The following is a 57,671-nucleotide window of genomic DNA, read 5'->3' on the forward strand; positions in this document are numbered from 1 at the left end:
ATATAATAGAAATCTGAAAAGGAAAAAGTCATAGTGTCCTTGACAAAGGGTACACTTTATTGGTGGGTCAATTTACTCAAAATGAGAAGTGGTCCGTTAAGGGGGCACTTATGGGTGAGTGTTGGTATAAGGATTGCTGTGTGTCGGAATATCTAGATAATCTGAGGTGTGGTAAGCCGGAGTTTGAGGATGGGAATAAGAAGATGAGGATGTTGATACAGTCGGAGGAAGTGCAGAAAATTTTGTCTACTATTATAGTATAAAACCGAGCACATATTGTGAACTTATTAAGAAAAAACCTCAGTGATTACTTGAACTGGGTGTATAAATAAAGGATTTTCGCTTATGAAAGAAAAAATAAAAGATGCTATAGTCGATTTATTATTAGATGGTGTTAAAGAAAAATTAGATAGTGTTAAGGAAAATTATAAATGGCAAAAGCTATTTGTTTCAACAGGGGATTTTTTTGTGAATAATCCGGATGTTTTGGTGAAATTTGAAGATGATTTATATTCCGTATTTTCAAAGGATAATCTAATTAGGATAGCGAAAAGATTAAAAGATAAGAATGGATATGATTTTTCGCAATTACTTCATAATGAGTTATATGATTTGATGGTGAGTTATGAAATTCCGATAATGGAGACAGAAACGTATATTCATCACTTTATGCAGGTTATAATAACTTATTTAGAAGAAAATGATTCGGATAAAGCATTGGAAATGTTTTTGGGTGATATGAGAAAGGAAATCGGAACTTATTTTGTTGCATTAGAATCAAAATTAGAATTAGTTTTAAATCAAATCTCAAATTTAAATAAAGAGAAAATAACTACCTATTCAATAGCGGATATTGATGCGCAGATTAGGAGAGAAACAAAGTATAAAGGAATGGGACTTGATTTTTTCAAACTTGATGATGAACAATTCGAATCAAAATTCCAAAATTCTCTAAATGATACAAAGATATATGTTGTTGGAAAATCGAGAGAAGAGACAACTTATAGAATTTTAAATGAATTAAAAAATAAGAATTCGAAAAGAATCACATTGGTGGTTAAGTCGGAGAAAGAGTGGAATAAATTACAACATTCAAATTTGTCAGGGAATATTTTAGTGCCGTTTTTTTATGCAGATAGGATAGTGGTAATTCCTAATAATACCAATATTTTTATATATGGTGAAGATGAACCTTGCTATACACAAAATAAATTGATTCTGAGAAAAAGGACAAAAAGAAATATTATAGATTCATTAGAAGAACTTGGTATAGATGCAAATGAAGCCTATAAGATGGTGGATAATACCCATGGATTATATGTGCCATTAAAGAAAAAGCTTTTTGATGGTGCGATGTATGATAAGCCAGATTGGGTAGAAGGCCATTCAGATGTGGTTATATCTGCTCTTTTATGTGGTAAATGGACTGAAGCAACCGGAGATGTATTGGTTTTCGAAGAATTGTCAGGAAAAGCATACAGTGACTGCAAAAAAGAATTGGGAAAGTATTTACATAGAGAAAATCCATACATAGTATCGAATAATAGCTATAGAGGGAGCAATATGCAACTTGCTAGTGTAGAAGATGCATGGGAAGAGTTGGATCTTTATATAAATGATGAGATGTGGGATAAATTTATAAGTCTATTTTATGAGGTTTTGATAGAATCAGAGCCTATTTTTGAGTACCCTTTTGAAAAGCATTTTGAGGCGAGTATTTACGCAAAGAAACCAGAGTGGTCTCCAACGTTAAAAAAGGGGATGATAAGAACTCTTATTATGCGTGCGTATTATAGAGGGCATGAAGAAAATCAAAAGCAAATTGATAATATAGTAGCAAAAGTTTTGGATACTATTACCAGTAAAGAAAGATGGGGATATATTTCACAATATTTGCCAGAGTTGTGCGAAGCTTCACCGGAAAGTGTTTTAAGAAAATTAGAATCTGAAATAGAGGTATCCCAAGGCTTAATCGACTTGTTTGCAGAAAAAGGTGGAGACTTTATGACAAGTCGACATTACTATACCAATGTTTTATGGGCTGTAGAACAACTAATTCAGCAAAAGAAATATGTTGCAAGAGCTTTGGAGTGGTTATGGGAGATTGACTCACATAATATTAAATTTAGTATAAGTAATAGCCCTAAAGGTGTGTTAGATGTGGTCTTTTGTGCTTGGATTAATGAGAGTGCATTGACGGTTGAACAGAAAATTGAGTTAGCAAGGAGTGCAATTGAACGATATCCAAATGCTTGGGATGTTATTGCATCTAAATTGCCACATGGGACAAGTTCAATATGTTCAACATTGAATACACCTAAATACAGAAGAATAGATGAACCAGAAGAATTATACGTACATGAAGTAAATAAAACATATATTGAATATCTGAGAATGTGCATTGATAGAGCATACACGGGCGCTGACAGATGGATTAAAATACTTCAGCATGTAAAGTCTTATGATATAAATATTCAAAAAGAAGTATTTGAAAAATTAGTGTTTATTTGTAAAAAAATGAGTGACGAGGAAAAAATCAGGATAAAAAATGAAATAAGATATGAGATATTTAGACACAGATATTTTGAAGATGCAGATTGGAGTATGCCACAAGAAGTATTGCGTGAATATGAATGTGTAATGAGTAAAATAGTTGTAGGTGAAAAGATTTATGACTATTTGTATATTTTTTCGCATGTATATGATTTTCCGTTGCTTAATCCTATTCCATATTCTAAAGAAGAAAACACGGAAATACATAATCAAAATTATATATTAAGAGAGGAAGAGATTAATGCAAGAATCAAGAAATTTAAGGAGAAAGGATATTCAATAGATAGATTAATTCAATTGGCTGTGAAGGAAAAATATGACCTAGTAGGTGAAGTCCTGGCACAGTTTTATTGTGATGGGTTGTTTGATGAGAAAGTATTTTGCTCTTTAATGGAAAATGATAAAGAAGGAAAATATGTTTATGACTATGTAAGCTATCTATATAGAAAAGGAATTATAGATTTAAGCGAGGTTATAGAAAAGGTTAAAAGTATATCTGATAATAAAAATCTTCTAACAAACTTGATTTCATTAGAATTTGTAGAGAATTATGAAAATGCTCTTATTATAAAGGAAAATGAAGATATCAAGAAGATGTATTGGAGCAGAAATGTACGATTAAGGATATCAGATAAAGCGGAGCATAGAGTGTTTATATGGGCGATAAATGAGTGTAAAAAATATGGTTCATTCAATACATATTTAGAATTGCTGTATGATATAAAAGATAAAATTTCTGTTCAAGAATTATATAAAGCTACACTTGCAACGGTGTACAAAGGGAACATAATAAAAAACTTAATAATGGACTGCCAATCTTACACAAAGTACCGCCCAAATGAGACTACGGGCGGTATTTTTGTATCATGGCGGAGAAAGGAGGAACTTCCCACGGGGACTTGACTGAAAAGTTGAGCCCCTTTTTTCATGCCAAAAAACAGGAGGTAAATGCTTATGGCAGATGATAAAACCACAAAAACGCCGGAACAGCCGGTAACGGATACCGGACCGGGCAAAGAAACACCGCCTACTCCCCCAAAAGAGCCGGAGAAGGTTTCCGTTTCCCCGGAGCCGGAAAAAAAGACGGAACCGGAGGTAAAGAACCCGCAGGTTTCCGTCTATAACTTCACTGAAATTATGAAGGAAAAGAAAGCCGAGGAACGGGCGGCAGCTCCCGGCGTGGAAAAGCCTGACCCGGCAAAAACGGAAAAACCGGAAAAGCAGCCGGAGGCTCCGAAGAAAGCGGAGGAAAAACCCAAAGAGCCGGAACAGCCAAAGCGCCGGGGCCGTCCCCCGAAAGCAGATAAGGACAAGGCCGCAGCCCCAAAGCCCAAAGCCCCCGCACAGAAACCGGAAAAGGCGGTCAAAAAGGAACCGGAGAAAAAAGCAGCTCCAACGGTACAGGCCGCTTCCGCTCCGAAGGGACCCGAGAAGCCGAAGGATGCACCACGCCGGGGCAAGGAGCAGATCGTCTATATCAAGCTGAACGAGCTCCACGCCTTCAAGAACCATCCCTTTGAAGTCCGAGACGATGACGAAATGCGGGCTATGGTGTCCAGCGTCAAGGACAAGGGCGTTACCCAGCCTGCTATCGTCCGTCCCCGTGAGGATGGCGGCTATGAGATCGTGTCCGGCCACCGCCGCCAGAAGGCCAGCGAGCTTGCCGGATATGCGGATATGCCCTGTATTGTTCGCAATCTGACGGACGATGAAGCCATCACGCAGATGGTCGAGGACAATCTCAACCAGCGTGAAGAAATCCTCCCCAGTGAGCGGGCCAAAGCCTTGAAAATGCAGCTTGAGGCCATCAAGCACCAGGGCTCCCGCACTTCGGGCCAGATTGACCCGAAGGACGCAGGAAAACGCTCCAACGAAATTGTAGCCGAGCGCAATAAGATGGCGGTCAAGCAGGTGCAGCGGTATATCCGGCTCAATGAGCTGGTTCCCGACCTGATGAAGCTGATGGATGAAAAAAAGCTGGGCTTTACTACGGCGGTGGAGCTTTCCTATATCGGCAAGAAGAACCAGAACTATATCGCCGTCGCCATTGACAGCCAGCAGTCCTCGCCTTCACAGGCGCAGGCAAAGCGTATGCGTGAGCTGGACGAAAAGAAGCTGCTCAACGGGGATGTGATCGACGGCATTATGATGGAGGACAAAAAGGAGGTAGACAAAGTGATTTTGACAGGTGCGGAACTGAGCAAGTATTTCGGCAAGGAAACTACGCCGAGGGAAATGAAGGACCAGATTATCAAGCTGCTGGACGACTGGAAGGGCCAGCAGAAGGAACACGAAAAGCCGGAGAAGAAAAACGAACAGGAAAAGTAAGCCGAAACTTCGGGTCAACATGGCCCGAGGATTGCGGGGCTCTGCCCCGCACCCCGAAGCTCTGGAGATATAAATCATTCCCCGTCGCCAGTTATTCCGTAGCATAGCCGGGAAAATCAGTCAAGGGCAGCGCCGCCGCAGGCGGTGCCAGAGGCACCCTTGACGGATTTCTCCCGGTTATGCTTTTTCCCGGTCAAGCGACGGGGATATAAATTCTCCAGAGCCGTTCCCCTTCCCGGGGGAAGGGGCGGAGGGGTTGGGCGATACCTTGCTTTTCCCTAAACCAAAACAGAAATGGAGGCTCAACCAATGAAACGACCTTTAGCGTACCTGACCGCCGCATGGAGCGGCGAGCCGGATGTTGATATGGAGCTGGCGGCCCACTACTGCCGCCTTGCTTATGAGGCGGGCTTTTCCCCAATCTGCCCGCTCTTGTATCTGCCGCTGTTTTTGAATGACAGCGTTCCCGAGGAACACAAGGCCGGGATTGATATGCGCCGGGATATGCTGCGGCGCTCCCATACCCTGATCGTCTGCGGCAGCGTTGTGGACGAGGATGTAAAAAACGATATTGCGGTTGCCGGGCGGCTGGGCATTGCGGCGACAACGCTGGAAGGGGTGCTTGCCGTGAAGGGACACGGCACCCCGGGCTATGCCGGACATTAAGCTGGGGAGCCTTTTTGACGGGATCGGCGTGTTCCCTCTGGCTGCTTCCCGGTGCGGTATCCGTCCGGTATGGGCCAGCGAGATTGAAAAAGCGCCCATCTCCATAACCAAAAGGCACTTTCCCGATATGGCGCATTTGGGAGATATTACGAAGGTGGACGGCGGGAAAATCCCGCCGGTCCATGTGATAACCTTCGGCTCTCCCTGTCAGAACCTTTCTCTGATCGGCAACCGCTCCGGCCTTGCCGGGGCAAAATCAAGCCTGTTCTATCAGGCGTTTCGTATCATACAGGAAATGAGGGATGCTACTGATAACCTATATCCAGCTATCGCTGTTTGGGAAAACGTCATGGGAGCGTTTTCTACAAATGACCGGATGGACTTTAGAGCCGTCCTATCCGCCTTCTCGGACACCGAAGTTCCAATGCCTCCTTCGGGAAGATGGGGAAACGCCGGAATGGTGCGAGGGGGAACGCCTGATGTGTGCTGGCGGCTCATGGACGCCCAGTATTGGGCAGGCTCCCGAAGGCTGGCACGAAGGCAGCGGATTTTCGTCGTGGCGGATTTTGGAGGCAGACGTGCCGCAGACATACTATTTAAGCCCCGTCCAATGCTCCCACTTCCTCCGCCTTGCGGAGAGGGCGGGTGGGCCGCCGCCGAAGGAGATCGAACAGCTTCTTTTGAAACAGGGCGGCAGATACCAGTCATCCACCCCTTTCAGTGCTTCCGTATGCGGGGAGCGGCAAAAAGGCAGGAAGAAACGGCCTTCCGAAACAGCTTCGGATTACCAACTGACCCTTTTCCCACTCTTTTAGCCAGTGATGTAACGCCCTTTGCCTTCTGGTATGAGGGCGACCCGGAGGGCGGCTGCATCCGTTTTCTGACGGAAACGGAAAGCGAACGGCTGATGGGGCTGCCGGAGGGCTGGACAAAGTACGGGGCGGACGGCATGGAGATCCGGCCTCTGCAACGCTACAAGGCGCTGGGAAATGCGATTGCCCTCCCTTGCGCCGATTACATTATGGCCGGGATCTATGAGGTGCTGGCTGGCAGGGCCGGAAAGGAGGAATAAGCCCATGTTTGAAGCCTATATAACCAATACAGCCCTGTACCCCTTGATGGGGATCGAGGTAGGGACAACGGTACATTTCCCCATGACGACACAGGAGTTGCAGGCCGCCCTTGCCAAAATCGGGATAGACGGGAAACGGTACAGCGAAGTGTTCTTTACCAGCTTTGACAGTGATGTGCTGGGGCTCTACGATTATCTCTACGAATGTGAGAACATCGACGAGCTGAACGAGCTGGGCCACGCCCTGCTGGAAGTACGGGATAAGGGCGGACTGGAAACCTTTGAAGCCGCTCTTGTCTTGGGAAACCACACAAGGAGCGTGAAGGATTTGATAAACCTGACGCAGAACCTTGACCTTTACCGCTTTTACCCGGATATTTCCGATGATGAAGGGCTGGGCCGTCTTTACGCCGACGAGCTTGGGACTATCGACATACCGGAGCACATTCAGAACTACTTCGATTATGAGGCATACGGGCGGGATGTGCGTATCAACGAGGGCGGCGTATTCGCTCCCGGTGGGTATGTGTCGGCAGTCCCGGAGGGCTTCAAGGAGTATTACCACGGGCCGCAGGACATTCCGCCGGAACACCGGATATTTGCCTATCCTGAAAAGGCCGAGCCTGTCCACTCCATTCTCGCTGCACTCAAACGGTTTCAAGAAGCCCCACCCGCTCCGAAAAAGGACAAGGCGGGGCCTTCCCATGAAGAACGGTAAGACTTCGGGCCAGCATGGCCCGAAGCATAAAGGAGGTGCATACCATCAACTTTTACCCTATCAATGAAGGAGCCGCCCGCCGGGCAAAAGAAATGAACAGCTTTTCCGACTACAAGGAAGGGAGCGCAACGGCGGAATACCGGGCAATGGTGGATAAGGCCGCCGCCATAGCGGAAAAGCAGAAATCCCGGGTGGACCCCATGTACCATGAGAAGATCGACCATCTGTTAGACACCTACGCCCGCAAGCTGGCCGAAAACATGAACCAGGGCTTTGCCATTGACGCGAGGGTTCCCTCTGTGCTGATCGCCGGGCCTTCCAATTTCCCGGTGGGAAAGAAGGAAAAACAGAACCGGGCGCGGGACAGCAACATGGAGGAATGGCGGCATATTCAAGGGCTGCTGGATAAGATACGCAGCACCGGCATGGGCGGGATCAGCGCCGATGACCCGGCAGCGATTGAAAAGCTCCAGAAGAAGCTGGACGGGCTGGAACGCTCCCAGCTCATTATGAAGGAGGTCAACGCCTATTACCGCAAGCATGGCAAGCTGGACGGCTGTACGCTGCTGTCGCCGGACCAGATTGAAAAGCTGAAAGCAAGCATGGCGTCAAGTTGGCGAAGCGACCCGAGGCCCTTTGAAAGTTACCAGCTAACCAACAACAATGCGGAGATCCGCCGGGTAAAGGCCCGTATCGAACAGCTTTCCAAACAGGCACAGCAGGAATTTTCCGGCTGGGAGTTCGATGGGGGTCGTGTGGAAATGAACCGGGAGGACAACCGCTTGCAGGTGTTCTTTGACGGAAAGCCTGACGCGGACACCCGGGCCGAGCTGAAAAGCAGCGGCTTTCGTTGGGCTCCCAGCGTGGGCGCATGGCAGAGGCAGCTCACGGACAACGCCATCCGGGCGGCTGACCGTCTGGAATGTATCAAGCCGCTGTCCGGCGAAAAGCCCTCCCAGCTTCAAAAGAAGCCCTCTATCTTGCAGACCATGCGGGAACAGGGCGAAAAAGTCCAGACGGAGCCGGAAAAGAAAGCTCCGTCCGGCAGAGATGCCGAGCGGTAAGCCTCGGGCCACATTGGCCCGAGGTTTTCTGTTCCCCGAGATTGTACGGGGGCCTCCCGGATAGCGAGAACCCCGACGGAAAGGAGGTTTTATGCAGGAAGAAGTAAACCAAAAAACGGTTGCCCTTTCGATCAGGACAACGAAGCTCACAGGAAAAGTGCTGGCTGCCGCTCTTGGCAAGGTGGTTCGGGCGCTGCAAAAGCACCACCAGAAGGCGCTGACCCCGCAGGGACGCCAGAGCGTGAAAAAGCTGATGAACCACTATGGCGGCAAAAGTGCCATGCCCTATGTGGGAGCTCCAAAGGATTTTGACCGGATCGCGAAGGAGTTCCATGTGGACTACGCTTTCCATAAAGTGAGCCCCGGTCATTACCTGCTGTTTTTCAAAGCCAATCAGGCGGACGCTATCACGGCGGCCTTCCAGAAGTACAGCGCAAAGGTGCTGAACAAAGAGCAGGACAAGGCTTCCATCCTCGGTCAGCTTCGGAAATTCACGGAGCAAATCAGGACGCAGGCAAAGGAAAAGCAGCGGACCAGAGAGGCGGTGAAGGACGGACGTTGAGTGACAAGATCAGAAAATATGTGCTCCCAAACCTGCCGTACCTCTTTGTGTTCTGGTTTTTCTCCAAAATCGGGACGGCCTACCGGATCGCCCCCGGCACAGACTTCGGGACAAAGCTCATGGGGATGCTTGATACCTTCCCCAAAGCCTTTGAAACCTACTGGCCGGGGCTTGGCAGTATTGACCTGCTGGTGGGCCTTGCCGGTGCGGCTGGGGTGTATCTGCTGATACAGTCAAAGATCAGGCAGGCGAAAAAATTCCGGCGGGATGCGGAATACGGCACCGCCCGCTTTGGAACAAAGGAGGATATAAAGCCGTTTGTAGACCCTAAATTTCAGAACAATGTCATTCTGACCGGGACGGAGTTCCTTACCATGAACACCCGTCCGAAGATACCTGCCAATGCCCGGAACCTAAACGCCTGTGTCATCGGCTCGTCCGGCTCGGGAAAGACAAGGTTCTGGTTGACCCCGCAGCTCCTTCAAGCCCATTCCTCGTATGTGGTGGTAGACCCGAAGGGCGGCACCCTCGACCAGTGCGGGCGGTTTCTGCAACGGGAGAAATACAGGGTGCGGGTGTTCAACAGTATCGACTTTTCAAAATCCATGCACTACAATCCGCTGGCCTATATCAAGACAGAAAGCGATGTTTTGAAATTTGTTACCGCCCTGATCGCCAACACCAAAGGCGACGGCAAGGAGGGCGACGAGTTCTGGACAAAAGCAGAAACCCTCTTGTACTGCGCCCTTGTGTCCTACATCGTCTTTGAGGGGCCGGAGGAAGAACGCAACATGAATACGCTGGTGGAAATGATAAACAGCATGGAAGTCCGGGAGGATGACGAAACCTTCAAAAATGCGGTGGACTATATGTTTGACGGGCTGGAACGCCGCAGCCCCCAGCACTTCGCCGTGAGGCAGTATAAGAAATACAAGCTCGCCAGCGGCAAGACAGCCAAAAGCATCTTGATTTCCTGCGGTGCAAGACTGGCTCCCTTTGATATTCCCCAACTTCGGGAGATCATGTCTTATGACGAGCTGGAGCTGGATAAGCTGGGGGATGAAAAATCGGCGCTGTTCTTTCTTATCAGCGACACGGACACCACCTACAACTTTTTGGTTGCCCTCGCTTTTTCGCAGATGTTCAACCTTCTGTGTGAACGGGCTGACAACACCTATGGCGGGCGTCTGCCCTATCATGTGCGGGTGCTGTGGGACGAGGCTGCCAACACCGGGCAGGTGCCGGGGCTGGAAAAGATTGTGGCCGTCATCCGCTCCCGTGAGATCAGCCTGACGCTTTTTTATCAGGCAATGAGCCAGTGCAAGGCATTGTACAAAGACCATTCCGAAACCATCATGGGCAACATGGACAGTATCGTATTCCTCGGAGGCCGGGAGGCTTCCACCCTAAAGGATATTTCGGAAAACTGGCTGGGCAAGGCCACCATCTCTATGCAGACCGAGGGCCGAAGCCGGGGACAGTCTGAAAGTTACAGCCAGAATATGCAGCGACTTGGCCGGGAGCTGATGACCACCAGCGAGATCACCACCATGCCCGGGGATAAATGTATCTTGCAGCTTCGGGGGCTCCCGCCCTTCCTGTCCCCGAAGTATGACTTGAAAAAGCACCCGAATTACAAGTACACAGCCGAATTTGATAAAAAGAAAAACGCCTTCCGCTTGGAAAGCCTGTTCCGCCACCGACCATTGAGACTAAAGCCGGAGGACGAATACACGGTGTACGAAGTGGACGGCTCCGACACGGACGAAGAAGCTGACCTGTTGAATTTCGATGATCTGGACAGCGACGAGTTTGTGTAACTTCGGGCCATGATGACCCGAAGCGCCGCCGATATGGGCGGCTTTTTTTGTACCCAAAACCATCAAACAAACAAAATGGAGGAACGTATATGGAATTTTTCAATCAGGCAATCGACATTCTTAAAATTCTGGTCATGGCTCTTGGCGCCGGTCTGGCGGTGTGGGGCGTCATCAACCTTCTGGAAGGTTACGGGTCGGACAACCCTGCGGCAAATGCTTATGTGTCATAAAGTAGCATATAAAAATTGATATGCAGCCCTACTATTCCAAACAAACATTGTTAAAAATGACGAAATCTTTTGAGGTTTTACATATCATATCGTGAATAACGCTTGATTTATCGGCATTTTCATGGTAGCATTATCCTAAGATATAGTGTAGAAATGTATACAAGGATACTTAGTTGAAAGGAGGGAAATTTGGTGGACTATTTATGGGTGTTGGTATTATTGATTTTGGGAGTTTGTATGGTCTGTTATCCTAAAATATTATGGAAAATAGAAAATTTATTCACAGTAAAAAATGGTGAACCAACCGAACTATATTTAGTATTAATGCGGATTGGTGGTGTATTTTTTATTATTTGTTCAGTTGGTATGATTATATATCTAATTATAAAATGAAACACCCTTATAGTTCTTAAATTGTATCCTATTATTCGAATTCAATAATTTCAAGAAAGGAGTAAACTGTATGAATAAAACTGTATGAATAAGATATTTAAAAAGGTTATATCATTGGCACTTATAGGAACGCTATGTATAGGTGCAAGTACGACGACTTTTGCAAGTGAGTTATCGCCGGAAGCAAAGGCAGAAGCGACACAAACTAATGAAAGTGAGCGGAAAGTAAATTGGTGGCAAGTTGGTTGGAAAGTTTTATCCGACTATTTTGAAAAACTTATCGATCTTGATGGACAGAGCGTAAAAGATAGTAATTGGGCATATCTTGTGTCTCCGAGTATTGAATTTAATACTGGCGAGATGGGAAATGAAGTATACTTTAAACCAGAAGTAAATAATTCAGTTGGTTCAATGCGTATGCATGGACATCGAGTGATTTTTGTTGATATTTTTGCTAAAATCAATCTTATTTTGTCTGATGCAAATAACGATACTGTTAGTAGTGCCGTTACAGAAACGAATCAGTATATGTTTTACGATAAAAAAGCGAGTGATCCTGCCGGAAAGTGGAAAGCTCAGTTTATTTCTTCTGAAAGTTTCAAATGGCAGTGCTATTATGCACACTATTATAATGCAAATACTAGAAGTGCATTGCCAGAAGTAGAGGATGGATTTTATTTTGGAGATAATAATCGAGTTTTTCAATTTTCTGAAAATCCATCACCAGCTACTTTAGCAAATAATAAGATTTTAACCATGACTGAATTAAATAATCAATTTATTAACCCTGCCGACGGCGAAGCTGTTGATTATCTAAAAGACTATGCTCCTGGAGATGAGGTTCATTTCGCAGATAAAGTTATTGATATAACTTATAATGCAGATGAGAAAGCCACAACCATTTTCTTTGATGAAAAAGTTTCTGGTGATCTTATTGGATGGAAATTTAATGGTGATTTAACAAATGAATATGCTATAGGAGATACAGTCAGCTTAAATTTTAATGTTGTTAAAATTGGAGAATACAACAATATTATATTTGAAAGTCTTGATTACTTTGAAGAAGCATTTTCACATGAAGATGGAGGAAAATATCCTGATATAAATAATTATAGATAATTTCTGGCTTTTCCTCTGACAGCCACACAGAAACAACCCTATCATAAGATGATGTTTCATTTTAAAATTGAATAATCGCCACCCCGCAGCGGCACACAAAGCAGTAAATCCGAAAAAGATTTGCTGCTTTTTTTGCGCCCATTTTTGGCAAATTTCCAAAAGTTCTGTATTAGACAGTGAAACCAAAAAAGGCTGCCGTTTTTTTCAGACAGCGGGCAAAACACAGTTTCCAAAACGCCTTATTGTCGGGAAAGACCGAGCTGCCGGAAAAGTTCTTGCCGGAAAGTCCGTCCATTCTGCTCTTTTGTGGTTTGTAGGGAATAAGGGGGAGAATGCCAGCCCGCCGCCTTTTATAAAAAAACTGGTTATAGATTTCTCGAAAAAGTGGCAGTAGCAAATGAGGGCAATCCGGCAGCTCTTTATGAAAAAAGCTGGTTGCGATTTTCTGAAAAAGTGGCAGTAGGAAGTGAACGGCAGTCCGGCATTTTCTTAGAGCAAGATTCTACCGAGGTGCCAAAATTCGCTTATCGCTCATTTTGCCCCTGCGGGAATCTTGTTGGGGAGTGCCTTCCCCAAACCCTGCTTATGCGGCTTGCGCCGCTGAAAAACCCCTCAAAATATTTTTCGGATTTTTCAAAAACAGTTCCGCTTCACACCCTGTTTTTCTCCTATTAGTGAGAGGACACCACGCACAGAAAGGAGGTCAACCACCTATGAAACGATACAACACGCCGCACCGCAGCCGGGTAGTCAAAACACGCATGACCGAGGAAGAATACGCCGAGTTTGCCCAGCGGCTTTCTGCTTACCACATGAGCCAAGCCGAGTTTATCCGGCAAGCCATAACCGGGGCAGCCATACGCCCCATCATAACCGTTTCCCCCATCAATGACGAGCTGCTTGCCGCTGTCGGGAAGCTGACCGCCGAATACGGGAGGATCGGCGGCAACTTAAACCAGATAGCCCGGACGCTGAACGAGTGGCACAGTCCCTATCCGCAGCTTGCCGGGGAGGTACGGGCGGCGGTTTCCGACCTTGCTGCCCTAAAGTTTGAAGTCTTGCAGAAAGTGGGTGACGCTGTTGGCAACATTCAAACATATCAGCTCTAAAAACGCCGACTATGGCGCAGCGGAAGCCTATCTCACATTTGAGCATGACGAGTTTACCATGAAAGCCACCCTTGATGAAAACGGGCGGCTGATACCGAGGGAGGATTACCGCATTTCTTCCCTCAACTGCGGGGGCGAGGATTTCGCTGTTGCCTGTATGCGAGCCAATCTCCGCTATGAGAAAAACCAAAAACGGGAAGATGTGAAAAGCCACCACTATATCATCAGCTTTGACCCACGGGACGGGACAGACAACGGCTTGACCGTAGACCGGGCGCAGGAGCTGGGCGAGCAGTTCTGCAAGGAGCATTTCCCCGGACACCAAGCCCTAATCTGCACCCACCCGGACGGGCATAACCACAGCGGGAATATCCATGTGCATATCGTCATCAACTCCCTGCGGATTTACGAAGTCCCGCTTCTGCCCTACATGGACAGACCAGCCGACACGCTGGAGGGCTGCAAGCACCGCTGCACCAACGCCGCTATGGAATATTTCAAGAGCGAAGTCATGGAAATGTGCCACCGGGAGGGGCTTTACCAAATCGACCTCTTGAACGGCAGCAAGGAACGGATAACCGAACGGGAATACTGGGCGGCAAAGAAAGGGCAGCTTGCCCTTGACAAAGAGAACGCCGCCAGAGAAGCCGCCGGACAGCCGACCAAGCCCACCAAGTTTGAAACGGACAAGGCGAAGCTGCGCCGGACGATACGGCAGGCACTTTCCCAAGCTGGCAGCTTTGACGAGTTTTCTTCCCTTTTGCTGCGGGAGGGTGTGACCGTCAAGGAGAGCCGGGGGCGGCTTTCCTACCTCACGCCGGACAGGACAAAGCCTATCACAGCCCGAAAGCTGGGGGACGATTTTGACAAGGCTGCTGTCCTTGCCCTGCTCACGCAGAACGCCCACAGAGCTGCCGAACAGACCAAAGCCATACCCGAATACCCTGCCGCAGTTAAAAAGCCGTTACAAGGGGAAAAAGCTGCAAAAACCACCCCGGCAGACAACACCTTGCAGCGCATGGTTGACCGGGAAGCCAAGCGAGCCGAGGGCAAGGGCGTGGGCTATGACCGCTGGGCGGCAAAGCACAACCTAAAGCAAATGGCAGCTACCGTTACCGCCTATCAGCAGTACGGCTTTTCCTCCCCGGAGGAACTGGACGAAGCCTGTTCTGCCGCCTATGCCGCCATGCAGGAAAGCCTTGCGTGGTTGAAGCAGGTGGAAAAGACGCTGAACGGGAAAAAGGAGCTGCAACGGCAGGTGCTTGCCTATTCCAAGACCCGCCCTGTCCGGGACGGGCTGAAACAGCAGAAAAACGCCAAAGCAAAAGCAGCCTACCGTCAGAAGCATGAAAGTGACTTTATCATAGCAGACGCAGCCGCCCGCTATTTCAGGGAGAACGGCATTTCCAAGCTGCCGAGCTATAAATCCCTGCAAGCAGAGATTGAAAGCCTTATCAAAGAGAAAAACAGCGGCTACAACGATTACCGGGCAAAACGGGAGGAGTACCGCCGCTTGCAGACTGTCAAGGGCAATATCGACCAGATTTTACGCCGGAGCGAGCCGCAGCGCAGAAAGGAGCAGAGCCATGAACGGTAATATCCCCCGCATGGACTACCGCCAGTACCGGGCAGCCCGCCGCCTTGTGCATGAGTGCTGCAACTATGACAGCGGGAACTGCCTGCTGTTGGAGGACGGCGAGCCTTGCGTGTGTGTACAGAGTATCAGCTATTCGCTGCTCTGCCGCTGGTTTACCGCCGCTGTCCTGCCCCTTGATGAAGCACTGGAAGCCGCCCTCTTGCGCCGGGGAAGCCGGAAACGCTGCGCTGTCTGCGGGGCGTTCTTCTTCCCAAAATCCAACCGGGGGAAATACTGCCCGGACTGCGCCGGACGCATGAAGCGGATAAACGCCGCCAAACGGAAGCGGAAACAAAGGGAGAAATGTCACGCTTTAGGGCATTTCAAACCCGCATAAATCAAGGCTTTTTTGGAGGGTGTCAAAGGGTGCGTGATACATTTATCCTTTTCCCTTAAAAACGCCCCCTAAAAGCGTAACAGAACCCACAGACAGACACCACAAGGAGGTGAACCCTATCGCTGATTATATGACCGCAGGAACGGAGCTGCCCGCTTACCTGCCTTACCCCCGTTTCCTGCTGGAAACAGACCTATCCCACACCGCAAGAGAGTTATATGCGCTGCTGTTAGACCGTTCCACCCTTTCGCAGAAGAACGGCTGGCAGGACAGCGAGGGACGGACATACATTGTCTACCCCATAGCAGAGATAGCGGAAATGCTGGATAAAGGCTGCACCACCATAAAGGGCGCACTGAACGAACTGGACGCTGCCGGGCTGCTGGAACGCAGACGGACGGGCTTTTCTGCCGCCAACCGTCTGTATGTGAAAGTGCCGCCTATCCCAGTGGTACAGTTTTCCGACCAACTGACGGACGGAAAACCGCCCCTCATAAGGGCGGGAAACCGACCAACTGACAGCCGGAAAACTGACCTTATGACGGTCGGAAAACCGTCCCCTAACCAAACTAATATAAACAACCTAATAGAGAGCCAAACAAAAGGAGCGAGTGAGGGGCAGCCCCCCGCCGCTTATGGCAGATATAAAAATGTATTTCTTTCTGACACAGAACTTTTGGAGCTGGAACAGGACTTCCCCGGCAAGTGGGAGTATTACCTTGACCGCCTTTCCTGCCACATCGCTTCCACCGGGAAGCAGTACCAGAGCCATGCAGCCACCATTTACAAGTGGGCGCAGGAGGACGCTGCCAAAGAGAAGCCAAAGAAAGGCATACCGGACTATTCATTCAAGGAGGGAGAAAGCCTATGACCGATACAATCCACAACACCATACTGCCTATGACCGACACCACAGCCGAGCCGGAGGATTACACCGGGGAGGACGGGCTTTTATACTGCGGCAAATGCCGGAAACCCAAAGAAGCCTATTTCCCGGAGGGCAAGACCTTTTTCGGGCGTGACCGCCACCCGTCAGAGTGCGACTGCCAGCGGGCAGCCCGTAAGGAACGGGAAGCCGCCGAGAAGCGGCGCAGCCACCTTGAAACGGTGGAACGGCTGAAACGGCAGGGCTTTACAGACAAGACCATGCAGGACTGGACATTTGCCAACGATAACGGCAGCTGCCCGCAGATGAAGAACGCCGCCGGATATGTGGCACGCTGGGAACAGATAAAGGACGGGAACTACGGGCTGCTCTTGTGGGGCAGGGTAGGCACTGGGAAAAGCTATTTTGCCGGGTGTATTGCAAACGCCCTCATGGAGCAGGAAGTCCCGGTGTGCATGACAAACTTTGCAGCAATATTAAACGACCTTGCCGCCAGCTTTGCGGGCAGGAACGAATATATTTCCCGCCTTTGCAGCTTCCCCCTGCTCATCATTGACGATTTTGGAATGGAGCGTGGCACAGAATACGGTCTGGAACAGGTCTACAATGTGATTGACAGCCGCTACCGGAGCAGGAAGCCGCTGATTGTGACGACCAACCTCACGCTGGAGGAATTGCAGCACCCGGAGGACACCGCCCACGCCCGGATTTATGACCGCCTGCTTGAAATGTGTTCCCCTCTCTGCTTTACCGGGGAGAATTTGAGGAAAGCCGCCGCACAGGGAAAAATGGAACAGCTGAAACGGCTGCTTGCCGGAAAGGAGATTTGCCTATGACCGACACCCAGAGAAACAAACGCCCTGCCCGCCGCCCGGACTGCGTGACCGAAACGAGGATAGGCAACACAATCCTTGTGGTGTCTGGCTTTTTCAAGGAGGGGGCGACCGACACCGCCGCTGACAAGATGATGAAAGTGCTGGAAGCAGAAGCCGCCGCCGGATATTTGACCTGTGATAAGCCTGATTGAAAAACCGTCATTTTTACCGACCGTAAAGAAGCAGATTTGACGCTTTTGCCGCTATACAGACAGCCGCCCCATGTGGTACAATCAAGGTACGGAATAGTGGGGCTGGCTGTCGGAAACGGAGGAATTTATGTTAAGACAGACCACCCAGCAACTCATTACCGCCCTTTACCCAAGACTGTCCCATGAGGACGAGCTGCAAGGCGAGAGCAATTCCATTTCCAACCAAAAGAGGATTTTGGAAACCTATGCCAAACAGAATGGATTTTCTAATCTGCGCTGGTACACCGACGACGGTTATTCCGGTGCGAACTTTCAAAGACCCGGATTTCAAGCCATGCTTGCAGACATTGAAGCAGGGAAAGTCGGGACAGTTATCGTCAAGGATATGTCGAGGTTAGGGCGAAACTACTTACAGGTGGGAATGTACACAGAAATGATTTTCCCACAGAAAGGTGTCCGCTTCATCGCTATCAATGACGGAGTGGACAGCGCACAGGGGGAAAATGATTTTGCCCCGCTGCGGAACATTTTTAACGAATGGCTGGTGAGAGATACGAGCAAGAAAATCAAGGCAGTAAAACGCTCTAAGGGCATGAGCGGAAAGCCCATCACAAGCAAGCCCGTCTATGGCTACCTCATGGACGAGGACGAAAACTTTATCATTGACGAGGAAGCCGCCCCGGTGGTACGGCAGATTTACAGCCTTTGCCTTGCCGGGAACGGTCCGACCAAGATAGCCCGTATGCTGACCGAGCAGCAAATCCCCACGCCGGGGACGCTGGAATACCGCAGGACGGGCAGCACCCGCCGCTACCACCCCGGCTATGAGTGCAAGTGGGCGACCAATACCGTGGTTCATCTGCTGGAAAACCGGGAATATACGGGCTGTCTGGTAAACTTTAAGACCGAGAAGCCGTCCTACAAGCTGAAACACAGCATAGAAAATCCCCCGGAAAAGCAGGCGGTTTTTGAGAACCACCATGAGCCTATCATTGACCGGGAAACGTGGGAACGGGTGCAGGAGTTACGCAAGCAGCGCAAACGCCCCAACCGTTATGACGAAGTGGGCTTGTTCTCCGGCATACTCTTTTGTGCCGACTGCGGCAGCGTCATGTACCAGCAGCGATACCAGACGGACAAGCGCAAGCAGGACTGTTATATCTGCGGAAGCTACAAGAAACGCACCGCCGACTGCACAGCGCACTTTATCCGCACTGACCTCTTGACCGCTGGCGTACTCTCCAATCTGCGGAAAGTTACCAGCTATGCGGCAAAGCATGAAGCCCGGTTTATGAAGCTTTTAATCGAGCAGAATGAGGACGGGGACAGACGCAGGAACGCCGCCAAGAAAAAGGAGCTGGAAGCCGCCGAGAAACGCATAGCCGAGTTATCTGCTATCTTCAAGCGGCTGTATGAGGACAGCGTAACCGGGCGCATATCGGACGAGCGTTTCACAGAGCTGTCGGCAGACTATGAAGCCGAGCAGAAAGAACTGAAAGAACGTGCCGCCAGACTGCGGGAAGAACTTTCCAAAGCGCAGGAAGCCACCGCAAACGCTGAAAAGTTTATGAATGTGGTACGCAGGCACACTACCATTGAAGAACTTACCCCTACTCTGCTGCGGGAGTTTGTGGAGAAAATCGTTGTCCATGAAAGCGTTGCCCTTGACGGGAAACGCCGGGGCAAGTTACGCAGACAGGAAATCGAAATCTATTATTCTTTTGTCGGCAAGGTAGAACTGCCCGACACCTAACCGCCCGACCTATCCGACATACCTCATGTGCCGGATAGGAACGGCAAAATTTTTTACACTTCTATTACTTCTTTATCACACATAAGCAAAATCACAGGGCATTAAGCAGCTCATGGCGGGTGGCGGTGTCGTTCTGATCGGCCTTCAGCTTATCCCTCTGCTGTCCGGCCTGTTCAGCTAAGTGTCACCCGTTGTCCCTTTTTCCAGAAAAGGAGCTGATGTATGGACTTTATCATCGACGCAATCGTTGAATGGCTGAAAGGTCTGCTCGTCGATGGTATCATGGGAAATCTGGACGGCCTTTTCGATAACGTCAATCAGAGCGTTGGCGAGATCGCCACACAGGTAGGCACGACCCCGGCGGACTGGAACGCCGGGGTCTTTTCCATGATACGACAGATCTCCGAAACTGCCATCCTTCCAATCGCCGGGGTCATCCTCACTTTTGTAATGACTTATGAGCTGATACAGATGCTCATAGAACGCAACAACCTACATGAAGTTGACACATGGATGTTTTTTAAGTGGGTGTTCAAAACCTTTGTGGCTGTGATGATCCTGACGAATACCTTCAATATCGTGCTGGCGGTCTTTGATGTGAGCCAGCATGTGATCCAGCAGTCAGCGGGCATTATCCAGGGCGGGACAGAGATCACGCCGGATGTGCTGGACAGTCTGCGGACAGAGCTTGAGGCGATGGAGTTAGGTCCCCTGTTCGGGCTTTGGCTCCAGTCCTTCCTGATCCAGCTTACCATGATTGCCCTTAATATCGTGATCTTCGTCATCGTATATGGCCGTATGATTGAAATTTATTTACTCACAAGTTTAGCACCTATCCCGTTTGCCACCGTCCCCAACAGGGAAACCGGACACATGGGGCAGAACTATTTCCGCTCCCTCTTTGCGGTGGGCTTTCAAGGCCTATTGATTTTAGTCTGTGTCGCCATCTATGCGGTGCTGATCCAGAGTATCGCCACCGACGGCGACCCTATCGGGGCGATCTGGGGCTGCGTGGGATATACGGTGCTGCTGTGTTTTACCTTATTCAAAACAGGCAGTCTTGCAAAATCCATCTTCGGCTGCCATTAAGAGACTTCGGGCCATTCTGACCCGAAGCGGAAAGGAGGATCATGCCGAAAGAAAAATTTTCGATAATCTATGCAGATCCACCGTGGCGGTATGAGCAGAAAAACAGGCAGGGATCAGCAGAACTTCATTATCCCACTATGAGTATTGAAGAAATCTGTTCCCTTCCGGTGGCCGACTTGGCTGCAAAAGACAGCGTTCTGTTTCTGTGGGCAACATTCCCACAACTGCCGGAAGCCTTAAAGGTCATTAAAGCATGGGGCTTTTCTTATCGTTCTGTGGCTTTTGTATGGATAAAGAGGAACCGGCGCTCCTACTCATGGTTTTACGGTCTGGGGTACTGGACCAGAGGCAATGCAGAAATTTGTCTTTTAGCAGTAAAAGGACATCCGAAGCGTAAGTCTGCCGGTGTCCATCAGCTTATTGTTTCCCCGATAGAGCGCCACAGTAAAAAGCCGGACGAGGCCAGGCGGAAAATTGTAGAACTGATGGGCGATATACCACGAGTGGAATTGTTCGCCAGAGAAAAAAAGCCCGGATGGGACGTGTGGGGAAACGAAGTTGAAAGCACTGTAAACTTGTAACAGTTTCGGGCCATGATGACCCGAAGCGGAAAGGAGAAATCCATGCAGGAAAAAACTGTGGGCGGAACACCAGCCGCCCCTTTGAAACTGGATGTAAGCGTGCGGGTCATCGAACCTGTGAAAAACCTCATGGGCTTTGCCAGCGTGAAATTCAATGACTGCTTTGTGGTGGAAAATCTGAAAATCGTACAGGGCAGCAAGGGCCTCTTTCTTGGGATGCCCAGCCAGCCGGACGGCAAAGGCGGCTACCGGGATATGGCCTACCCTGTCACAAAGGAGTTCCGGGAACAGCTCAATACCGCTGTTCTGCAAGCCTATGAGGCAAAGCTGGAACAGATGGCGGAGCGCGGCTCTGTGGGACGTGCGTCCATCAGCGACCAGCTCAAAGCCGGGAAAGCGGCTGCCGAGCAGGCAAAGGCAGAGCGGCCCCCAAAGGAAAAGACCAGCCGTGGTGCGGAGCGTTGACCTCGGGCCATGCTGGCCCGAAGCAGAAAGGAGGCGGGAACCATGCCACGCAAACGGACGGGCTATGACGCGGCCTGCTATTACGACGGAAAACTGCTGGGCCGCTGTACCAAAGCGGACAGCGACGCCTATACCCTGTTGATGAACGCCTGTGGTGGGGAGGCCGCCCGTGTCCTGCGGGAATACGCCTACTTTTCCCCGGAGCTGAAGGCCATCTTGGAAAAGGCGGCGCTCATGCAGGCGGACCGGAGCCGGACGGGCGGAATGTTCCATGCGCCGAAAAGCTCCCCGTGGGGCGAGGTGCAGAGCTGTGAAACCCTCTGTCCGGGGGTGTTTCTGGTATCTACCGCCAGCCACGGCGGAACGATGGTGGCAAATGAGGTAGCCGCCGTCCTCTCCCCGGCGGCGAAAAAGTGCGGCTTCAAGGATAAGGGTTATATCTGCTATGAGGAGGACGCACAGGAAAGTGTGGTGCTCCGGGAGCTGCTGGACAAAAAGCTGTGGAACATCCCTGACCGCATTAAGGACAAAGAACAGTTTGAAGAAAAACTCAATCAGTCCATCCGGCAGTATCACCCCGAATACTGGCGGGCAAGGCAGAGCGGACGAGAAGCCGTCGAAGCTGCCCGCAGCACAGCCCCGGCCAAAGAGGCCGCAAGATAACCTCGGGCCATGCTGGCCCGAAGCAGTAAAGGAGGTGTACTCAAATGGCCTATGTGCCAGTACCAAAAGACCTTTCCAAAATCAAGACAAAGCTGGCCTTCAATCTGACGAAGCGCCAGCTTGTTTGTTTTTCCGGCGCAGCGGCGGTGGGCCTCCCGGCTTACCTGTTTTCCCGTGGCAGTATCGGGAACAGCGCCGCCATGTTCCTGATGATCGGTCTCATGCTCCCGTTCTTCTTTCTGGCTATGTATGAGCGGGACGGCCTGCCATTGGAAAAAGTGCTGAAAAACATCATCCGCACCCGGTTCCTCTATCCCCGTGTGCGGCCTTACAAAACCGAAAATTTCTATGCGCTGCTTAGCGCCAGAAAGGAGGCGCAGCCGATTGCGAAACAGCAGAAGGGCCGGAAAGCCCGCAGGCAAAAAGCCTGAAAAGCAGGGCCTTCTCGGCCTGTTCACAAAGGGAAAGAACATTCCCACCACCGCCCAGCAGACCCTCCCTTACCGGGAAATGTACCGGGACGGGGTGTGCCGGGTAGCGGACCGCTATTACACCAAAACCATTGAATACGAGGACATCAACTACCAGCTCGCACAGTCCGAAGATCAGGCAGCCATCTTTGACGGGTGGAGCGCCTGCCTCAACTACTTTGACAGCAGCCTTCCGTTCCAGCTTTCCTTCCTCAACCACCGGAGCCGCCCGGGCAGCCGGTACAGCGTGAACATCCCCATGCAGGACGATGATTACAACAGCGTCCGGTGTGAGTATGTGGAAATGCTGGAAAACCAGATCGCCAAAAGCAACAACGGCATTGTCCGCACAAAGCTCCTGACCTTCGGCGTGAACGTGGACGACCTTCCCACCGCCAGGGCAAGGCTGGAACGTGTAGAGGCGGACATTTGCGGGAACTTCAAAAAGCTGGGCGTCAAGTGCCGTTCCCTTTCGGGGCTGGAACGGCTGGAGCTTCTTCACGGGCAACTCCACCCCGGCAGCGGCTCCCCCTTCCGGTTTTCATGGGATATGATCCCCAAAACCGGGCTTTCCACCAAAGACTTTATCGCCCCGGACAGCTTCGATTTCCGTTTCAGCCGACTGTTCCGGGTGGGGACGACCTGGGGCGCTGCCTCTTACTTGCAGATTTTGGCCTCGGAGCTCTCGGACAAGCTGCTGGCGGAGCTTTTGGAAATGGATGCGGAAATGACCATTACCCTCCATATCCAGACCGTCGATCAGGCCGCCGCCGTAAAATCCATCAAGGCCAAAGTCTCCGACATTGACAAGATGAAAGTGGAGGAACAAAAAAAGGCAGCCCGGTCAGGGTACGACATGGACATACTCCCGCCTGACCTTGTAACGTACAGCAACGACGCAAAGACCCTCTTGGAAGATTTACAGAGCCGGAATGAAAGAATGTTCCTTCTGACCTTCCTTGTGGTAAACATGGCCCCGACCCGCCGGGAGCTGGACAACGACCTGTTCACGGTGTCCGGTATCGTCCAGAAATACAACTGCACCTTGAAGCGGCTGGACTTCCAGCAGGAGGACGGTTTTCTTTCCAGCCTTCCGCTGGGCCATAACGGCATTGAGATCAAGCGCGGCATGACCACCAGCTCCACGGCCATTTTCGTTCCCTTTATGACGCAGGAGCTCCGCATGGATGGCGAAGCCGTCTATTACGGGCTCAACGCCCTTTCCCATAACGTCATCATGGCAAACCGGAAAAAGCTCAAAAACCCCAACGGCCTGTTCCTCGGTGTGCCGGGCTCCGGTAAATCCTTCGCCGCAAAGCGGGAGCTTGTGAACGTGTTCCTTGCCACAAAAGACCGCATTATCGTGGTGGACCCGATGGGCGAATACTCGCCCCTTATCAGGCGGCTGGGCGGACAGGTCATCGAGATCGCACCGGACAGCCCCCACCACATCAATCCGATGGACATTGATTTGAGCTTTGACGAGGAAAACCCGATGGCACTGAAAGCCGACTTTATCCTGTCGCTGATGGAGCTGATCGTCGGCGGCAAGGACGGCTTGCAGCCGGTGGAGCGTACCGTCATTGACCGCTGTGTGCGCCAGATGTACCGGGAACACTTGCAGGACCCGGAAACAAGCAAAATGCCGACCCTCCAAACCCTGTATGACCTGCTCTGTTCCCAGCCGGAGGGCGAGGCGGTGCGGCTGGCGACGGCCCTTGAAATTTATGTGTCGGGCTCCCTTAACGTGTTCAACCATGAAACCAATGTGGACTTAAACCGCCGTCTGGTATGCCTTGACTTAAAAAAGCTGGGGGCCGGGCTTCGGACGATTGCCATGCTCATTATGCAGGACTTGGTAAACTCGCAGGTGTCCATGAATTTCCTCCGCGGTATCGCCACATGGTGTTACTTTGACGAATTTCATGTGCTGCTCCGTGACCGTCTGACGGCAAGCTATTGTGTGGCGATCTGGAAAATGCTGCGAAAAAAAGGGTGCGTTCCGAGTGCTTTAACGCAGAATGTAAAGGATTTTCTGGCAAGCCCGGAGATTGAGAACATCTTTGAAAACTCGGACTTCCTTGTGCTGCTCTCGCAGGCACAGGGGGACCGGCAGATTTTAGCCAAACAGCTTGGGATCAGCCCCCACCAGCTTTCCTATGTGACCCATACCAATTCCGGCGAAGGGCTGCTGTTCTTCGGGAATACCACCATCCCGTTTGTTGACCGCTTCCCGCAGAATACCGAGCTGTACGCCATTATGACCACCCGCCCGGAGGACAAAAAACAGGAAATGAACCGGGCGTAACACACTTCGGGCCATGATGGCCCGAGGTTTGGAAAGGAGGGATACATTATCGGAAAGAAACCGGACAAACGGAATTTTCAAAGGCCGGGGCCGACGGAGGATACCGGGGACAATCGCCCCGGACCGGCAGAACGGGAAGGACCTTCCCCCGCACCGTCCCGACGTCTGCGGTTTGAGGACGAGGATGCCGGGCAGGACAGTCCTTCGGGCCATGATGGCCCGAAGTCCAAAAGCGGCAAGTTTCAAGAGGACAGCCGCAAAAGCCGTCCCTCTGACCGCATGAGGCAGGAGGATGAAGCGAGCAGGCCGCAGGATACCGGCAGGGCACAGGAGCCGGAGGGCTCCGCCGAGAAGGCCGGGAGTAAAAAGGACAAGTACCAGAAGGCGCAGGCCAAAGCGGAGCGCGCCGGGGAAAAGCTGGGAAAGGCCCGGGAGAAGCTGGATAAGGTCGAGGCGAAACGGGCGGCGCAGAAGCCGCCGGGGCTTGCGAAGAAAGCTGTCCGGGGAGCCCGCACCGAGGCATGGTTTTATCTCCACAACAAGATACACGAGGTTGAGCATGAAAATGTGGGTGTGGAAGGAGCCCATAAATCCGAGCTGGCCGCAGAGGCCGGAGCCCGGAAACTGACCCGGTATGCCAAACGCCGCTGGCGGGAGCACCCGGCCCGGAAGGTGGCAAAATGGGAACGGAAGGACATAAAAGCCCGGGCCAATATGGATTTTCAGAAGATGGCCTCCGAGCACCCGGAGCTTGCCAGCAATCCGCTTTCCCGTGTGCAGCAGAAATGGAAACTGAAACGCCGGTATTCCAAAGAAGCAAAGGCGGCTGCAAAACAGGGCGCAAAGACCGCAAAGAAAACCGCTGCCGCTTCGGGAACTGCGACCCGTCGGGCGGCACAGTTTGTGACCCGTCATCCTGTGGCGGTGCTGATCCTGCTCCTGCTGTTGCTGCTCTGTTTTCTTGTGTCGGCGGTAAGTTCCATTTTTCCCACGCTTGGCAGCGGCCTTGCCAATGCGTTATCCGGCACCTCCTACGCCTCGGAGGATACGGACCTGCTGGGGGTGGACGAGGACTACACGGCGCTGGAAAACGAGCTGGCGCAGACGGTAGCGAACATTGAAAGCACCCATCCCGGCTATGACGAGTACCGCTATTCCGTGGACGAGATCGGCCATAACCCCTATGAGCTGGCGTCCTATCTCTCGGCAAAGTACCATGTCTATTTCCGTGAACAGGTGCAGGACGAGCTGCGGGAGATCTTCGAGGCACAGTATGAGCTGACCTTGACGGAGGAAGTCGAGATACGCTACCGCACCGAAACCAGCACCGACCCGGAGACCGGGGAAACCACCACCGAGGAAGTCCCCTATGAGTATTACATCTTAAATGTGACCCTCACAAACAAGACGCTGCCCGCCGTGATCCTGCCGAGGCTTGACGAACAGCAGAGGCAGATATACACCGTTATGCAGCAGCTCAAAGGCAACAAGCCCTATCTGTGGGAGGGGATTTACAACGGCGGCGAAGATACCGGCCCCAGCTATGAGATACCCGGCGAGGCGCTGGATGACCCGGCTTTTGCGGCGCTCATGGAAGAAGCCACAAAGTACATCGGCTGGCCCTATGTGTGGGGCGGCTCCAGCCCGTCCACCTCCTTTGACTGTTCGGGCTTTGTCTGCTGGGTGTACACGGCCAGCGGCGTCCACAACCTGCCCCGTACCACGGCACAGGGCATTTATAACCAGTGCGCTATCATTTCCCCCTCCGAGGCAAAGCCCGGCGACATTATCTTTTTCACGGGAACCTATGACAGCCCCGGCCCTGTGTCCCATGTGGGGATTTATGTGGGCGACGGGATGATGCTCCATTGTGGTTCGCCCATCCAATACGCAAACATCAATTCAAGCTACTGGCAGACACATTTCTATGCCTTCGGGCGTTTGTGAGCCAGAGGAAAGGAGTCCTTGCATGAACAAGATCGACAAGCTCGATAAGGAACTGGAAAAAGCCCGGGAGAAGGCTGCCGAGTGGCAGGCCAAAATCCGGGAGCTGGAAAAGCAGAAACAGGAGGAAGAAAACAGCCAGATCGTGCAGGCGGTGCGCTCCCTTAAACTGACGCCCGCCCAGCTGATGGCATTTCTGAATGACCCCAAAAACAGCCTTACCGCTTCGGACCATACTGACCCGAAGCCGGAGGCACCCGAAAAGGAGGACACAGCCCATGAAAAAAACTAAATACCGCAGGCTGGCGGCGATGGCTGCCAGCCTTTTGTGTTGCCTGATCTTTACGGTCCCGGCCTACGCCCAGAGCAGCGAGCCGCAGCCGGAGACAGCTCCCGCCCCGGCGGAAACCGAAGCGGAGCCGGAAACACAGAACCCCTTTACCCCGGACGGGACGGGAACCGTGGTGGACAACGCCACCGACGAGGACGGTAAAGAGTTTTACACCATTACCACAGCAGACGAGAGCGTGTTTTATCTGGTGATCGACAAACAGAAAACCAGCGAGAACGTCTATTTCCTCAATACCGTTACCACAGACGACCTTCTGCCTCTTGCCGAACAGGGTAAGGAACCGCCCAAAGAAGTGACCCCGGAGCCAGAGCCAAAGCCCACCGAACCGGTGGAGGAAGTACCGGAACCCGAGCCGGAGAAAAAGGACAGCCCCCTTCTCTCTCTGCTCCTGATCGGTACGGTGGTGCTGGCCGGCGGTGGAATTGGTTACTATTTCAAGATTTACAAGCCGAAGCATGAGGCCCCGGATTTGGAGGATGATTACTGCGAATATGAGGACGGGGAGCTGGAGGAGATCGCAGAGGAACCCGAGGACGAAGATACCCCGCCGTGGGAGGAAGATACGGAGGAATGAGAATGAATTTTACAAGCAGCCCTTTTGAACGAATGATGAAGGAAGTACCGCACCCCGGCTGGGACAATGACGACCCTTGTAAGGGATGCCGTTACTACAAGGAGTGCAAAGGAAAGAAAAAACAGTGCCGGAAGAAGTTCCGGGCGCTGATCGTGGAGCCCCGCCCTTCGGGCCATCGTGGCCCGAAGTCTTAAATGGACGCCCGGGAGCTGACCCGTGACGAGAAGAAGAAAATCCGTTCTCTTGTCACGGGGATGTGTGCCAACTATGACCGGGAAAGCGGCCTGTGCCTTCCTCTTGACTGTGCCTGCTATATGCTGCACAAGTGCTGGACAGGGGCGTACTGCCGTTATTTCCGTGAGGCTGTCCTGCCTCTTAACCCGGAGCTTCAAGCGTCGTTGACAACGGAAGGCATCTCCCCGGAGCTGCGAGCCTGTGCGGTCTGCGGAAAGGCGTTTTTGCCCGAGGGGCGTCAAGCCTACTGTTCCGACGCCTGCAAGGCCGAAGGGAACCGCCGAAAAAGCCGGGAACGCATGAGGAAAATGCGGGAGAAAAGGCCGGGCGGCTGTTACGATTTGCCGCTTCCAAAGGCTTGACATTCCGGGCTTTTTGGAGGGTGTTTCCGGGGTGGGAATATCTTATTACATTCCTCCCCGGTCTGCCCTCTTATTTCGTAACATCCAGCACTTCGGGTCATGTTGGCCCGAGGCACAGAAAGGAGGGATCTCTTGGAGACAGTACAAGGATATGTGATTTTGAAAGCTGCCACCTTTGAAACCGGACACGGCTTTGCGCTGGGGCATAATCCGGGAGCGCCGAGCCCCTTTGTGACCTGGCAGTTTACCAAGGGAGAAAACGGCCATCGGGATTACTACTGGGGCCGCTATGGAACCAGTCAAGCGTGGGCGCAGAGGGACTTTGACCGCCGGGTGGACGACTATCAGCAGCTTTACCATGCGGCGGTCAAGCATACCGAGCTGGGACCGGAGGGCGTTTACCGCTATTATTCCACCCAGCGGCCCGTGGACATAGGCACCTACCCGAAGCCGCCGGATAACCAGCCTCTTTCCATCGTCAACTACGATGACGACAGGCGGCGTCCTGTGGCAGACGGCAGGCTGATGGCATGGGGCGAACTGACCTACGCAAAGCCGCTGACCGAAAAGCAGATGGAGGATTATGAACTGAAACCAGCACCGGGCAATCCTGACCGGGTGCGCCCATCCATTACCGCCCGGCTCAAAGAAGGAACCAGAGGGCAGGAACCCCCGAAGGAGCCCGGCCAGAAGCGGAGCCATAAAAACCATGAGGAACGATAAAGGAGGATCGCCATGCACGAAAAAGACAACTATCTGAAAACCGCCGAGCTCTCCACGGAGCTGAACTGCAACATGATCGACGGCGTACCCAACAACACGCCCATCCCGCCCACGCCCCCGGAACTGGACGCAAAACCGCTGGATAAGGTAAAGGAGCCAAAAGAGCGCCGGAAAGGCCGGGAGCTGGAACGCTGATGGAGAACCGCAAGCGGAATGTCCATCTGCACGTCATGGTAACGCCGGACGAGCTGGCAGCCATCCATGAACGGATGGCCGAGGCGGGCATTTCCAACGCCGGGGCTTATGTACGGAAAATGGCTCTGAACGGGTATATCCTGCACATCGACCTTGCGCCCGTAAAAGAACTGATCTCTCTGCAACGGCGCTGTTCCAACAATCTCAATCAGGTCGCCGTACACGCACACACCTATGGCGTGTACCCGGAGGAAATCGACGGATTGAAGCGGGACTATGAAAAGCTGTGGGGCGAGGTGTCAAAGGTGCTGCGGGAGCTCTCCGAGCTGGTGGCAAAGTAAGACGAGGGCGGCAGGCTTCCGTTGCGGGGCTTGCCGCCCTGTTCTTTTTTTACCACTTCGGGCCAGCATGACCCGAAGATTGACTAACATAAAATTTTGAGATAGACTAAAGAAAATGAGAAGTTAGAGGTGTTAAATGAAATATATATTTTTACATGGAATGGGACAAAATGCGTCTAGCTGGGATAAAACAATATCGTTTTTACCTGACAATATTGAAACAGTCTGTTTGGAATTAAGTGATTTTTTTACAAAAGGAAACTGCTATTACGATAAAATATATTCTGCTTTTTGTGATTACTGTAATAAATTTTCTGATCCACTAAATCTGTGTGGTCTTTCTCTTGGTGCAGTTCTTGCATTGAATTATGCTATTGACTTTCCACAAAGAGTAATGTCACTTGTACTGATTGCACCCCAGTATGATATGCCTAAATTTTTACTCAGAGTACAGAATTTAGTGTTCAAATTCATGCCTAAAAGTCAATTTCAAAATATTGGATTAACAAAAAATGATTTTATTACACTCACAAATTCAATGGTCAATATGGACTTTACTAAAGATATTGAAAAGATTTTTTGTCCTGTTCTTGTTCTTTGTGGGGAAAAAGATAATGTAAATAAAACGGTTGCTGTGAAGCTTACAGAAAGATTACCGAGAGCTAAATTCATAACCATCAATAATTCTAAGCATGAGGTTAATCTTGATAATCCAAATGAGCTTGCTAAGGCGATAAAGGAATATATAATTGAAGATGAAGAATTTGTTTGCGTAGAATGCGAGAAAACTTCCGGTTTGTTAAACTAACATGAATTTTAGTTTATGGTTAATGAGATTGATGTTATCAATATGGGACGACGGCAGGACATAAAAAGTGTCCTGCTTTTTTCATACCTTTGGGACAGGATTTACTAATCTTTCGCAACATTTATGTCCCCGGGCAGGCATGATAAAATAGAGGTAGGAAGGATAGATAAAGGAGGTTTTGAAGATGAAGATACTGCTGAAAATGTTGGTTGCTCCATTTGCTTTAGCGTTGTCCCTTCTGGCGGCTCTGCTGGTGTTCCTGTTTGATATTTGTGCCGTCCTGTTGACGATTGCCTCTGTGATCCTGGCGGTGCTGGGTGTCGCTCTCTTTTTCACGCCGACGCCCATAGGAGGGATTGTATTTCTGTTTCTTGCCTTCCTTCTTTCGCCGTATGGACTGCAAGCGGCGGCGGGCTCCCTTCTTTGGGCACTGGACGGAGGCAAATCCGCTCTGTACCGGTTTCTGGCAAGTTAAGCAGCCTCGGGCCATACTGGCCCGAAGTCGGGGCGGTCTGAATGGGCCGCCCCTTTCTCATGGAAAGGAGGGATGATTTCTGGCTACCACAACTTTGTTGCAGCGCCATGCGGGCGAAGGCGAAACGATTGCTGAGGCAATCCGGGATTGTCTGGACTATGGCAAGGACCCGGAAAAAACAGAAAGCGGAAAGTATATCTCCGCTTATGAATGTGATCCGGCCACCGTGGCGGACGAGTTCCTTTTGGCAAAGGCCAGCTATGCCGCTATGACGGGCCGGGAACAGAAAAAAGAAAATGATGTGCTGTGCTATCAGATACGACAATCCTTCTATCCGGGCGAGATCACCCCGAAGGAGGCGAACCGTATCGGCTATGAGCTGGCTATGCGCTGGACGAAGGGGCGGCACGCTTTTATCGTTACCACGCACACCGATAAGCAGCACATCCATTGTCACATTTATTACAACTCCACCACCCTTGACTGCACCCGGAAATTCCGAAATTTTTGGGGCTCCAGCTTCGCCCTTCGGCGGCTCTCTGACAGGCTGTGCCTTGAAAACGGGCTGTCCATCGTGGAGAACCCGAAGCCCCGGAGCAAGGGTAAGTATCGGAATTATGGAGAATGGCAGAAAGACCGGAAAGGGCCGCTTTCCTATCAGGACAGGCTGCGCCTCGCCATTGATACTGCACTGGCGGAACGCCCCGCTGATCTGGACGAATTTCTCAATCTGATGAAGCGGGCCGGATATGAGGTCAAGACGGTTCGGGGCGGCGGTATCAGCTTCCGACTGACCGGGCAGGGACAGGAACGCTTTACCCGTCTGCGCGCCTCCACACTGGGGGACGGCTACGACTTGCAAGATGTTCTGGTCGCCATTGAGGGTAAAGAAAAACGCCCCGGACATTCGGAGCGGAAAATCAGTCTGGCAGTGGATATTCAAGTTAAACTGGCTGCCGGTAAGGGACCGGGATATGAACGCTGGGCGAAGGTATTTAACATTAAGCAGATGGCCGCTGCCCTTGCCTATATACAGGACAATGGACTGACCGATTATGAGCAGTTGGCACAGAAAGCCACCGAGGCGGCAGACCGTTTCCATGCCATTTCCGAGCAGATCAAGCAGACGGAACAGGCCATGAAAACCAATGCCGGGCTAAAGGCCGCAACGGTTCAGTATGCCAAAACCCGTCCGGTCTTTGAGCAGTATAAGGCGACGAAGTACAGCCGGAAATTTCTTGCGGAGCATGAGGCCGACCTTGAACTGTACCGGGCTGCACAAGCGGAAATGCGCTCTCTGCTGGACGGGGCGAAGCTCCCTAAAATGGATGTGCTGAAGGAGGAAGGCCGTAAGCTCACAGCAAAGAAAAAACAGCTCTATGGAGAATACCAGAAGGCACGACGAGATATGCAGGAGATCGTCACGATCAAGGCGAACATTGACACTCTGATGGGCTACACCGAGCCGGGAAGAAAGCAGGAAAAGGAGCGTTAAGGTTATGAAAATAAGGAGCAAAGCGACGCTGACACTTCGGGCCATGTTGGCCCGAAGATACGGGTTTGGGGCGAGCCCCAACAAGCCGCCTTTGTGCCACTTGTGGCCACAGAGGCATTGCTTGCCACTTAGCGGCAGCCCCTAAAATGGCGCAAAAAAACAGAGGCCCTTATTCTGGAACCTCCGTTTCTCTGGCTTTCTTAATGCCCTCGGCTGTGGCTTCTATTACGACAAGCTCTTTTTCATTCATGGAGTTTAGAAGCACATCAATGTGCTTTCTGCAAGAGCTTGACCTTGCCCCTCCATCCGCATGAATAAACTGGTCAACTGAGACGTCAAACATGGTAATGAGTTTAACAAAAAGGTCGAAGCTGGGATACTGCCCCTTGTTCTCAATATTCATAATGGTGCGGGAGTCACGGTCTACTAATTCCGCAACATAGGCTTGTGTCCAGCCCTTTTCTTCTCTGGCTCTTTTGAGCGCCAACCCGAGGCCGTGAAAGTCAAACCTTCTTTCATCTTGGTTCATTCTCATATCACCCTATATCATTGTACATTTCGGGTTGAATTATAAGAATGTAATGAAATTTGATGTAAGGTAGTATTTTATTTCTTGTTTTTGTCTGTCTATTATAAGTTAATATATTTCTATTGGAATAACAACTTCTACGCTTAATCCGTGCGGGGCAGTATCAGAAAATTGAATTGTGCCTTGATGTATTTTCACAATCTGCCGCACGATTTTAAGACCCAGCCCATGCTCGATTTCTCCCGTTTGCTTTTGCGTACTGGAAATATCTCTGTCGTTATTCAATGTGTTTAGTTGCGGCTCACTTATTCCACAGCCATTGTCTATTACAGAAAAGGTACACGTTCTATCACAGCTTCCTACTGATACTTGTATCCTACACCCGTTTGGATTATGGACAATACAATTCCTGATTAAATTGCATAACATCCGATTTAGTAAGGATTGATCGCCAGTAATAGTGATAGCTTTTCCGGGATTATCTTCTGATAGCTCTAATTCATATTTGTCTGATAGGCCATCATTCAAAACTTCACTTACGGCTTGCCTCGCCAATTCTACCGGGACAAGTGTTTGCTTTTGCATAGGCTGCATGGAATATTCCAGTTTTGTAGTCAAATTCAAATTCTCAACTAAATTCTTTAGTTTTTCGCTATGTTTGCGGATAATTTCCGCTTGCTTTCTGGTGGTTTCCGGCAAAGAAGAAGTTTCTTCAATTTCGCTGGCATACCCTAAAATCATAGAAAGCGGCGTGCGTATATCGTGAGAAATACCCCTGATCCATTCGGCGCGGGTGTTATCTTTTTTTAGTAAGTAATCACCGGCTTTATTCAAACCGGCATTGATTTCTGCTAACTCCCCGTTTTCTTCCAGATGAACGGGATGCCCGGATGAAAGATGTCGTATGCCATTCAAAATCGGCTCCATAGCTTTTTCAATCCGGTGGGCATTTCGGACAAATAGATACAACATTAACAAAACATTGATACAGACAGCGGCTAAAAATCCAAACGCTATCGGCCGAACATATTGAGTTTTGATGGAAGTGTAGTAATTCGTTACATATCCCTGCGGGAAACCAACAACTAAAAGGCTGCCTTGTCGATTCCAAATATTAACTGGATAACTGTTAAGATACCAACGGCTGAACATAGCAACGTCCGTTGTGGAATAGTGGCGCGGCAATTCTTCCGGCACATTCATTTCCCAAATTATGTTTCCATTTTCATCCAAAATCATGGCCCATGCGCAAGCATTGTTTAACATGTCCTCTGCCTGTATATCGGCATTGAATTGCCCGTTAGTTTCTGTGATATGATTTGAAAAATCTTCAATCGGGAAATTTGAGTTTTTTACATTCCCTAAATAGGCGGCTGCAAAGAAAGAGGCTACTAACAAAATATTGACGAATAGAAAGAGAATGATGATACTGACTATTGAAAATATATAGCGGCGAAAAAATCGCTCTGATTTGTTCATGTTTGCACCCCCTTAATATTCAGACGATACCCAATTCCTTTAATTGTTACAAGCGCAACTGGTTTTGAAGGATTTTCCTCGATTTTTTCTCTTAGATGTCGGATATGAGTTGCTAATGTACTTTCGTATCCTTGCCAGAAATCACCGCATATTGCTTGACATAATGCGCCTGTGGTAACGATCCTGCCTTGATTTTCATACAGTTTTTCAAAAAGTTGAAACTCTTTGGCTGTCAGCGAAATATTTTCTCCGCTTCTCTGGACGATTGCTTTTTCCAGATCAACCGTAGCAGCTTCAAAGAACACTTTCCGCTCTTTCTCCGGGTAAACGCGTTTCAATATAGCCTGTACTCGAAATAGTAATTCTTTTGGTAAGAATGGTTTTAACAGATAGTCGTCTGCACCATTTTCAAAGCCTACAAATTTATCTTCAGCCTCGCCACGAGCTGTTAGCATTAAGACAGGAATTTTGCTGGTCTTTCGTAGTTCTTTTAATGCAGCAAACCCATCCATACCAGGCATCATAACATCGAGTATCATCATATCTGGTTCTTGTTCCTCACACATTTTTAAGGCTGCCTCGCCAGACGAAGCCGTCAATATTTGTGTAAATCCTGCTCTTGTAAAAATAGATTTTACCATCTCCAACAAATCTGTTTCATCATCAACTACAAGGATTCTTTTATCGTTCATAAGGCACCACCTTTTATTTGTTGCTCTTATTATACCTCAAGATAGGTAAAATGCCTATTCTGACCTTGAAATCTCAAAGTAAACTCAAGGTTGGCTCAATGTTATCTCAAAGTTGATATGTTATGCTGAGTACACAAACAAAAAAGGAGGCATAAGTGATGAACGATTACATTATTGAAACACATAATCTGACAAAAAAGTATGGAAGTCAGACCAGTGTTTCCCATCTGAATATTCATGTGAAAAAGGGCCGTATCTACGGGCTATTGGGACGCAACGGTGCAGGTAAGACCACGACCATGCGGATGTTGCTAGGACTGACGGCTCCCACGTCTGGCGAGGTAACGATATTTGGAAAGCCCTTTCAGGGCAACGAAAAGAATATCCTGCCCCATATAGGCTGTCTGATTGAGTCGCCGGGCTTTTACCCCAATTTGACAGGAACGGAAAACCTAAAAATCTTTGCTGAACTTCGAGGATTAAGGAGCCCCAAATATATCAAAAATGCATTGGAACTTGTTAATCTACCTTACCGGGACAAGAAGTTGTTTTCCCAATATTCTCTTGGCATGAAGCAGCGGTTGGCGATTGCTCTGGCCGTCATGCATAACCCGGAACTTTTGATTTTGGACGAACCGATTAACGGCCTCGACCCCATCGGCATTGCGGAAGTGCGAGATTTTATCCGAGAATTGTGTGATACCAGCGGTAAAACCATTTTAATTTCCAGTCATATTCTTTCGGAAATCTCTCTGCTTGCAGACGATGTGGGAATTATTGACCACGGAAAGTTGCTAGAAGAAGAAAGTCTGAAAGAATTGGAGGCGAAAAACGCCAAGTTCATCCACTTCTGCGTATCGGATGCACAAAAAGCTGCGAAAATTATTGCTGCAACATTTCACAGCAAAGATTTTCGCCTTACAGATGCCAATAATCTGTATCTCTACGATATGACTCTGCCAGTGGAAAAGATTAACCGTTCTTTTGTCGAATCAGGAATTGAGATTCAAGAAGTCCATCTTTGTGAGGATACTTTAGAGGACTACTTCAAAAAGATAACAGGGGGTGAGGGGATTGCTTAACTTGATTCGGTGCGAGTTTTGGAAACTGAAAAGAAAAATGTTCGTGCAGTTGGTATTGGCGGCATCTTTTCTGTTTCCAATCCCGCTAACTGCCATTATCTATTATCTGAACACGGCGCAGAACAAATACGCTACAAAAGCAGCAGCTTTTGACGCCCTGTGGCAATCCGTAATCGGTTTTGGTATGTTGCTACTTCTTCCCTGCATTTTAGGAATTGTTGCAGCACTCCTCTTTTTTATGGAGCGAGATAACGACACCTTTAAAAACCTACGGACAATTCCGATAACAAGTTCACAGATGGTTATCGCAAAGTGCATTGTTTTATTATTGCTTAGTATTGCGTTTTGTATATCTTCGACTGTAGCCTCTATCCTTTGCGGTTTTGTCTTTTTCGGAGTGACCGATATTTTGTTTAAGGTATTGTTTTCCGCTATTTACGGATTATTGATTGCGATTAGTGCATTACCGCTGATATTGCTGATTATATTTTTCAGCAGATCCTATATTTTTTCCATTATGCTTTGTGTATTTTATAGTGTATTCAACCTGCTCTCAACATTTTCTATGACAGCACTTCCAAAATGGCTTGTACTTACTCTGCCTACACCGAGCATTATGTTGTGGGGAACCCAGCAAATGTCTTCTCGTACTGCTATAAACGACACAGAGGATTTGCAGAACTTCATTCAAATGGGATTGATACCTTCTACTCCTCAACTAATTATAACTTTGGGGGTAATTGGGGTTGTTTCACTTCTTCTGGCGGTCTATCTTTATAAGAAAAGGAGTGAGTGAAATGGTAACAATTATAAAAACCGAGTTTATGAAGCTGAAAAGATATTTTATTGTCTGGATTGGCGTGTCCCTCATGCTTCTTACAGTTCTGCTAACCTTGTTTACTACAATGGCCGATGACGGAATGGTATGGGACTACCAATTTCTTTTTGAACAGGTAGTTAAGCATTTTGTAACAATGATTTTCCCAATGTGTATCACGCTGATTAGTGGGTATATGATTTCCCGTGAATATACAGACGACACATTAAAAAATATTGAAACATTACCCATTTCATTTAGGAAACTTCTGGCAGGTAAATTGATTGTTTCTGCAATTCTGTCGCTTTTCTTAGGAATTGTGTGCTTTGTTTTCACAGTCATTGCAAATTTTATCATGGGATATGATGGATTTGCTTTGATTCCTGCGCTTACAGGATTGGTGCAAATGGCATTGTTAGGATTCTTCCTTTACTTGACAATGCTGCCCATTATTGTTCTGACAAGCAGATATAAAGGGAGTTTCCTTGTAGGGGTTATCGTCGCTTTTGTATATGGGTTTATAGGAATGTTTGCAAATGGGACTTTACAATCTATATATCCTGTCTCCGCTGCGCTTGGTTTAATCAATTATCGAGCTGGGGCAGAAGGAGTTATGTGGAATAAAGGACTGTGTTTTATTAGCATTCTGATTATGTGTGCTATTGGAATTGCTTTGATGTTTGTAAAACAGAAACCAGAAAAGAGAGAAGCTAAAAAAACACAGCACACAGCACCTAAAAAGGGCTGGTAAAAGAAAGAGAGGTAACCTTTATGAGTTCTAAGAAAAAAATAGGAATTGTGATTGTCGTTGCTGTACTAGCAATTACTTTTATGACTGTAGCTTTTCTCACTACGCAAACCAATACAGACTACTATACGCAGATTGATAACCGATGGGTAACAGATATTGCACCGCATGGTGCGATGAACTATAAATACACATTGGTTGCTTATGATGAAAGTGGTAATGCGAAAGACGTTACTTTTGAAACAAGCAAAGTTCTCACAGATGGTGCGTATCTGTGCTTGAAAGTGGCTCCCATCAGAGGGGTTGTAACATGGGCTGAAATGCAGTTTGATGAATTACCTTCTTCTGTTCAAGAAAAATATAAAGAATAACCCCGCAGGACAATAAAGGTGCCTGTAATGAAATATATTTAGATCAGCTGCCACACGACGGCAAAAGAAAAAAAGCCGTCGTACAGCAGCCCTTTTGACACGCCCATACGACTAGCGGCGGCTTTGATTTTCAGAGCCGCCGTTTCTTTCGTTTATCCTAAACCAACGACGACCTAACACCGTGTAAATCCACGGCGGCATATAGGAGGATTGCCGCCGTGTCTATTTTTGTCTTTTTTCACAGTACCCATGACCTACATCAGTTAAAAAAAGCATAGCTCCCCCTCCGGGTTATTCCGGCTATGTATGCGAAATTTGTTGGAACCTTAACTATTATGTCATTTCATGCGTCCGTGTGGCTTCATGCCGCCCGGGCGCTTTTGTGTTCTTATGGGGCTGCTTCGGGTCATGTTGGCCCGAAGTCATTCCCCGGTGTCGCTCCCCGCCGCCTTCGTTTCGGTCACTCGTCAACCAACAACCGAAACGGAGGTCAATATGGCTATTATCAATTTGCGGGACTATTACCCATTCTATACATCAGATTGCTTCATGGAAGTATCGGAAGAAGTTGCAGAAATGTTCAAAGAATTTGATCGTAAAGAGGCTGCCTACCGGCTGCGTACATACCGCCACAAAGCCTACTATTCCCTTGATCGGGATGATGGGCTGGAGCATGAGGCTGTCTTTGTCGCACTTTCGCCCCATGAGCTGTACGAGCGAAAAGTTACCATGCAGGAACTTCACGCAGCGATTGCCAGTCTGCCGGACAAACAGGCAAAACGGATTTATGCTCATTTCATTCTCGGCATGACCAAACAGGACATTGCCCGGGCAGAGGGCGTCCATGAAAAAGTGGTTCGTGTCGCAATCGAGCGAGGTCTGCGGCGCTTAGAAAAAATTTTGAAAATTTCTTTGTAAGGCGTACCGATTTAGGCCGGAAAATGAAATGGCTTATGAGAGGTAAAACACTTCGGGTCACAATGGCCCGAGGTTCAGACAAGCCTCATGCAGATTGAAAATTGAATAAAAAGACACCCGGATACGAAGGGGAACGCGCTGTGTGACAGACCCGCCATGACCTCGGATTTCAGAGAATACAGTCTTTGTAAAACTGAGCGAGCGAACAGGTCCATGCCATAGGTGGGGCAAGGCTGGCTCCACCGGAACAGGTGCAGGCCCCGGATACTTGCGTTTAGTCACAGTCCGAGCGTTGAAGCGGCCTTGCAAGCCGTGAGCCGTCGCAGGCAATGAGAACGCCTTGCCATCAGAATGGGGAGAGTTGAAATACTATGGGGCATGAAGCCTATGTCCGTCCGGTGTGTCTGAAATGAAGTGAAAACCTATGGGGAGCCCCCGGCAATGCTGTCTGATGATAGGCCAACCGATCCGGCGCGGCTCCCCATCTTTTCAAAAAAGGAGCACTTTATGGGAAATGCGTTTGGAATGATCCCCGGCTTGGAACCGGACGAATGGAGCAATGACGCTTGCCGTGGTTATGTCATTATGGCAATGGAGAACTGCGGATTTTCAAAGAAGGATATACGGCGTGTTGTGGGGCAGCTTTATGAAGTATTTGACCTCAACAGCGTGGAGGACGCCAAAGAAAAGTACCATTCCAGTCCTTACTGACCTCGGGCCACATCGACCCGAAGTGGAGAAAACTCAAAGGGCGGCACCTGCCGGGTGCCGTCTTTTGACATTTCCCCACGGGACAAGTGGGAAAGGCTGGCATATACACGCACTTTCGCAAAGGAGGTTTTCAATGACGCAAGCTGTCACTTATGAACGAGAAACAAAGTCTGTCGCATTTCAAGGGAAGATCATTGTGCTGGAAAGCCTCACGCCGGTACTTCCCCCGAAGGAGAAAGCACAGCGCAAAAAAGAAATTGAGCGTTGTCTTTACGAGGTGTTCAGCAAATATGGAGACAGATTTCCCTAATCATTCGCAACATTGTTGTCCGGGGCTGCTGATGGTATAATATAGTTGTAAGGTTGGTAGCTCCATTCCAACAAGGAAAGGAGCCCAATATGGAATTTATCAGAGAAGATTGTATTTACGCAAGACAGTCAGTAGACCGCAAGGACAGTATCAGCATTGAAAGTCAGATCGACTTTTGCAAGTATGAATTGAAAGGTGGGAGCTGCCGGGTATTCAAGGACAAAGGCTATTCCGGTAAGAACACGGACAGGCCGGAGTTTCAAAAGCTGCTGGGCGAGATCCGCAAGGGAAAGGTTCGGCGGGTCATCGTGTACAAGCTGGACCGTATAAGCCGCTCTATTCTGGACTTTGCAACGATGATGGAGCTGTTTCAAGAGTACGATGTGGAGTTTGTATCCTCCACGGAAAAGTTTGATACTTCGACACCGATGGGCCGGGCCATGCTGAATATCTGCATTGTATTCGCCCAGCTTGAACGTGAGACAATTCAGAAGCGTGTCACAGACGCCTACTATTCACGGTGCCTGAAAGGCTTTCACATGAGCGGACAGGCGCCATACGGTTATCAGTTAGAGCCTACTGTGGTAGAGGGTATCCGCACAAAGAAAATGGTTGCCGACCCCGTAGCCGCCGACCATGTTCGGCTGATGTTTGAAATGTACGCTGAACCGGAAACCTCCTTCGGAGATATTACCCGATACTTCGAGGAACATGACATAAAAATTTATGGCAAATCCATGTTCCGTACATTTCTTTCCCAGCTTTTAAGAAACCCGGTTTACGCACAGGCCGATTTGGAGCTGTACGAATTTTTCAAGAGCCAGGGCGCAGCGATTGTCAATGACGCTTCTGACTTTGCCGGAACAAACGGCTGCTATCTCTATCAGGGGCGGGATGTGAAGGAGGACAAGGACAGGTGCTTAAAAGACCAGATACTTGTTATCGCTCCCCATGAAGCACTCATTTCCTCTGACACATGGCTGAAATGCCGGAAAAAACTTATGGCAAATACCACCTTCCAACAGGGACGGAAACCGAAGAACACTTGGCTGGCCGGAAAAATCAAATGCGGTCATTGTGGGTATGCGCTGAAAGCCACCCATGTACCAAACAGCACCGGGTATTTCCGCTGTACCAAACGGACGGAAAATAAAGGCTGTCCGGGCTGCGGGAAAATCCGCAAAGAAGAATTTGAGCAATTCATTTTCTCGGCCATGCAGGAGAAATTCAAAGACTTTCAGATACTCCACGGCAGGGAGGAAAAAGTCAATCCGAAACTGACAGCCTATCAAGTGGAACTGGCACAGGTGGAGGCAGAAATTGAAAAGCTGCTGGATACGCTGACCGGAGCCAATGCGACCTTGCTTGCCTACGCTAACAAAAAAATTGAAGAACTGGACACCCGACGCCAGACTATTTCAAAGGCAATCGCCGAATTGAGTGTTGAAACCATATCGCCCCAGCAGATAAAGAAGTTGTCCTATTATCTCGACAACTGGGACAGCATAGATTTTGACGACAAAAGAAAAGCCGCCGATGGTTTGATCTCTACGATCAAGGCCACCAGCGACCGTGTTCAGATAGAGTGGAAAATCTGATACTTCCACTCTATCGACCCTCATTTCTATTTTATCTCGTTTGTACCCCTTGTACACCGATGTTTGGAATATCTGATATAAAAAGTGATGTTGCTAGTTCTATGACTGATTATTACCTTAAAGAAATATTTGATATTCTACAACAAACTTTTATAGATGATGATGAAAAATGTGCAGAATTAGCGACATTAGAGTGGATGTGCAGAAATGTGCTTGAATGGGAGCATATGAAATGTATGCAAAAGATTATGAAGGATGATCCGACCTTCTATGCGTTATTAGTTAGTATTATATATAAGGCGGATGACAATGAAAATATTGACGAAGAAAAGAGGAAATTGGCCAATAAGGTTTATTCGGGTTTTGATAAAGCAAAGTTTTGCCCAACAGAAAAGGATGGGGAAGTCATATATGAAAATCTGAAAAAGTGGATAGAGAAGTTTAAAGAGCTACTGATTAACCAGAAGCAAGAAAGACTATTCGGGAATTTGGTTGGACGTTTATTGGCATATTCACCAATTGGGGAGGATGGTTATAGTCCGTGTGAAGCTGTGCGTATGGTTATAGAAGAATATTACACAGATTCGTTAAAAACAGCCTATGTGGTAGCAGAAGAAAACAAACGTGGAGTGCATATGGTTGATGCTGGTAAATCTGAGCTTATATTACATCAAAGATATCAAAAGAATGCTGAAGCATTACAAGAACGCTATCCCTATACTGCAGATATATATTTTGCAATTAGTGATAATTATAAACGCGAAGCTGAATATGAAAGAAAGCGTGCAGAAGATGAATGGTAGGAAAAAATACGTAGGTGAATCGTATAGTTTTTATAGAAAGAATAGACCTATTGGAAAGGGAGGCAATGGGGCTGTGTATGAAGTGGAACTTCTATCCGATAATGGATTAGGGTTTCCTATGGTGGCTAAATTTTTCGAGTATGAAGGCACAGATAAGGAAAAAAGATATAAGAGATTTAAGAACGAGATAATTGCTTTAAATGAGTTGAAGGATATTGATGGTATAATGCAGGTGCTTGATAAGAAATGTCCACAAGATATACCTCGAACTATGGATGAAGCATGGTATCTGATGCCCAAAGCGAAACCATATAAGCTTACACACTCCCCTAATATATATATCAAGATAGTAGATATGCTTCAGTTGGCACGAATTATACAATGCATCCACGAGAGGAATGGAGCGCATCGAGATATTAAGCCGGAAAATATATTGATATTAGGTAATCGATTAGTTCTTTCTGATTTTGGATTGTATTGGGGAATAGAGGAGGAACGGCTTACAGAATTTAATGAGCGAATAGGACCATACAAAATAATGCCACCTGAATTAGAGAATGTGCAAACAGATTTGGATTTAGATTTTAGACCTTCGGATGTATATTTATTTGCTAAGGTATTATGGATGACATTGAAGGGGGATAATATCGGTTTTCGAGGACAATATCAACGAGGAGATGTTCAGATTTTTCTAAATAAAGAGAATTTTGGTGATGTAATTACATTAGAGCCAATACATAAATTAATAGAGCAGGCTACTTTTGAAGATATGAACAAAAGAATATCAATTCACCAATGTATTGATTATTTGGAATTGCAACGCAATTTATTGGACGAGAGGGAACGAGAACTACTTTCCAATGAGTTAGTTAGTCGGTTGCTTTATGATGAACATAGTAAAATGATTATTGAACGTACCAAGCCGGATGAGTTGATATATGAAGATAAAGGGACTATTTTTAGTATGTTAAGAGGTGTCATTCCAATATCCAAAATCATGGTCAAATCACTTAATGATGAGCAAAAGGCAAAGCAGATTCAGCTGACGGATTTTCAGGTTGGCTCAGGTGGTATATGCAAGATGCTTTATTTTAATAATGGAATTATAATAAATTTTATATCTGATTTTTGATTATCCGCATAAACACTATACTTTCAAGCATTTTGAAATATAGGAAAGCACTCATTTTACCACGAATTTACCACGATTGAATGAGCCTTGATATGACGTAAGAATTTGAAAAGGACACCGTATAGTTTGGTGTCCTTTTACATGAAAATCATTAGTCGCTATTGATTGTTATTATACATTTTGTTAATTGTTCTTATTTCTTTTACGTTTTTTACCGAATAAAACAGCTAATACACCGGTTGAACCAGCAAACATAGAAGTAAACAATCCTACGTTTGTCATATCACCTGTTTTTACAGGGTTCTTTTGTCCGCTAGGCTTTGTTGGAGTAGTTGGCTTGCTCGGTTTCTGTGGCTGTTGTGGACTTACAGGTTTATTTGTTGCTTTTTCTTTTACGGTAACTGTAATTGTTTTTTCAGTAATTGCACCATTTTTATCTACTACACGGAAAGTTACATAATAAGTGCCAGCCTTAGAAGTATCTACATCATTTGCAATAATGTTATCTTTTGTTAAAATAATCGTTCCGTCCTCTTTATCTGTTGCTGTCACATTTGCCAATGGATCGAACGTATCGCCTACATTCAATGTAACATCATTTGCTGAAATGATTGGAGCAGAGTTAAGGTCGCCTGTATTTTGTTTCACAGTTACAGTAATCGTTTTTTTAGCAGAAGCTCCGTTTTTATCTGTTACTTTATAAGTCACATGGTAAGTACCAGCCTTAGAAGTATCTACATCATTTGCAACAATATTATCTTTTGTCAAAGTGATAGTTCCGTCCTCTTTATCTGTTGCTGTTACATTTGCCAATGGGTCGAAAGTATCGCCTACATTCAATGTAACATCATTTGCAGAAATAGTTGGTGCTGTATTGTCTTCTCCTTGTGAGTTTAACGATAATTCCACTTTTAAAACGACGTTTCCGTCTTTATAAGTACCGCAATCATACTCATAAGTAACTGGTTTTTTTACATCATCTACCGTTATAATCCCCGTATCTTTGTCTAAAGTTCCATTTGCAGTAACTTTTACTTTTGAAATATCTATTCCTTGTTCAACATCTTTTTTTAAGTCGATTTTATTTCCTTTGATATCAATATAACCGTTGCCTACAAAAGCATGATTATTTTCAAGAACTTTATTCTCTCCGACATTTAACCAGTATAAATCATCGCAAATTAATTTTTTAATTTTTGTGTTTTTACTTATATCAAGACCTCTTATCCCTTGTTCAAAAATTTCACCGCAACGTAGCATTTCAAGTTCTAAATTATTGCTTAAATCTAATTTTTTAATAGTTGTATCATGACAAAAAAGGCGTGTCAGTTTTGTGTTTTTTGTTACATCTAATTCAGCTATATTTGTCATATAACATGATAGTTGTTTCAAATTAGGGTTCTTACTTATATCAAGTGTTTTTACTTTTGTATCTCCTATATCTAAAGTGACTAATTGCGGATTATGTGTGACATCAAGTTCCATTAATCCTGTATTGCTACAAGATAGTTGTTCTAAGTTAGGATTGTTTGTTACATCTAAATTGGAAATAGAGGTACTATCTGCAAATAACGTATTCAATTTTTCATTCTTAGATACATCAAGACTGTTAATTGATGTATTATCGCAAAGGAAAGCTTCCAAATTCGGATAACGTGTTAAATCAACGCTTCCTACTTTTGAAGAACGACAATCTAATCTTTTTAAAGATGAGTTTTTAACCGGACTTAAGTCTGAAACAGAAGTCGTAGAAACATCTAAAGACTGCAAATTTGTTAGATATTGAATACCCTCTAATGAAGATATCGTTTTCATACCATGTAAGTTTAAGAATTGGGCTTTTGATATTTCATCAACAGATAACACACTATCGCCGTCTTTATCAAATTCTGCAATGATTTGTTCTCTAAATACTTTGTCTGGAAAATGTGTTTCATCAATAGCAATGCTTCCAGCTTTTACTTCTGTATTTTTGCTTGCTTCAACGGTCTTATCTTCGGTAACCACTTCTTTTTCTGGTGTTGCAGGTGTTTCCTGTTTTGTACTTTCTTCTTTTAAAGTTTCTGCATTTTCAGCAGTTTCTTCCTGTTCCTTGTCTGTTATATTCTCTTGTACTTCTGCGTTTTCTGTTTTCTGTTCCACAGGAACTTGCTCTGTCTTGTTTTCTTCTACAACGGCTTCCTGCACAACTTCTGTGTTTTCCTGTGCCATGACAGGAGTAGGAAGCCCTGTAAGTGCAGTTGTTGTTCCAATCATCAATGCGGAACTTACTGCAAGGACTTGTTTTTTCTTCATAGTTTGTTCACTCCTTATTTTTCATAAATTCTTTGCATAGAAAAACGCACAAACTCCCCCTTATAACTGGATAATCTGTGCGTTCTGTTTATTATTGATAGAATTGAAAAAAGGGCAGAATTTACTTGTCTGTCTGTCTGTCTGTCTGTCTGTCTGTCGCAAGCGTAACAATGTGTGAACATGACTGTCAACCCTTTCTTTCAAAAAAATTCAATCCTTGCTTCTATACAAAAAACATTATACTGGAAACAAACACCTCTTTCAATCTTTTTATGCGTGCAAGATAAAAAAATTGAGACATCACACTTTTCCTTTTTTCCTCTTGAGTACCCACAACAGAAAAGAAAAAGCCCTGTCAAGAGCTTGCCACCATTGGTGGTGCTTTGCACTCTTGATCGGGCTTTTTGTTTGCTGTATCTTCTCGCAAGAGGAAAAAGATTACTCGTCCTCATCATCAAAATGGTTATTTCTTAATACTTCCCGTAACAGTTCCATATCCTCTTTTGAGTTCGGATTTATCATTTTCACGACTTGATAAGGTGTCCTATATTTATGTCCCTCTATGCTTTCCCCAAACATATCCATACTGTATAAATCATCATAGCGGTCTAGTAATTTTTGAAACTTCAAATGCTGGATAAATTCTTTGATTGGGTAAAGGTCGGACGCTTCAATGCTTTTCCCGTTGATATAGTCTGTAATGTATTCCCGTAACTTTTCCAATTCATATTCCAGCCATTCTTCCTCGCTGTCAAAGAAGTTATCATAGTGTCCGTGTTTCAGTTCTGCATTTAGACGTTCTTCTGTTCTTAAAAACTGACAGACTTCTTTTTCAGACTGATTGACATACTTCCATTCTCCCGATAATAATTCATTCGGCGTTACGTCCAGCACTTCCATTATCTTTTCCAGCGTTTCATAAGCAGGATAGTTCAACCCTCTTTCAATCTTGGAAAGGCTCTGCATATTGATACCGATTTTGTCCGCAAGTTCCTGTTGTTTCATTCCCCTAAATTTTCTTATGGTCTGTATATTATTTCCTAAATGGCTTATTTTCATTGCACAACCCTCCATATCTCGTTATATCTTCACTGTTATAAGTCTATCATGCTTAATATGATTTGTAAAGGCAAAAAAAGATATTGACAAATAAGCATATAAGAATTACTATACTATTGTGAGTGAATAAGTACAATAGAATGAAATACAAAAACATTCAAAAAGAAATCCCCATCTGATTAAACCCGTAGATATGAATATTGGTTGAAATGGAACTTGTTAGAAAAGGCAAAACAGGACTTGCTGACAAAGTATTTCTGACACGGTGGCGGAAGCCTCTCAGGCTTACCGCCATGACACCTTGTGTCAAGGGGAAGAAATGCTTTGTCGGCTGGCGAGCCTGCGAGCCTTGACTGTGCCCCCGTTATCTAACAGGGGGGCACTATTTCACAAAAGACAAGTCAAAAACCATACAACCCCAAACCTGTGAGTAGTAATGAGAAGTTTTAAGAAGATAGTAATTTCACATTCTTTTGAATAGTGGTTTACAGGTATTTCAAGGCTGTTGTGGGATTGGAGGAATACAATGAACAATTTAGAATTTGCACTTGAAATGAAGAACAAACGTCTTGCAAGCGGTCTTTCACAAGGAGAACTTGCAAGTCTTACCCATGTATCAAGATATAGTATCAACCGCTTTGAGAACGGAAAAGCCAACGCAAGTAAAGAAACACAGAACATTATCCTGCGTTGTCTGAATTACTATGTCTGTGATAAGCCTTTTTATCTGCTCGTTGATTATCTGTCTGTCCGTTTTCCAACGACTGACGCATTAGAAGTTATCCGAAAAGTGCTTGGCATGAAAGCGGACTATTTTATCCATTATGACTATGGGTATTATGGCTATAAGGAGCATTATGCCTACGGGGAAATCAAGGTCATGGCTTCTGATGATGAACACATGGGTGTATTTTTAGAATTAAAAGGGGCAGGCTCACGCAACATGGAATATGTCTTACAGGCACAGAACAGGGATTGGTATTCATTTTTAAACCGCTGTCTTGACTGTGGCGGTGTTATCCGACGTTTTGACTTGGCAATCAATGATATGTGCGGTCTGCTGGATATTCCCGTTTTGTCTGAAAAATACAAAAATGGCGGTGCGGATTGTCGCTGTAAAAACTATGAAAATGTACAAGGTGGAAAACTAAGCGAAAAAAAACGTAATTTAGCAAGTACCCTTTATATCGGCTCAAAGGCAAGCACAAAATATTTCTGCCTGTATGAAAAACAAAAGGAGCAGGCAACCAAAAAGAAACATACGGATATTATCAACCGTTTTGAAATTCGTCTGCGTGATAAAAAGGCAGTACAGGCAGTTGAGGAATTGTTATTGACATATAACCCTCATGGGTTGGTGTTTTACCTTATTACTGATTTTGTGCAATTTCCCGATTATCCGCTGTGGGAGATATTCATTTCCCATGACAGTTTACCTTTTGAAATGAACCCCGTACCTGTCAATATGGAACGCACTCTGCAATGGCTGGAAAGACAGGTCATGCCGTCAATCGTGATGATAGAGGAAATCGACAGGCTGACAGGCTCAAACTACATGAAAATGATTGATGAATGTACCCACCTTTCCGAAAAACAGGAAATGCTTGTAGAACAGATGTGTACGGATATAGCAGATGTAATCGAAAGTGAGGGGGTGTTTTATGAGTAATGCACAGGATATTCCCGTATGGGAAAAATATACCCTTACCATTGAAGAAGCGTCAAAGTATTTCCGTATCGGAGAAAACAAGTTAAGACGCTTGGCAGAGGAAAACAAGGGCGCTGGCTGGCTCATTATGAATGGCAACCGCATACAGATTAAACGCCGACAGTTTGAACAGGTTATTGACAAATTGGACGCAATCTAATGCAAATGAGCCTTGTATGTGTTATGATGAACACAAGTCATATCAAGGCTCTTTCCAACAAGGAAAGGAGCAGACACCATGAAAGAAAAAAGACGGGATAGTAAAGGACGTATCCTGCATACTGGAGAGAGCCAACGAACAGACGGGAAATACTTATATAAATATGTAGACGCATTTGGAAACACAAAATATGTGTATGCTTGGAGATTGACACCCACAGACCCGACACCAAAGGAAAAACGGGAAAAACCCTCACTTCGTGAACTGGAACAGCAGATAAGACGGGATATTGAGGACGGTATCGACAGCACAGGCAAGAAAATGACGCTTTGCCAACTCTATGCCAAACAGAACTTACAGAGGGCAAATGTGAAGAAAAGCACACAAAAACAACGGGAACAACTCATGCGGTTATTGAAAGAGGACAAATTAGGTGCTAGGAGCATTGATACAATCAAGCCCTCTGACGCTAAAGAATGGGCGTTACGCATGAAAGACAAGGGCTTTTCCTATAACACCATTAACAACCATAAACGCTCGTTAAAAGCGTCATTCTATATCGCCATACAAGACGATTGTGTAAGGAAGAACCCTTTTGATTTTAAGTTAAGTGAAGTCCTAGAAAATGATACCAAAGAGAAAGTCGCATTAACAGAGGAACAGGAACAAGCCTTACTCTCATTTATCAAGACAGACAATGTGTATCACAAGCATTATGATGATGTGCTGATACTGTTAAAGACTGGACTTCGTATCTCGGAACTGTGCGGACTGACAGTAGCTGATATTGATTTCAAGAATGAAGTTGTAATTATCGACCACCAGTTACTAAAGAGCAAGGAACAGGGCTATTATATTGAAACGCCTAAGACGAAAAGCGGAATAAGACAAGTGCCATTAAGTAGAGAAACAATACAGGCATTTCAACGGGTTATGAAGAAACGCCCAAAGGCAGAACCATTTGTGATAGACGGACAGAGCAATTTCTTATTTGTCAATCATAAAGGCAAGCCCAAAGTTGCGATTGATTACAACGCCTTATTTGTCCGTATGGTAAAGAAATATAACAAGCACCACAAGGACAATCCCTTGCCACATATCACACCGCATACGCTACGCCATACATTCTGCACAAGACTGGCAAGCAAGAACATGAACCCAAAAGATTTACAGTATATCATGGGACATTCAAACATTAGTATCACAATGAACTGGTACGCTCATGCGTCCATAGATACCGCAAAATCAGAGGTTCAGCGTCTAATCGCATAGAAGTATTTACCACGATTTTAACCACGCTTGATAGCGAAAATATAAGAAGATAGACCTAGATATGTGAGGTTTACCACAAAAGCAAAATGCCCGTAGAGCCTATAAAATAAGGCTTTGCGGACATTTAAGGAGATATAAAAAGATAGTCAAAAAGACATATATAATTTAAAGTTAAAGAATATATAATGGAAATAAATAAAATGACTTATTCTCATTTAAATTTAGATATTGTACTTGAGTTAAATGATATTGATTCAGTTGATAAAGAATATGTTGCATATTCGGAAACAGTGCGAGGATTTGGAAATATGTATCCCAAGATATATTTTTCTTCGGATGAAAAGATTATTATAACAAAAGTAAGATAAAAAAGATTGAGTATATTATTTCTTAAAATATGAAGAATTTCAAATACTCATATTGCATTTTATATGTTGACATTTTATAATTAGCCTATGGCAACAGTTTGGCAACAACCATTCAGTAGGTCGAAATAATCATTGTAATTTATATAAAAATATGTCCCATATTGGAATAAAACTTAAACAAAATAAGTTAATTTTATATTAGAATATAAAGAATTCGAATAAGAGCTACAAGTCTTGGAACCTGCTAAACAAGCGGATTCCGAGACTTTTTCTTTTGCTCTGCTACTAATAGCAACTAATTTGCCAACATTAACAAAGTTCGCTCAGGCTGAGTCGAGGACAGATAGTGATAATGCTCAGATATTTGAGAAGTGGTACATTAAATGAAAATTGGAGGCGATAGAATGACAATTGAATTTATGAGAGACTTGCTTTCAAAAGATGAAAAAATAACAGTAGAGTACAAAACCTGTCAGTATGGCATTCAGGAAGATGTGTATGAAACTGTGTGCTCATTTTCTAATAGATATGGCGGCTATATTATCATGGGTGTAGAGGATGATGGAACACCAATTGGAATTAATAGAAATATGAGTAAAGATATGAGAAAAAACTTTGTTAATCAGCTTAACAATCCCGACAGAATGTCACCTACACTCTATCTTTCTATAGAAGAATTTGAATATGAAGGTAAAGTATTATTATGGGTGTATATACCACCAACATCTACTGTTGAAAAATGCATTAATAGAATATATGACAGAAATGAAGACGGAGATATGGATATTACAGATTCGCCTATCCAGTTACAGAATATGTACAACAGAAAAAGCAACACATATGCGGAGCACAAGATATTTCCATATGTTACAACGGAAGATCTACGCATGGATCTGATGGATAAAGTAAGAAATCTTGCAAAGAGCAAAAATCCGGATCATCCTTGGTTGAAAATGTCTGATGAGGAAATATTGAAGAGTGCTGGCTTATGGGAAAAAGATTTTTCATCAGGTATTCAAGGCTATAATCTTGCGGGTGTGTTATTGTTTGGCAAAGATGACGTGATAAGGTCTTGTTGTCCAGGATATATTACCGATGCATTATATAGGGTTGAGAATCTAGATAGGTATGATGATAGATTGCAGGTAACAACTAATTTAATAGAGGCATATGATCTTTTAATGGAATTTGTTGCGAAGCATACATTGGATAAATTTTGCTTAATTAACAATATTAGCACGAGTATTAGAGGTATTATTTCAAGAGAGGTTATTGGCAATATACTTGTGCATAGAGATTATTCAAGTGCATATCCGGCAAAGGTGATTATCGAAAAGGATTGGCTGAGAACAGAAAATTGGTGTATTCCTAGACGCCATGGAAATATTATGAGTGATGAGTTCACTCCTTATCCAAAGAATCCTTTAATTCAGCAATTTTTTGCTAATATTGGTAGAACAGATACTATTGGCTCGGGAGTAAGAAATCTTTATAAGTATACACCAATGTATTCAGATGGTGGTAAGCCGGAATTGATTGAAGATGATGTATTTAGAATTAATATACCATTAAACAGAATAGCAGCAGATGAAGCAACAGAACAGAAAAAATTATCTGAAAGAGAACAAAAAATATATAATATGATTTGTGAAAACCTGCACTTATCGGTTGAACAGGTAATGGCAGAACTTGATATATCAAGAGCAACGGTATTCAGAGACTATGCTAAAATCAAAAAAGTAACAGGAGCCGTTTACGATAAAAAGACTTCTACATGGACATTGTAATGAGACAGTCTCAAGTTAGTCTCAACAAAGTCTCATAAATTTTGACACTTTATGAGACTGAAGAAAAATCTAAAAACGTGATAAAATCGGGACTTTTAGCGTGTTGGAAAAACTTAGTCTCAAGTCAGTCTCAACTTAGTCTCATTTTTAAGGTGAGATTATGAGACTGAGTTGAGACTAATGCCAGATTGATTGAAGATACAAATCTCGATTAGATGATGCTTGTGATGAGGATGGAAAAAGGAGCTGATAACAAATTAACAGAAAATCAGCAGAATCAGCAGAAAAGTCAGCAGATTCAAAAAATATGGAAAGAATGTGATTATTAGAAAGGCATCTGTAGATTTTTGCATTATGAATGTAGGCGACATAAAAGGTCAAAGGACAAGACAATTATTAAATGAATTAGTGAACGATAGTGTTTTCAAGATACAATGAACTAATATGAGAAAATAATATTAGTTTGGGAAGGAAATTATATGGGGAATTATTTTAAGATTCATTACAATGCAGTAAAATATCCCATAAATTCGGAAAAGAGCAGAGGATTACGAAATGCTCAATTAGGTGCAATTCACGCAATATCATCCTTTTTTACGCTCAATAAAAAGGAGGCGGCTATTGTTATTATGCCGACAGGATCAGGAAAAACAGCTGTGCTTATGTTGACACCATATTTAATACGAAAACAACGAGTATTAGTTGTTACGCCGAGTAAAATGGTTCGTGGACAAATTGCAGAGGATTTTTCTGAACTTAGGACATTGTGTGTAGCTAACGTATTTAATACTTCAATAAAAAAACCTAAAGTTTTTGAGTTGGAGCATTTGTATACCAAGGAGTATCAAAAAGACTTGGAGCAAGCAGATGTTATTGTTGCTACACCTAGTTGTGCACTCAGTCTAAGTGAATCTGATTGGGCGAAAGAGAATATTGATTTGGTGGAAGTTGATGAGGCTCATCATACCCCAGCTAAAACATGGCAACAGATTTTAGTAAATTTGTCTGTGGCAACGCATGTGCTGTTTACAGCAACTCCGTTTAGGTTAGATCGAAAAGAGCTGTCTGGTGAAATAGTATATGATTATCCACTTTCAAAGGCATACGAAGATGGTATTTTTGGTGAAATACAATATGTTCCTGTGGAAAGTGGAATGGATAATGATTTGTGCATTGCTAAAAGAGCTGAGGAGGTATTGCTGAATGATAGAAAAGCTGGGTATGAACATTATCTGATGGTACGTACGGATACTAAAGTAAGTGCTGAAAAACTGGAGGAGTTATATAAGGATAATACTTCATTGAAACTTTCAAAAGTGGATAGTTCAATGAGTAATTCAAAGGTTAAGCATATTTTGAAATTGTTGCATTCTGGAGAACTGGATGGAATTGTGTGTGTAGATATGCTAGGAGAAGGCTATGATTTTCCTAATCTTAAAATTGCAGCAATACATGTTCCTCATAAATCGCTTGCGAGTACATTACAGTTTATTGGTAGATTTGCTCGGACAAATGCAAAGAATATAGGAAAGGCAAAATTTATTGCGGTAAATAATGAAGAATTAGAAATTGAAAACAATTTACTTTATTCTAAAGATGCTGTATGGCAGGATATGATCATTGGAATGAGTGAAGGAAAGAATAAAAGTGAACAGCAAAATAGAAATTATTATAAAGAATATGTTGTGGAAGATGAGCGTATTCTTGAAAATGTCCCTGTTCATGCAATCAGACCTAATTGTCATGTGAAAATCTATCGTTCTATGAGTTTTGATATAAATGCCGAATTTCCAGAGGCGTGTAACGTGGCAGGAAGAATATTAAGAAATAAACAAGAAAATACGGTAGTAGGAATTGGCTTGGAATATGTTTCACCACTTTGGATGGGAAGTGGTGATAAGGTCAATCTTGAATATATTTTATATATAATACATTATCAAACACAAACTCATATGGTACATATATATTCACAGAAACATTCTGAAGCAATGTATGATGAATTGGTATCATCATTTTGTGATTCTTATGATCCGATACCAAAATCAGAAATATATAAAGTATTGGGCAAACTCAAAAACTTCGAGATTTTTAATTCAGGAATGTTGAGTAAGCAATCGCAATCAGGAGAATCATATAGAATAATGGCAGGTTCAGATGTGAGTGATGCAATTGATAAAGATTCGGGAAGAATGTATTCTGCGGGGCATGCATTTTGTAAAGCAGTAGATGATGCAGAAGGAGATGTTACAATTGGCTATAGTAGTGCTTCGAAAGTTTGGAGCAGTGCTTACAAAGACTTAAAAGATTATATACAGTGGTGTGATGGGTTGGGAAAGAAAATAGCAAATAAAGATATAAAAGTAAAAACAAATACAAATTTTGATTTTTTACCTCAGCCCAAAGCTCTTGTAGAATATCCAGAAGATATCTTTTATGCGGATTTTACTGCGGAAACATATAGTTGTGATCCTGTTATTAAGTATCGTAGAAAAGAGTCGGATTACGAGTGGTGCAGATTAACGGACGCGATGGTTGTGGTGAAAAATTGTGAGAAGACAAAAGTGTCAGTTGAGGTTTCGGTTGGAGAAATTTCAGAGAACTTGGAATGTGATATAAAAGCCAGATATAGAAGTTTGGGAAATAGATTTATTGTATGTTCAGGAAAAGAAGAAATACCAATGGACAAATTTCTTACGGAACAACCACTAATATATAAAACTATAAAGGACATGACGATAACAGGCATTGATGTAATTGAAGGTGATTTTGAGAGCGAGTTATTTGACAGTAATATAATAGAAGGTGTTGATTGGAAGCATTATGATACAAATTTAAAATTGGAATTTAGAAAAAATGACAGCGATACGAGGGTGTCAATTCAGGATGCATTATATAAAATTTTAGAAGCAAATGAAAAATTTAAATATATTATATACGACCATGGTTCGGGTGAAATGGCGGATTATATTACAATTTATGAGACAGATAATGAGTTGGTTGTTGAATTGTATCATGTCAAAAAAATGGGTTCATCTTCTTATAACAATAGTGTTGGTGATGTATATGAAGTATCTGGACAAGCAATAAAGTCTGTAACATGGTTTACGACAAAAGGAAAGTTACTTGAAAAGTTTACGAGTCGTCATAATTCTGGGCATTGTATAGTGAAAAAAGGTGGAAATTTTAAGACCATGATAAAAGAGATAAAAACATCTGGAAAAGTATTACGAGGATGTATTTGCATAGTGCAACCGGGGATAAAGAAGAGTAAAGCTATACCAGATAGAATTCAAGAAGTACTGGCAGCAACAGATTCATATGTTAAAAAAGCTGGCAAAGTTAATCGGCTTAGAATAATGGGGAGCATTTAAAATAATGATAACGGGGATAGGATATATCTCGCCAGTCGCAAAAGAAGTCTGCAACTGGTGAGATAAGAATTATGTTGTTAATTAAATTCATTCATAGCATCCACATATTCCTGTAATCTATTAGGTTTGCAAGCTAATTCAGCATATAGCAGAGGATTTTCCTGTGCCAGACGGTATAGATACGCAATATCATCAGGTGTATCGAGCAAGACAGCTGAATTACATTTTTCACAACTGATAATAAGAGGCGTGCCGGTATATGTATCATTGATGGCATTAACAATAACAGAATCTGTATCAGGTTCATACATACCAAACAGGTAACAAGGATTATTTTGTTTCATGGTGTTCTCCTTCCCACAGATACTTAGCACCATCAAGCAGAACAATGATGGCTGTAAGCATATTGTTATAGTTGGTTTGCAGTTCTTTGATTTCATCACTTGTAGGAAGATGGTTTAAAGTTTGATGTTCACAGCATTCAGTAAATGCTTTCTGTATTTCAAGTAATTGCAGATACAGTGCATTGACAGTTTGTGCAAGAGGATATATAGTTTCTTTCTTACCGACAACGCAGATGCGGTTATAGATGCAGGAACGGACAAAGTAATCTTTCTTCATCATACCGCTGGCAAGGATACGGGCTTCGATTTGTTTGCGTTCAGCATCGCTGATTCTAAAACTTATAGTTGGATGTTTGTGTTGATTGCTCATAGAAAAGCTCCTTTCATAGTGGGTGTGGCAGCAGGCATAGTTAAGCACCCGCAAGCCACATTTGATTATTCGTTTTTTACAAGACAACAAGCTCGTTCGGCATTAGAAAAATGCAAATAGAAGGTGTGATTGTGCTTCTTGGAAAGGGTAGATATGCTAAATATGTAGCAAGTGAAAGGTTTCTTTAGGTAATTTAATGTGTTTTTAATGCGTTTCAATGCGTGTGAAACGCATTAAAAAATTTTAGAAAAATAATATTTCAGGCTTAACGCAAGAAACAGATAGTTCGGGACGAACGAGTTTTGGAGAACTGAATGAAGGAATTTCAAAACCAGATAAGCCAAATACTATTCAGAAAATAATAAATACGGTGAAAACCGGAGATACGATAAATATAGTTGCACGGTTTTTAATAGCGATTGTTAGTCTTGGTTTGATTGTAGGATTCTATAAAAAGAGAAAAATGAAGTAAAATAGAAACAAAGGATAAGAGTTACGAGGAATGAAAAAGAAAATACGAATTATATTGGCCGTAATTGCCTGCATCATTGCTGTGTTGGTAGGATATTCGGCATATGAAGTGCATCGGAATGCACAGGAATTTCAGAAAGCATACGAAAGCAAGAAGAGCTTTGAACGAACAGAGACTGATGAAGCTGAAGCAGGAGCAGACGGAGAGAAGAAAGCAGAGGAACAGTCTGGAGACAGACCTTATGGCGTGATCGAACCGGGTAGCGAGTATGAAGTGGACACATACATTGACAATCGGGACAATTCAAATAGACTGTATATCTATGATATGGATTACGTGGATCTGGCACTTGATTTTAAACCGAAGAAACTGGCGGATTTCATTGACGTGATCAATGAGAATTCCAAGATTGCCAGGAAATTCAAACCGATTCTGACTGAATATTGTACCAGAGTATTTGATAAGTATCCGGATATTGAACTCAGACCATTTTACCGTAATCTGAAAGATCTGGAAGTGATTGAATGTACAGACCAGGAACTGCTGAAAGTTACCTGGGATACCAATTCCTGTGGATGTTACGTGAGAGATGAAGATAAGATCTATGTACTGAAGGATAAGGAATACGAAGAAGGCACCTGGGATTATCAGGTCCTTTATCATGAGTTCAGCCATTGCTTGAGAGATAGTATTTATGAGGACGAAGATGGTAATCGTGTATCGATACAGTTTATGGGACTGAATTATTATGATATCCCGAATGCGGAAGCACTTAATTCGCTGTTCGCGGTGAGTCTGTTTGATTATGAGGAGAAGGATATTGCGTATCAGTTTCAGAGCAATGCCCATCAGATTATATTGGAATGTATGGATAATTACACGCTGAATGATTACGTGAATCACAGTATGACGTATTATGCGAA

Annotated in this window: 58 protein-coding genes and 1 pseudogene (1 of these 59 running past the window's edge); 52 read left to right on the forward strand and 7 right to left on the reverse strand. The window is 45.6% G+C overall.

Features of this window, described 5'->3' with window-relative positions; genetic code table 11:
* Positions 1-345 precede the first annotated feature (345 nt).
* The 36 genes and pseudogenes from DWZ93_RS04125 (at position 346) to DWZ93_RS04315 (ending at position 32,352) form a co-directional block, all read left to right on the forward strand.
* On the forward strand, positions 346-3,456 hold the full coding sequence (locus DWZ93_RS04125) for a hypothetical protein (RefSeq protein ID WP_118452078.1): 3,111 nt from the start codon (positions 346-348) through the stop codon (positions 3,454-3,456).
* A gap of 51 nt (positions 3,457-3,507) precedes the next feature.
* Positions 3,508-4,881, forward strand: a complete 1,374-nt coding sequence (locus DWZ93_RS04130) for a ParB/RepB/Spo0J family partition protein (protein ID WP_270843176.1) — start codon at positions 3,508-3,510, stop codon at positions 4,879-4,881.
* A 309-nt stretch (positions 4,882-5,190) separates the two neighbouring features.
* Complete coding sequence (locus tag DWZ93_RS04135) at positions 5,191-5,547, forward strand: DUF7768 domain-containing protein (protein ID WP_178105371.1); 357 nt, start codon at positions 5,191-5,193, stop codon at positions 5,545-5,547.
* A complete protein-coding gene (locus DWZ93_RS04140) occupies positions 5,534-6,619 on the forward strand; it encodes a DNA cytosine methyltransferase (protein WP_117854411.1) in 1,086 nt (361 codons plus the stop codon). Before DWZ93_RS04135 ends, DWZ93_RS04140 begins: the two co-directional genes overlap by 14 nt.
* 4 nt (positions 6,620-6,623) lie before the next feature.
* Positions 6,624-7,337, forward strand: a complete 714-nt coding sequence (locus tag DWZ93_RS04145) for an antirestriction protein ArdA (RefSeq protein WP_117854412.1) — start codon at positions 6,624-6,626, stop codon at positions 7,335-7,337.
* A gap of 14 nt (positions 7,338-7,351) precedes the next feature.
* Positions 7,352-8,401, forward strand: coding sequence for a hypothetical protein (locus DWZ93_RS04150; RefSeq protein WP_118426947.1), 1,050 nt, complete (start codon positions 7,352-7,354; stop codon positions 8,399-8,401).
* A gap of 91 nt (positions 8,402-8,492) precedes the next feature.
* Positions 8,493-8,963, forward strand: a complete 471-nt coding sequence (locus tag DWZ93_RS04155) for a PcfB family protein (RefSeq protein WP_025543433.1) — start codon at positions 8,493-8,495, stop codon at positions 8,961-8,963.
* Complete coding sequence (locus DWZ93_RS04160; RefSeq protein WP_117854418.1) at positions 8,960-10,783, forward strand: VirD4-like conjugal transfer protein, CD1115 family; 1,824 nt, start codon at positions 8,960-8,962, stop codon at positions 10,781-10,783. Before DWZ93_RS04155 ends, DWZ93_RS04160 begins: the two co-directional genes overlap by 4 nt.
* Positions 10,784-10,872: 89 nt before the next feature.
* A complete protein-coding gene (locus tag DWZ93_RS04165; protein WP_118452079.1) occupies positions 10,873-11,013 on the forward strand; it encodes a Maff2 family mobile element protein in 141 nt (46 codons plus the stop codon).
* Between the two features lie 192 nt (positions 11,014-11,205).
* Positions 11,206-11,406 carry a DUF6199 family natural product biosynthesis protein gene (locus DWZ93_RS04170; protein WP_117659859.1) on the forward strand — a complete coding sequence of 67 codons (201 nt, stop codon included), beginning with the start codon at positions 11,206-11,208 and terminating at the stop codon, positions 11,404-11,406.
* A gap of 84 nt (positions 11,407-11,490) precedes the next feature.
* On the forward strand, positions 11,491-12,525 hold the full coding sequence (locus DWZ93_RS04175) for a hypothetical protein (RefSeq protein WP_118447846.1): 1,035 nt from the start codon (positions 11,491-11,493) through the stop codon (positions 12,523-12,525).
* A 384-nt stretch (positions 12,526-12,909) separates the two neighbouring features.
* On the forward strand, positions 12,910-13,200 hold the full coding sequence (locus tag DWZ93_RS14685) for a hypothetical protein (RefSeq protein WP_158574276.1): 291 nt from the start codon (positions 12,910-12,912) through the stop codon (positions 13,198-13,200).
* 38 nt (positions 13,201-13,238) lie between these two features.
* Positions 13,239-13,634, forward strand: coding sequence for a plasmid mobilization protein (locus tag DWZ93_RS04190; protein ID WP_002594236.1), 396 nt, complete (start codon positions 13,239-13,241; stop codon positions 13,632-13,634).
* Positions 13,606-15,231, forward strand: a complete 1,626-nt coding sequence (locus DWZ93_RS04195) for a relaxase/mobilization nuclease domain-containing protein (protein ID WP_002594235.1) — start codon at positions 13,606-13,608, stop codon at positions 15,229-15,231. The genes DWZ93_RS04190 and DWZ93_RS04195 overlap by 29 nt, the downstream gene beginning before the upstream one ends.
* Positions 15,221-15,607, forward strand: a complete 387-nt coding sequence (locus tag DWZ93_RS04200; RefSeq protein WP_002594234.1) for a cysteine-rich VLP domain-containing protein — start codon at positions 15,221-15,223, stop codon at positions 15,605-15,607. The genes DWZ93_RS04195 and DWZ93_RS04200 overlap by 11 nt, the downstream gene beginning before the upstream one ends.
* A gap of 130 nt (positions 15,608-15,737) precedes the next feature.
* Positions 15,738-16,478 carry a replication initiator protein A gene (locus DWZ93_RS04205; protein ID WP_002594233.1) on the forward strand — a complete coding sequence of 247 codons (741 nt, stop codon included), beginning with the start codon at positions 15,738-15,740 and terminating at the stop codon, positions 16,476-16,478.
* Positions 16,475-17,329, forward strand: a complete 855-nt coding sequence (locus tag DWZ93_RS04210) for an ATP-binding protein (protein ID WP_002594232.1) — start codon at positions 16,475-16,477, stop codon at positions 17,327-17,329. Before DWZ93_RS04205 ends, DWZ93_RS04210 begins: the two co-directional genes overlap by 4 nt.
* Positions 17,326-17,520 carry a transposon-encoded TnpW family protein gene (locus DWZ93_RS04215; protein WP_002594231.1) on the forward strand — a complete coding sequence of 65 codons (195 nt, stop codon included), beginning with the start codon at positions 17,326-17,328 and terminating at the stop codon, positions 17,518-17,520. The genes DWZ93_RS04210 and DWZ93_RS04215 overlap by 4 nt, the downstream gene beginning before the upstream one ends.
* 127 nt (positions 17,521-17,647) lie before the next feature.
* The gene (locus DWZ93_RS04220) at positions 17,648-19,273 is read left to right on the forward strand and encodes a recombinase family protein (RefSeq protein WP_002594230.1); all 1,626 of its coding nucleotides are present in this window, start codon (positions 17,648-17,650) and stop codon (positions 19,271-19,273) included.
* Positions 19,274-19,358: 85 nt separating this feature from the next.
* Positions 19,359-19,454, forward strand: a pseudogene (locus DWZ93_RS14930) (Maff2 family mobile element protein); the annotation flags it as partial.
* A 41-nt stretch (positions 19,455-19,495) separates the two neighbouring features.
* Positions 19,496-20,362, forward strand: coding sequence for a VirB6/TrbL-like conjugal transfer protein, CD1112 family (locus tag DWZ93_RS04230; protein WP_118426945.1), 867 nt, complete (start codon positions 19,496-19,498; stop codon positions 20,360-20,362).
* A gap of 41 nt (positions 20,363-20,403) precedes the next feature.
* Positions 20,404-20,943, forward strand: coding sequence for an MT-A70 family methyltransferase (locus DWZ93_RS04235; RefSeq protein WP_023042361.1), 540 nt, complete (start codon positions 20,404-20,406; stop codon positions 20,941-20,943).
* A 42-nt stretch (positions 20,944-20,985) separates the two neighbouring features.
* The gene (locus DWZ93_RS04240; protein ID WP_330417401.1) at positions 20,986-21,408 is read left to right on the forward strand and encodes a SpoVG family protein; all 423 of its coding nucleotides are present in this window, start codon (positions 20,986-20,988) and stop codon (positions 21,406-21,408) included.
* Between the two features lie 9 nt (positions 21,409-21,417).
* Positions 21,418-22,071 carry a DUF7007 domain-containing protein gene (locus DWZ93_RS04245; RefSeq protein WP_117506429.1) on the forward strand — a complete coding sequence of 218 codons (654 nt, stop codon included), beginning with the start codon at positions 21,418-21,420 and terminating at the stop codon, positions 22,069-22,071.
* Positions 22,072-22,115: 44 nt separating this feature from the next.
* Positions 22,116-22,502 carry a PrgI family protein gene (locus DWZ93_RS04250; protein WP_023042364.1) on the forward strand — a complete coding sequence of 129 codons (387 nt, stop codon included), beginning with the start codon at positions 22,116-22,118 and terminating at the stop codon, positions 22,500-22,502.
* The gene (locus DWZ93_RS04255) at positions 22,420-24,849 is read left to right on the forward strand and encodes a VirB4-like conjugal transfer ATPase, CD1110 family (RefSeq protein WP_416810430.1); all 2,430 of its coding nucleotides are present in this window, start codon (positions 22,420-22,422) and stop codon (positions 24,847-24,849) included. The genes DWZ93_RS04250 and DWZ93_RS04255 overlap by 83 nt, the downstream gene beginning before the upstream one ends.
* A 279-nt stretch (positions 24,850-25,128) precedes the next feature.
* Entirely contained in the window at positions 25,129-26,796 is a 1,668-nt protein-coding gene (locus DWZ93_RS04265) for a C40 family peptidase (RefSeq protein WP_117855351.1), read from the forward strand.
* 22 nt (positions 26,797-26,818) lie between these two features.
* A complete protein-coding gene (locus DWZ93_RS04270) occupies positions 26,819-27,085 on the forward strand; it encodes a DUF4315 family protein (RefSeq protein ID WP_117506432.1) in 267 nt (88 codons plus the stop codon).
* On the forward strand, positions 27,072-27,719 hold the full coding sequence (locus tag DWZ93_RS04275; RefSeq protein WP_055150056.1) for a DUF4366 domain-containing protein: 648 nt from the start codon (positions 27,072-27,074) through the stop codon (positions 27,717-27,719). Before DWZ93_RS04270 ends, DWZ93_RS04275 begins: the two co-directional genes overlap by 14 nt.
* 194 nt (positions 27,720-27,913) lie before the next feature.
* Positions 27,914-28,315, forward strand: a complete 402-nt coding sequence (locus DWZ93_RS04285) for a cysteine-rich VLP protein (RefSeq protein WP_117506421.1) — start codon at positions 27,914-27,916, stop codon at positions 28,313-28,315.
* Positions 28,316-28,447: 132 nt separating this feature from the next.
* Complete coding sequence (locus tag DWZ93_RS04290; RefSeq protein WP_242985288.1) at positions 28,448-29,038, forward strand: hypothetical protein; 591 nt, start codon at positions 28,448-28,450, stop codon at positions 29,036-29,038.
* 12 nt (positions 29,039-29,050) lie between these two features.
* Complete coding sequence (locus DWZ93_RS04295) at positions 29,051-29,233, forward strand: DUF4316 domain-containing protein (RefSeq protein ID WP_117506423.1); 183 nt, start codon at positions 29,051-29,053, stop codon at positions 29,231-29,233.
* A complete protein-coding gene (locus DWZ93_RS04300) occupies positions 29,233-29,574 on the forward strand; it encodes a plasmid mobilization protein (protein WP_015553878.1) in 342 nt (113 codons plus the stop codon). The genes DWZ93_RS04295 and DWZ93_RS04300 overlap by 1 nt, the downstream gene beginning before the upstream one ends.
* 136 nt (positions 29,575-29,710) lie before the next feature.
* Complete coding sequence (locus DWZ93_RS04305) at positions 29,711-30,382, forward strand: alpha/beta fold hydrolase (protein WP_117506416.1); 672 nt, start codon at positions 29,711-29,713, stop codon at positions 30,380-30,382.
* 184 nt (positions 30,383-30,566) lie between these two features.
* Positions 30,567-30,857 carry a CD1845 family protein gene (locus tag DWZ93_RS04310; protein WP_117506417.1) on the forward strand — a complete coding sequence of 97 codons (291 nt, stop codon included), beginning with the start codon at positions 30,567-30,569 and terminating at the stop codon, positions 30,855-30,857.
* A gap of 79 nt (positions 30,858-30,936) precedes the next feature.
* Positions 30,937-32,352 carry a relaxase/mobilization nuclease domain-containing protein gene (locus DWZ93_RS04315; RefSeq protein WP_118426941.1) on the forward strand — a complete coding sequence of 472 codons (1,416 nt, stop codon included), beginning with the start codon at positions 30,937-30,939 and terminating at the stop codon, positions 32,350-32,352.
* Positions 32,353-32,521: 169 nt separating this feature from the next.
* On the opposite strand, the gene DWZ93_RS04320 is transcribed toward DWZ93_RS04315, so the two are convergent.
* The 3 genes from DWZ93_RS04320 to DWZ93_RS04330 form a co-directional block, all read right to left on the reverse strand.
* On the reverse strand, positions 32,522-32,881 hold the full coding sequence (locus DWZ93_RS04320) for a helix-turn-helix transcriptional regulator (protein WP_044960886.1): 360 nt from the start codon (positions 32,879-32,881) through the stop codon (positions 32,522-32,524).
* A 108-nt stretch (positions 32,882-32,989) separates the two neighbouring features.
* Positions 32,990-34,360: a sensor histidine kinase gene (locus tag DWZ93_RS04325; RefSeq protein ID WP_005927602.1), complete on the reverse strand. Its 1,371-nt coding sequence runs from the start codon at positions 34,358-34,360 to the stop codon at positions 32,990-32,992.
* Positions 34,357-35,052 carry a response regulator transcription factor gene (locus tag DWZ93_RS04330; RefSeq protein WP_005927600.1) on the reverse strand — a complete coding sequence of 232 codons (696 nt, stop codon included), beginning with the start codon at positions 35,050-35,052 and terminating at the stop codon, positions 34,357-34,359. Before DWZ93_RS04330 ends, DWZ93_RS04325 begins: the two co-directional genes overlap by 4 nt.
* 158 nt (positions 35,053-35,210) lie before the next feature.
* Between DWZ93_RS04330 and DWZ93_RS04335 the strand changes: the two genes are divergently transcribed.
* From DWZ93_RS04335 to DWZ93_RS04370, 10 genes are all read left to right on the forward strand, one after another.
* Positions 35,211-36,134: an ABC transporter ATP-binding protein gene (locus DWZ93_RS04335; RefSeq protein ID WP_055150037.1), complete on the forward strand. Its 924-nt coding sequence runs from the start codon at positions 35,211-35,213 to the stop codon at positions 36,132-36,134.
* Positions 36,118-36,930 carry an ABC transporter permease gene (locus tag DWZ93_RS04340; RefSeq protein WP_236741931.1) on the forward strand — a complete coding sequence of 271 codons (813 nt, stop codon included), beginning with the start codon at positions 36,118-36,120 and terminating at the stop codon, positions 36,928-36,930. Before DWZ93_RS04335 ends, DWZ93_RS04340 begins: the two co-directional genes overlap by 17 nt.
* Before the next feature lies 1 nt (position 36,931).
* Positions 36,932-37,702 carry an ABC transporter permease gene (locus DWZ93_RS04345; RefSeq protein ID WP_005927592.1) on the forward strand — a complete coding sequence of 257 codons (771 nt, stop codon included), beginning with the start codon at positions 36,932-36,934 and terminating at the stop codon, positions 37,700-37,702.
* Between the two features lie 20 nt (positions 37,703-37,722).
* Positions 37,723-38,070, forward strand: coding sequence for a YxeA family protein (locus DWZ93_RS04350; RefSeq protein ID WP_005927589.1), 348 nt, complete (start codon positions 37,723-37,725; stop codon positions 38,068-38,070).
* A gap of 495 nt (positions 38,071-38,565) precedes the next feature.
* Positions 38,566-38,988 carry an RNA polymerase sigma factor gene (locus DWZ93_RS04355; RefSeq protein ID WP_027643547.1) on the forward strand — a complete coding sequence of 141 codons (423 nt, stop codon included), beginning with the start codon at positions 38,566-38,568 and terminating at the stop codon, positions 38,986-38,988.
* A 441-nt stretch (positions 38,989-39,429) separates the two neighbouring features.
* Positions 39,430-39,699: a hypothetical protein gene (locus DWZ93_RS04360; RefSeq protein ID WP_005927584.1), complete on the forward strand. Its 270-nt coding sequence runs from the start codon at positions 39,430-39,432 to the stop codon at positions 39,697-39,699.
* Between the two features lie 133 nt (positions 39,700-39,832).
* Positions 39,833-40,009: a hypothetical protein gene (locus DWZ93_RS14835; RefSeq protein ID WP_005927581.1), complete on the forward strand. Its 177-nt coding sequence runs from the start codon at positions 39,833-39,835 to the stop codon at positions 40,007-40,009.
* 89 nt (positions 40,010-40,098) lie between these two features.
* The gene (locus DWZ93_RS04365; RefSeq protein ID WP_005927564.1) at positions 40,099-41,607 is read left to right on the forward strand and encodes a recombinase family protein; all 1,509 of its coding nucleotides are present in this window, start codon (positions 40,099-40,101) and stop codon (positions 41,605-41,607) included.
* Between the two features lie 101 nt (positions 41,608-41,708).
* A complete protein-coding gene (locus tag DWZ93_RS14690; protein WP_158574277.1) occupies positions 41,709-42,410 on the forward strand; it encodes a hypothetical protein in 702 nt (233 codons plus the stop codon).
* Positions 42,379-43,542, forward strand: a complete 1,164-nt coding sequence (locus DWZ93_RS04370; protein ID WP_158574278.1) for a protein kinase domain-containing protein — start codon at positions 42,379-42,381, stop codon at positions 43,540-43,542. The genes DWZ93_RS14690 and DWZ93_RS04370 overlap by 32 nt, the downstream gene beginning before the upstream one ends.
* 183 nt (positions 43,543-43,725) lie before the next feature.
* Here the strand turns inward: DWZ93_RS04370 and DWZ93_RS04375 are convergent, their stop codons facing one another.
* Together DWZ93_RS04375 and DWZ93_RS04380 are read right to left on the reverse strand one after the other, a co-directional pair.
* Positions 43,726-45,837 (reverse strand): immunoglobulin-like domain-containing protein, encoded by a 2,112-nt coding sequence (locus tag DWZ93_RS04375; RefSeq protein ID WP_118452082.1) that lies wholly within the window; start codon positions 45,835-45,837, stop codon positions 43,726-43,728.
* Positions 45,838-46,275: 438 nt separating this feature from the next.
* Complete coding sequence (locus tag DWZ93_RS04380) at positions 46,276-46,896, reverse strand: helix-turn-helix domain-containing protein (protein WP_009242236.1); 621 nt, start codon at positions 46,894-46,896, stop codon at positions 46,276-46,278.
* Between the two features lie 526 nt (positions 46,897-47,422).
* Between DWZ93_RS04380 and DWZ93_RS04385 the strand changes: the two genes are divergently transcribed.
* The 5 genes from DWZ93_RS04385 (at position 47,423) to DWZ93_RS04410 (ending at position 55,562) form a co-directional block, all read left to right on the forward strand.
* Positions 47,423-48,565: an XRE family transcriptional regulator gene (locus DWZ93_RS04385; RefSeq protein WP_005336080.1), complete on the forward strand. Its 1,143-nt coding sequence runs from the start codon at positions 47,423-47,425 to the stop codon at positions 48,563-48,565.
* Positions 48,558-48,764: an excisionase gene (locus tag DWZ93_RS04390; RefSeq protein ID WP_005336079.1), complete on the forward strand. Its 207-nt coding sequence runs from the start codon at positions 48,558-48,560 to the stop codon at positions 48,762-48,764. The genes DWZ93_RS04385 and DWZ93_RS04390 overlap by 8 nt, the downstream gene beginning before the upstream one ends.
* A 78-nt stretch (positions 48,765-48,842) precedes the next feature.
* Entirely contained in the window at positions 48,843-50,036 is a 1,194-nt protein-coding gene (locus DWZ93_RS04395; protein WP_005336078.1) for a site-specific integrase, read from the forward strand.
* Between the two features lie 772 nt (positions 50,037-50,808).
* Complete coding sequence (locus DWZ93_RS04405; protein ID WP_118452083.1) at positions 50,809-52,191, forward strand: RNA-binding domain-containing protein; 1,383 nt, start codon at positions 50,809-50,811, stop codon at positions 52,189-52,191.
* A gap of 479 nt (positions 52,192-52,670) precedes the next feature.
* Positions 52,671-55,562: a DEAD/DEAH box helicase gene (locus tag DWZ93_RS04410; protein WP_118452084.1), complete on the forward strand. Its 2,892-nt coding sequence runs from the start codon at positions 52,671-52,673 to the stop codon at positions 55,560-55,562.
* A 77-nt stretch (positions 55,563-55,639) separates the two neighbouring features.
* Here the strand turns inward: DWZ93_RS04410 and DWZ93_RS04415 are convergent, their stop codons facing one another.
* On the reverse strand, positions 55,640-55,906 hold the full coding sequence (locus DWZ93_RS04415; RefSeq protein WP_118452085.1) for a hypothetical protein: 267 nt from the start codon (positions 55,904-55,906) through the stop codon (positions 55,640-55,642).
* Positions 55,893-56,276: a plasmid mobilization protein gene (locus tag DWZ93_RS04420; RefSeq protein WP_118452086.1), complete on the reverse strand. Its 384-nt coding sequence runs from the start codon at positions 56,274-56,276 to the stop codon at positions 55,893-55,895. Before DWZ93_RS04420 ends, DWZ93_RS04415 begins: the two co-directional genes overlap by 14 nt.
* Positions 56,277-56,778: 502 nt before the next feature.
* Between DWZ93_RS04420 and DWZ93_RS04430 the strand changes: the two genes are divergently transcribed.
* Positions 56,779-57,671 carry the 5' portion of a hypothetical protein gene (locus tag DWZ93_RS04430; protein ID WP_118452087.1) on the forward strand. Its footprint extends 307 nt past the window's final position, so only the first 893 of its 1,200 coding nucleotides appear in the window; it begins with the start codon at positions 56,779-56,781; the stop codon falls past the right edge of the window.

The organism is Dorea sp. AF36-15AT, assembly GCF_003477705.1.
GTDB lineage: Bacteria > Bacillota > Clostridia > Lachnospirales > Lachnospiraceae > Claveliimonas > Claveliimonas ammoniilytica.

What these genes read in the sequence shown, in the direction of transcription:
- DWZ93_RS04125 (WP_118452078.1), top strand. Translation starts at nt 346, where the DNA reads ATGAAAGAAAAAATAAAAGATGCTATAGTCGATTTATTATTAGATGGT.
- DWZ93_RS04130 (WP_270843176.1), top strand. Translation starts at nt 3,508, where the DNA reads ATGGCAGATGATAAAACCACAAAAACGCCGGAACAGCCGGTAACGGAT.
- DWZ93_RS04135 (WP_178105371.1), top strand. Translation starts at nt 5,191, where the DNA reads ATGAAACGACCTTTAGCGTACCTGACCGCCGCATGGAGCGGCGAGCCG.
- DWZ93_RS04140 (WP_117854411.1), top strand. Translation starts at nt 5,534, where the DNA reads ATGCCGGACATTAAGCTGGGGAGCCTTTTTGACGGGATCGGCGTGTTC.
- DWZ93_RS04145 (WP_117854412.1), top strand. Translation starts at nt 6,624, where the DNA reads ATGTTTGAAGCCTATATAACCAATACAGCCCTGTACCCCTTGATGGGG.
- DWZ93_RS04150 (WP_118426947.1), top strand. Translation starts at nt 7,352, where the DNA reads ATGGCCCGAAGCATAAAGGAGGTGCATACCATCAACTTTTACCCTATC.
- DWZ93_RS04155 (WP_025543433.1), top strand. Translation starts at nt 8,493, where the DNA reads ATGCAGGAAGAAGTAAACCAAAAAACGGTTGCCCTTTCGATCAGGACA.
- DWZ93_RS04165 (WP_118452079.1), top strand. Translation starts at nt 10,873, where the DNA reads ATGGAATTTTTCAATCAGGCAATCGACATTCTTAAAATTCTGGTCATG.
- DWZ93_RS04175 (WP_118447846.1), top strand. Translation starts at nt 11,491, where the DNA reads ATGAATAAGATATTTAAAAAGGTTATATCATTGGCACTTATAGGAACG.
- DWZ93_RS04190 (WP_002594236.1), top strand. Translation starts at nt 13,239, where the DNA reads ATGAAACGATACAACACGCCGCACCGCAGCCGGGTAGTCAAAACACGC.
- DWZ93_RS04200 (WP_002594234.1), top strand. Translation starts at nt 15,221, where the DNA reads ATGAACGGTAATATCCCCCGCATGGACTACCGCCAGTACCGGGCAGCC.
- DWZ93_RS04205 (WP_002594233.1), top strand. Translation starts at nt 15,738, where the DNA reads ATGACCGCAGGAACGGAGCTGCCCGCTTACCTGCCTTACCCCCGTTTC.
- DWZ93_RS04210 (WP_002594232.1), top strand. Translation starts at nt 16,475, where the DNA reads ATGACCGATACAATCCACAACACCATACTGCCTATGACCGACACCACA.
- DWZ93_RS04215 (WP_002594231.1), top strand. Translation starts at nt 17,326, where the DNA reads ATGACCGACACCCAGAGAAACAAACGCCCTGCCCGCCGCCCGGACTGC.
- DWZ93_RS04220 (WP_002594230.1), top strand. Translation starts at nt 17,648, where the DNA reads ATGTTAAGACAGACCACCCAGCAACTCATTACCGCCCTTTACCCAAGA.
- DWZ93_RS04230 (WP_118426945.1), top strand. Translation starts at nt 19,496, where the DNA reads ATGGACTTTATCATCGACGCAATCGTTGAATGGCTGAAAGGTCTGCTC.
- DWZ93_RS04235 (WP_023042361.1), top strand. Translation starts at nt 20,404, where the DNA reads ATGCCGAAAGAAAAATTTTCGATAATCTATGCAGATCCACCGTGGCGG.
- DWZ93_RS04240 (WP_330417401.1), top strand. Translation starts at nt 20,986, where the DNA reads ATGCAGGAAAAAACTGTGGGCGGAACACCAGCCGCCCCTTTGAAACTG.
- DWZ93_RS04245 (WP_117506429.1), top strand. Translation starts at nt 21,418, where the DNA reads ATGCTGGCCCGAAGCAGAAAGGAGGCGGGAACCATGCCACGCAAACGG.
- DWZ93_RS04250 (WP_023042364.1), top strand. Translation starts at nt 22,116, where the DNA reads ATGGCCTATGTGCCAGTACCAAAAGACCTTTCCAAAATCAAGACAAAG.
- DWZ93_RS04255 (WP_416810430.1), top strand. Translation starts at nt 22,420, where the DNA reads ATGCGCTGCTTAGCGCCAGAAAGGAGGCGCAGCCGATTGCGAAACAGC.
- DWZ93_RS04265 (WP_117855351.1), top strand. Translation starts at nt 25,129, where the DNA reads ATGAGGCAGGAGGATGAAGCGAGCAGGCCGCAGGATACCGGCAGGGCA.
- DWZ93_RS04270 (WP_117506432.1), top strand. Translation starts at nt 26,819, where the DNA reads ATGAACAAGATCGACAAGCTCGATAAGGAACTGGAAAAAGCCCGGGAG.
- DWZ93_RS04275 (WP_055150056.1), top strand. Translation starts at nt 27,072, where the DNA reads ATGAAAAAAACTAAATACCGCAGGCTGGCGGCGATGGCTGCCAGCCTT.
- DWZ93_RS04285 (WP_117506421.1), top strand. Translation starts at nt 27,914, where the DNA reads ATGGACGCCCGGGAGCTGACCCGTGACGAGAAGAAGAAAATCCGTTCT.
- DWZ93_RS04295 (WP_117506423.1), top strand. Translation starts at nt 29,051, where the DNA reads ATGCACGAAAAAGACAACTATCTGAAAACCGCCGAGCTCTCCACGGAG.
- DWZ93_RS04300 (WP_015553878.1), top strand. Translation starts at nt 29,233, where the DNA reads ATGGAGAACCGCAAGCGGAATGTCCATCTGCACGTCATGGTAACGCCG.
- DWZ93_RS04305 (WP_117506416.1), top strand. Translation starts at nt 29,711, where the DNA reads ATGAAATATATATTTTTACATGGAATGGGACAAAATGCGTCTAGCTGG.
- DWZ93_RS04310 (WP_117506417.1), top strand. Translation starts at nt 30,567, where the DNA reads ATGAAGATACTGCTGAAAATGTTGGTTGCTCCATTTGCTTTAGCGTTG.
- DWZ93_RS04320 (WP_044960886.1), bottom strand. Translation starts at nt 32,881, where the DNA reads ATGAACCAAGATGAAAGAAGGTTTGACTTTCACGGCCTCGGGTTGGCG.
- DWZ93_RS04325 (WP_005927602.1), bottom strand. Translation starts at nt 34,360, where the DNA reads ATGAACAAATCAGAGCGATTTTTTCGCCGCTATATATTTTCAATAGTC.
- DWZ93_RS04330 (WP_005927600.1), bottom strand. Translation starts at nt 35,052, where the DNA reads ATGAACGATAAAAGAATCCTTGTAGTTGATGATGAAACAGATTTGTTG.
- DWZ93_RS04335 (WP_055150037.1), top strand. Translation starts at nt 35,211, where the DNA reads ATGAACGATTACATTATTGAAACACATAATCTGACAAAAAAGTATGGA.
- DWZ93_RS04345 (WP_005927592.1), top strand. Translation starts at nt 36,932, where the DNA reads ATGGTAACAATTATAAAAACCGAGTTTATGAAGCTGAAAAGATATTTT.
- DWZ93_RS04350 (WP_005927589.1), top strand. Translation starts at nt 37,723, where the DNA reads ATGAGTTCTAAGAAAAAAATAGGAATTGTGATTGTCGTTGCTGTACTA.
- DWZ93_RS04355 (WP_027643547.1), top strand. Translation starts at nt 38,566, where the DNA reads ATGGCTATTATCAATTTGCGGGACTATTACCCATTCTATACATCAGAT.
- DWZ93_RS04360 (WP_005927584.1), top strand. Translation starts at nt 39,430, where the DNA reads ATGCTGTCTGATGATAGGCCAACCGATCCGGCGCGGCTCCCCATCTTT.
- DWZ93_RS14835 (WP_005927581.1), top strand. Translation starts at nt 39,833, where the DNA reads ATGACGCAAGCTGTCACTTATGAACGAGAAACAAAGTCTGTCGCATTT.
- DWZ93_RS04365 (WP_005927564.1), top strand. Translation starts at nt 40,099, where the DNA reads ATGGAATTTATCAGAGAAGATTGTATTTACGCAAGACAGTCAGTAGAC.
- DWZ93_RS14690 (WP_158574277.1), top strand. Translation starts at nt 41,709, where the DNA reads ATGACTGATTATTACCTTAAAGAAATATTTGATATTCTACAACAAACT.
- DWZ93_RS04370 (WP_158574278.1), top strand. Translation starts at nt 42,379, where the DNA reads ATGAAAGAAAGCGTGCAGAAGATGAATGGTAGGAAAAAATACGTAGGT.
- DWZ93_RS04375 (WP_118452082.1), bottom strand. Translation starts at nt 45,837, where the DNA reads ATGAAGAAAAAACAAGTCCTTGCAGTAAGTTCCGCATTGATGATTGGA.
- DWZ93_RS04380 (WP_009242236.1), bottom strand. Translation starts at nt 46,896, where the DNA reads ATGAAAATAAGCCATTTAGGAAATAATATACAGACCATAAGAAAATTT.
- DWZ93_RS04385 (WP_005336080.1), top strand. Translation starts at nt 47,423, where the DNA reads ATGAACAATTTAGAATTTGCACTTGAAATGAAGAACAAACGTCTTGCA.
- DWZ93_RS04390 (WP_005336079.1), top strand. Translation starts at nt 48,558, where the DNA reads ATGAGTAATGCACAGGATATTCCCGTATGGGAAAAATATACCCTTACC.
- DWZ93_RS04395 (WP_005336078.1), top strand. Translation starts at nt 48,843, where the DNA reads ATGAAAGAAAAAAGACGGGATAGTAAAGGACGTATCCTGCATACTGGA.
- DWZ93_RS04405 (WP_118452083.1), top strand. Translation starts at nt 50,809, where the DNA reads ATGACAATTGAATTTATGAGAGACTTGCTTTCAAAAGATGAAAAAATA.
- DWZ93_RS04410 (WP_118452084.1), top strand. Translation starts at nt 52,671, where the DNA reads ATGGGGAATTATTTTAAGATTCATTACAATGCAGTAAAATATCCCATA.
- DWZ93_RS04415 (WP_118452085.1), bottom strand. Translation starts at nt 55,906, where the DNA reads ATGAAACAAAATAATCCTTGTTACCTGTTTGGTATGTATGAACCTGAT.
- DWZ93_RS04420 (WP_118452086.1), bottom strand. Translation starts at nt 56,276, where the DNA reads ATGAGCAATCAACACAAACATCCAACTATAAGTTTTAGAATCAGCGAT.